The organism is Gordonia neofelifaecis NRRL B-59395 (assembly GCF_000192435.1).
In the GTDB taxonomy this organism is placed as follows: domain Bacteria; phylum Actinomycetota; class Actinomycetes; order Mycobacteriales; family Mycobacteriaceae; genus Gordonia; species Gordonia neofelifaecis.
The window spans coordinates 57,672-115,342 of sequence record NZ_AEUD01000005.1 but is presented as its reverse complement, the minus strand read 5'-3'; the positions used below and the strand labels follow the sequence as shown (position 1 = coordinate 115,342).

Sequence of the window (57,671 nt, the reverse complement as noted above, 5' to 3'; positions counted from 1 at the left end):
TGGATCGTCGGGGTGCCGACGTCGTCGCCGACCTTGTCCATGCCTGCGTGATGGCTCACACGGATCGCGCCGTCGAACTCGGTCGACTCGGCGGCTGCGGCCAGATCGGTTTCGAGCCCGGCCGCCTCCAGCGCCGCCGGGATCACCACGGCGAAGTCCTTGTTCCCCTCGTTGTGGAACCGGGTGCCGAGTTCGGTGTACAGCTTCGGCAGCACCTCGTCGCCGTGACGGGCGGCGGCCGCGGCGAGCACGCGGACCGGGGCCCACGCGGTGGACAGGAACTCGCGGTAGCCCTCGGGGACGTCCTTGTTCTCGTTCAGGACCGCGAGACTCATGATGTGGAAGTTCACGTCGATCGGCCGGACCTGCTCGGCTTCGAGGATCCAGCGCGAGGTGATCCAGCACCACGGGCACAGCGGGTCGAACCAGAAGTCGACGCGATCGATGGAGTCGCCTGATGCGTTCGGCGCAATGTTGTCAGCCATGACCCCATTCAACCACCGCGGCCGCGTAGCGACCCGGCGGCGCAACGACAACCGCGCCACTAGTGTTGACACGGTGAGCGCACCAAATCTGACACGTGACCAGGCGCGGCAGCGCGCCGCCATCCTCTCCGTCGACAACTACCGGATCGACCTCGATCTCACCGACGGCTCGGGGGCTCCGGGCACCGAGCGATTCGGGTCGACGACCGTCGTCACCTTCTCGGCGACCGAGGGCGCGACGACGTTCATCGACCTCGTCGCTCCGAACCTCGTCTCCGCGACCCTCAACGGCGTCGCCCTCGACGTCAACGACTTCGACGAGTCGGTGGGCCTGCGGCTCCCCGCCCTCGCCGAGCAGAACACACTCGAAGTGGTCGCGGAGTGCGCGTACTCGAACACCGGCGAGGGGCTGCACCGATTCGCCGACCCCGCCGACGGCAACGTCTACCTGTACTCGCAGTTCGAGACCGCCGATGCCAAGCGGATGTTCGCCTGCTTCGATCAGCCCGATCTGAAGGCGACCTACTCGGTCACCGTGACCGCGCCCGCCGACTGGAAGGTGATCTCCAACGGCACGCCCGACGGCGATCCGGCAGTGGTGGACGGCGGCGCCGCCGTCCACCGGTTCACGACCACCGAACGCTTCAGCACCTATCTCGTCGCCCTGATCGCCGGGCCGTACGCGGTGTGGACCGACACCTACTCCGACGAGCACGGCGACATTCCGCTCGGCCTCTACTGCAGGGCGTCGCTCGCCGAGCACATGGACGCCGACCGCCTGTTCGCCGAGACCAAGCAGGGCTTCTCGTTCTACCACCGGACCTTCGGCGTGCCGTACGCGTTCGGCAAGTACGACCAATTGTTCGTGCCCGAGTTCAACGCGGGCGCGATGGAGAACGCCGGTGCGGTGACCTTCCTCGAGGACTACGTCTTCCGGTCGCGCGTGACCCGCTATCTCTACGAGCGCCGCGCCGAGACCGTCCTGCACGAGATGGCGCACATGTGGTTCGGCGACCTCGTCACGATGCAGTGGTGGGACGACCTCTGGCTCAACGAGTCGTTCGCGACTTTCGCGTCCGTCCTGTCGCAGGTCGAGGCGACCGAGTACACGAACGCCTGGACCACCTTCGCGAACGTCGAGAAGTCCTGGGCCTACCGTCAGGACCAGCTGCCGTCGACGCACCCGATCGCCGCGGACATCCCCGACATCGCGGCGGTCGAGGTCAATTTCGACGGCATCACCTACGCCAAGGGCGCTTCGGTGCTCAAGCAGTTGGTCGCCTACGTCGGCCTCGATCCGTTCCTCACCGGTCTGCGCGAGTACTTCGCCGAGCATCGCTTCGGCAACGCCACCTTCGCCGACCTGCTCGGGGCCCTCGAGCGGGCCTCGGGCCGCGATCTGTCGGACTGGGGCGCGCAGTGGCTCAAGACCACCGGCATCAATGTGATGCGGCCCGAGTTCACCGTCGGTGAGGACGGCGCATTCACGTCCTTCGCCGTGATCCAGGAAGGCGCCGCACCGGGTGCCGGCGAGACCCGAGTCCACCGCATGCGGATCGGCGTCTACGCCGATGCCGGCGGCAAGCTCGTGCGGGATCACGTCGTCGAACTGGACGTCGAAGGCGCCCGCACCGAGGTGCCCGATCTGATCGGCGTCGATCGCGGCGACCTCGTGCTGCTCAACGACGACGACCTCACCTACGCCTCGGTCCGTCTGGACCCGGAATCGCTGGCGACGGCGACCGCACGTCTCGGGGACATCGCCGACCCGATGCCGCGGACCCTGATCTGGTCGGCGGCCTGGGAGATGACCCGGCAGGCGGAGATGAGCGCCCGGGACTTCGTCGCATTGGTGAACGACGGCATCGCGGCGGAGAGCGAAGTGGGCGTGGTGCAGCGCGTCCTGCTCCAGGCGGTCACCGCACTCGAGGCCTACGCGGATCCGGCGTGGGCGTCGGCCACCGGGTGGCCCGCCTTCAGCTCTCGTCTGCTGGAGCTGGCGCGCGCCGCCGAGTCCGGCTCCGATCACCAGCTGGCCTTCGTCAGCGCCCTGCTCGCCGGTGTCACCGGCGACGACCAGCAGCCGCTGCTCCGCTCGCTTCTCGACGGCGCCGACCCCGCGGAGCACGGGCTCGGCGGCCTCGTCGTCGACGCGGAGCTCCGCTGGAAGCTGGTGAAGGCACTCGCGACCCACGGCACGATCGGCGCCGACGTCATCGACGCCGAAGCCCAGCGCGACAACACCGCGGCGGGCGCCCGGCATGCCGAGGCGGCCCGCGCCGCGCGCCCGACGGCCGAGGCGAAGGCGACCGGCTGGGCGCGGGCGTTCGACGACGACAGCATCGCGAACGTCACCGTGCGGTCGATCGTCGAAGGACTGGTCCGACCGGGCCACGGGGCGTTGCTCGCCGACTACACGCAGCGCTACTTCGACGAGGTCGCGGACCTGTGGGAGCGCCGGACCAGTGAGGTGGCGCAGACGGTCGTGATCGGGCTCTACCCGTCGTGGGACGTCAGCGCAGAGGCTCTCGCGAAGGCCGACGCCTTCCTGGCCGGAGACCGTCCGGCCGCACTCGCGCGTCTGGTCGGCGAAGGGCGGGACTCGGCTGCCCGCGCTCTGCGTGCCCGAGTTCTCGATAGCTCCTCGCCCGACTGATACGTGTGTCACACTGCGCGAATGGAAACGGTTCAATCACTGCTTCAATCACGCGCAGAATCCCCCGGTGTCGCCGTCCGACACCGCGACACCGGGGGCCGGCTCGTCGATTGGTCGTGGCCCGAGTACGTCGGCCGCGCGACGGCGCACGCCTCCGCGGTCATCGCCGAACTCGACCCCGACCGTCCACCGCACGTCGCCGTCCTCTGCGACAACTCGCCGGAGATGCTCGTGGCTCTCGCTGCGGCCGGCCTGGGCGGATACGTCCTCGTCGGGGTCAACAACACCCGGCGCGGCGAGGCGCTCGCCGGTGACGTCGCGCGGTCGGACGTACAGCTCCTTCTCGTCGACGCCGCCAACCGGCACCTGATCGACGACGTCGACCTGCCGGATGTCACGGTGATCGAACTGGGCACGCCGGAATGGACGGGGAAGATCGCCGCCGCGAGTCCCCTCGTCCCGGTTCGGACGGTCGACATCCAGGACCCGTTCATGATGATCTTCACCTCGGGCACCAGCGGCGATCCCAAGGCCGTCCTCGTCTCCCATCTGATGGTCGTCTTCGCGGGCCAGAACCTGGTCGAGCGATTCGGCCTCACCCCGGCCGAGGTCTTCTACATGTCGATGCCGTTGTTCCACTCGAACGCGATCGCCGCCTGTTTCTCCCCCGCCCTGGTGACCGGCGGCACCATGGTTCCGGTGAAGTTCTCGGCGTCCCGGTTCGCCGACGACCTCCGTGCCTTCGGCATCACATACATGAACTACGTCGGGAAGCCGCTCGCGTACATTCTCGCGACCCCGGAACGGCCGGACGACGCAGACAACTCGCTCCGGATCTGTTTCGGCAACGAGGCCTCGGACCGCGACATCGACGAGTTCTCGCGCCGGTTCGACACAGTCGTCGTCGACGCCTTCGGTTCCACCGAGAACGCGGTCATCATCACCCGCGAGGCCGACACTCCGCGGGGATCCATCGGACGGGGTCTGCCCGGTGTCGCGGTGTACGACGCGGCCACCGGCGTCGAATGCGCCACCGCGGTCTTCGACGAGACCGGCGCCCTCGCCAACGCCGCCGAGGCGATCGGCGAGCTGGTGAACACCACCGGGCCGGGGTTCTTCACCGGCTACTACAACAATCCCGAGGCGGACGCCGAGCGCATGCGCGACGGCATGTTCTGGTCGGGCGACCTCGCCTACGTCGACGCCGACGGCTGGATCTACCTCGCCGGGCGCACCTCGGACTGGATGCGCGTCGACGGCGAGAACCTCGCGGCCGGGCCGATCGAGCGCATCTTGATCCGGTTGGACCAGATCAGCCGCGTCGCGGTGTACGGCGTTCCCGATCCGGACGCCGTCGGAGATCAGGTGATGGCGGCTGTCGTGCTCCGCGACGACGCGGAGCTCACGCCCACCGAGTTCGAGGAGTTCCTCGCCGCCCAGCCGGATCTGTCCCCGAAGGCGTGGCCCCGGTACGTCCGGATCGCGGCCGAGCTCCCGGCGACCGCGACGAACAAGATCGTCAAGCGAACGCTGGCCGCCGAAGCCACCCGAGTCGGCGACGATCTGCTGTGGGAGCGGGGAGATCGCGCCCGAACCTTCGCCCCCGCGAGCTGATCGGCTTGAGGCTGATCGGCTTCAGGCTGATCCGCGTAGTCCGACGAACGACGCGGTGTCCGGGACACCGCGGATTCGATCGGACTACGCGGATCACCAGTTGATTCCGAAGCGCGGCAGTCGTTCCGCCAGGTACGCGACGAGACGCCTTCGGCGCAGCACCTCCCAGGTCCAGCGGACCACACCGAGGTCCAGGTCACGCAGTCCGTCCTCGCGGACTTTCTCACGGAACACCGCGTCGGCCGGTTCCTCCCCCGGCCGCAGCGAACTCCTCCGGTACTTGCCGAACCCGTCGAACTCTCCGACGACCTGCCCGTCCCAGTCGTAGTCGCAGATCGCGAGCCGACCGCTGCCGAGACGATACTCCGTCTGCAGGGCCGGAATCGGCACCCCGCCCTCGATCATCTGTGCGCGCCCCCATGATTCGCCCGGGTTGTCGGAGCGGCCGTCGGCCAATGTCAGCGCATAGCGCGCCCGAGCAACGCCGCGCCGAGGTGCCGCCAGCCGCCGTTCCAGATCCTCCCGAGGTACACCGGCACGGAGCGCGCTGTCGAACACCGCCAGAATCTGCGAGAAGTCGGTGAGGCTGAGCGCGACGTCCACCGCGGTGCGAGCCGGGGAAGTGACTCGCAGGCCCGCCACCACGACGACGTCGTCCTCCTCGAGTCTGCCGGGATGGACCACACGATGGGCGAAGACGTTGCCGCCGCCCGCCCGGCCGTTGACGAGATGGACCGCCGTCGTGTCCGGTGCCAGCAACTCGAGACCGAGCACGGCCGCCGCCGACTGATGACTGAGCGCACGACCGTCGTCGGCCCGAACCAACTCCTTCGCCACCGCCGTCGATCGCAGTCGATAATGCTCACGGGAACTCTCACCAGGAGTGTCCCGGTGGGACTGACTCGGCGCATAGACGCCCCGTCCCACCACCGTGATCAGTCCGCCGCGAACGGCCTTCGCGATCTCCGCCTCGGTCGCCCCTGACGCGAGCGCGCGGTCGCGCCAGATCAGCCCATGCTCGTCGATTCCCCACATACCGATTGGACGCAGCGAATCCGGGATCGGTTCCAACCGTCATCCACAGGCCAGACATCCGCGTGATCCGGTGATCGACGCGGTGTCCCGGACACCGCGGATTCCGTCGGACTACGCCGATGCGTCGAGAAACAAATACGGATACAAATACGTCGGAAACGCGAAGAGGGCCCCACCGGCGTCCGGTGGGGCCCGCTTCGTCGAGTCAGCTCAGGGACGGTCGACGGCGGTGGCCATCACGCGCAGGGCGGAGACCAGTCCGTCGATCAGATCGCCGCGCTTGAACGACGACAGCGCCGCGGAGACACCGAGCTCGGCGACGCGGTCGTTGACGCGTCCGGCGACCTGCGCACCGGAGACGACGGCGACGTCCTTCGAGTTCGGGGAGACGGCGATGAGCGCGGCATGTGCCGGCTCCGGCGCCTGCGCCAGGATCTCGCGTGCACCGGCCACCACGTCGGAGCCGAGCTCACCGATGTACACCGAGAAGCGCACGAGGGCCACCTCGCTGGCCTGGCTCAGGGCGTCGTCGAGCATGATCAGGTCGTCGCGGCTGAACGGCGGCGTGTCGAAGCCGTCGCCGGGGAACAGAGCCGCCGAGATGCGGCCACTGCTGGTGACCACGGTGCCGACCGGCAGGCTGCTCGCCGGGGCGACGGCCGTGCTGTTCTGAGTCACTTCACCACTTGCCACTTGCCGAACCTCCCTCGACATCGCCCGGCTCGAAATGCCGGCTCAGCGCCATCGGCTCGATCTCGGTCGCACTGAACAGGGTGGGACCGTTCTCCCACGGCTGATCGAGCGTGTACTCGTTGATCTTCGGCCGCTTCATGCCAAACGAGAACGCCATCGAGACGACACAGAGCAGCACTGCGATCACACACAGCACCACAACGGTCATACCGACGGGGACTAGAAGAGAATCCACACCCCACCCTTTCGACTTGCGCTCGGAGCTAAGCGCGCAGACCTGCCGTGTGCAGATCGTCTGACTCAATTTATCGTCGTAGATGTCCCGGAGGCGATAGTGGACAATGGTGCTCGTGAGCACGTTCTACGAGGAAGTCGGCGGTCACGAGACCTTCCGTCGCATCACCGCGCGGTTCTACGAGGAAGTCGCGCGCGACGAGATCCTGCGACCGATGTACCCCGAGGAGGACCTCGGCCCCGCCGAGCGGCGTCTGCGCATGTTCCTGGAGCAGTACTGGGGCGGCCCGCACACCTACGGCGACGAGCGCGGCCATCCGCGATTGCGAATGCGTCACGTCCCCTACAAGATCGGACCGATCGAGCGAGACGCGTGGTTACGGTGCATGCACATCGCCATCGAATCGATCGAACCGGATGTTCTGGACGACGACCACCGCAGATCGCTGACCGACTACATGACGATGGCGGCCGACACGCTCGTCAACAGCCCGTTCTGAACCGGGCGGCAGGAACAAACGCGGTATCCGAGAACGACGGTGAGGGAACAGAAGACGGTGAGTGAGCAGAGCAGCAAGGCCAACGTCCCGGCGACCGACGCGGCGCAGTGGTGGCGATCCGCGGTCGTCTACCAGGTCTATCCGCGATCGTTCTCGGATCTGTCCGGCGACGGCGTCGGCGACCTCGCCGGACTGATCGACAAGCTCGGGTATCTGGAACTGCTGGGCGTCGACGCGATCTGGCTGTCGCCGATCATGCGCTCCCCGATGGCCGACCACGGATACGACGTGTCCGACCCGCGGGCGATCGATCCGCTGTTCGGTGATCTCGCGACCTTCGACGAACTGATCCGCCAGGCGCACGACCGCGACATCCGCGTCACGATGGACCTGGTGCCCAATCACACCAGCGACCAGCACCCCTGGTTCTCCAGCGCGCTCGGCGCCGCACCGGGCAGCCCGGAGCGCGATCGATACATCTTCGCCGACGGTCGCGGGGACGACGGCTCTGCGCCGCCGAACAACTGGACCAGTGTCTTCGGCGGCCCCGCGTGGACGCGGATCAACGACGCGGACGGCGAGCCGGGTCAGTGGTATCTGCATCTGTTCGCACCGGAGCAGCCCGATCTCAACTGGGACAACCCGGAGGTTCTGGCCGATCTGCAGACCACCATGCGGTTCTGGCTCGACCGCGGCGTCGACGGCTTCCGGATCGACGTCGCCCATGGCATGGCCAAGCCTCCGGGTCTGCCGGACCTGGAGCATCCGGCGGAGGTGCTGCACCACACCGACGACGATCCGCGCTTCAACAACGACGGCGTGCACGACATCCACCGGGCGATCCGGTCGGTGATGGACGAGTACCCGGGCACCTTCAACGTCGGCGAGATCTGGGTGGAGTCGAGCCAGGCGTTCGCCAAGTACGTCCGTCCGGACGAACTGCATCTGGGCTTCAACTTCCGACTCGCGACCGTCGACTTCGACGCCGACCAGATCCGCGAGGCGATCACCGAGTCGCTCGCCGCCACCGAGTCGGTCGGTGCGGTACCCACGTGGACGCTGTCGAATCACGATGTGCCACGAGAGGTCACGCGGTACATGCCGACCGGCGACGACGCCGAGGGCCTGTCCGACGACGAGCTGCTGGCCATCGGCACGGCTCGCGCACGGGCGATGATCATGGTCGAACTCGCACTGCCGGGCACCGCGTTCATCTACAACGGTTCCGAACTCGGGCTGCCGAACGTCGACCTCCCCGACGACGCGCTCGTCGACCCGGTGTGGGAGAACTCCGGGCACACCGACCGCGGCCGCGACGGGTGCCGCGTGCCGCTTCCGTGGGAGGGCACCGAGCCGCCGTTCGGCTTCAGCACCGAGACCGACACGTGGCTGCCGATCCCGGCCGAGTGGTCGTCGCTGACCGTGGAGTCCCAGCTCGAGGACATCTACTCGATGCTCTCGCTGTACCGGCAGGCGATCGAGCTGCGGTACGCGCGGCTGGAGTTCTCCGGCGACACCGTCGAGTGGTACGGGGCGCCGGAGGGCTGCATCGCGTTCCGCCGGCCCGGTGGACTGATCTGCGCGCTCAACGCCTCCCCGCACCCGGTTCCGCTGCCCCCGGGCCGGATCCTGCTGGTGAGCACGCCGCTGGAGGCCGGGCTGCTGGTTCCCGGCGCGACCGCCTGGCTGGTGTAGGCGGTCGGTCGTCGCTCACCTGACGGCGAGGTTCAGCACCGACCGCCGCTGGTACACCGATCCGAAGCGGGCGTCGACGCGCACCCAGCTCGACGACACCCGCACGCGGACCGGTTCGCTCGCGGCGATCCGGTCGATCGGCGAGTCCGCGGTGATCTCGTGGCCCGCGGCGTCGCGGACGAAACCCATCGCGGTGAGCGCGAAGACCGCGCGCATCGACACCTTCGCGACGTCGCTCCCCTCTCCGTCGCGTCCGTGACCGCGGACCTCGATGACCGTTTGATCCAGCAGCGACGACGCCGGTCCCAGGGCTCCGGAATCCGTACGCGCGACGTCTGCCCCCTTCCGTGCCAGTTCCACCAGCTCGCGGGCGGGCACGTCGTCGAGATGATCGAAGCCGTCGGCGGGTGGCAGCGCCCCCTGCCAGGCCCCGGGGAGGGCGAATCCGAGCGACACCGGTCCGTCACCGGCCACCGACGCGCTCATCGCCGCGATGTCGCAGACGACGTCGGACGGTGTCACCGCGCCGAACACCGACCGGGTGGCGAGGATGTCGAAGCCGGTCCGGATCCACAGGCCCACTCGACCGTCGGTTCGCTGCTGCGCCCGAAGAACACCCGAATCATCCACGCGCCGTGCACGTTCCAGGAAGGCGGTGACGTCTGTGCGATCGGCCGGACCATGCGGCGTCAGGACGCGGTCGTCGACCGGGCCGGTCACCTGGTCACCGGCTCGCGGAGGAACTGCTGCAGATACGCCTTCTCCGCAGGCGGGATCCGGCGCGGGCGCTGCGTGTCGATGTCGAACGAGACCAGCTGCGTGCTCGCGACCACCGCGGGCTTCGAGTCGGGATCGGCACCGTACGGCCGCACCTCGTAGCCGACGGTGAAGTCGACGGCGCGCAGCTTCTCGACGAACATCGTCACCCGGATCGGCGACTCGTCGTGCCGGATCTGGCCCTGGTACTTCACATGCAGGTCGGCGACGAGGCAGCCCTTGCGCATCTGGGCCGTCGGCTTGTCGTCGTAGAACAGCCACGGGATCCGCGCCTCCTCGAGGAGCGTGACCATCCGGGCGTGATTGATGTGCTGGAAGACGTCCATGTCCGACCAGCGCACCGGCACCGAGACCTCGTAGCCGCGCTCGGTGCGTTGCCCGTCGTCGGCGAAAAGCCTTCGCTCCGCGGTGTTCTCGTCTGCGTCGCGGTCCGTGTGATCAGTCATGTCGTGAGCCTCCCAGGGAACTACTCCTAGCCGACAACACTACGCAACGAGCGGACGGCGACCGACAGGGTGGCGAGGTCCCAGCGATCGGCCGCGACCAGTTCGGCGAGCGTCGACTCGGTGCGCCTGATCATCGCCGACCGCGCTTGCGACCAGTCCGAGATCTTCTGCGCGGCGGGCTCATCCGGCTCGGACAGCGTCAGGATCGCGCGTGTCAGCGACCGCAGTACCGCGTTCAGCTCGTCGCGCAGCGACAGCCGGGCGAGCAGGGTCCACCGGTCGCCGTGCTCCAGCTGCGCGATCTGCGAGGTCAGCGCGTCGATGCCGAACCGCTCGACGACGGCGAACAGCAACTCGCCGACCTCGTCCGGGGAGCGGTCCGAGATCTCGGCGAGGTCCAGCACGTCGAGCAACTGCAACCGGTACGGGCTGATCGCGATCGCCCGGGCCAGCGCCGGCCGGACACCCGCCGCGACGAGAACCGCGCGATGCTCGGCTACCGCGGTCGCGGCGGTGCGGCCGAGCCAGTCGTCGAGCCGTCCGCTCAGCTCCGGCACCCGCCGGTAGCGAGTGGTCTCTGCGGCGATGGCCAGCGGCTGCGGTCGGTGCGCCAGGAACCACCGGGACCCGGCGGCGAGGAGTCCGCGGATGCGGCGTGTGGCGTCGTCGATCGTGGCCGCCGCCACCCTCTCCGACCGCAACTCACCGATCACCGCCGCAATGCCGAATACCCGCATCGCGACCACCGACGCTCGCATGACGTCGTCGACGTCGCTTCCAGACGTCTCGCCGAGCGTGTAGATGTGACTCATGCCGCCGTCGGCGACGATTCGATTGACCAGCACGGTCGTGACGATCTCGCGCCGCAGCCGATGCGTCCGAATGCCCGCCCGATACTTCTCGCGAAGCGGATCCGGGAAGTACGACGACGCCAGCTCGTCGAACATGTCGTTGTCCGGCAGCCCCGATTCCAGCAGCCGCCCCTTGGCGTCCAGCTTCACATGGGCCATCAGCGTCGCCAGTTCGGGACTGGTGAGGCCGCGCTGACGTTCGCCCGCGCGCCTGCGCCGCAGAGCGGCCGGCGTCGGCAGCGCCTCGAGATCGAGGTCGACGCCGATCGAGTCGAGATGCGCCAGCATCCGCGCGTGCAGTTCGACGTCGTCGTCGGCCGTCCCGCGCGCCAGCCCGAGTTCGGCGTTCTGATCGACGTTGTCCGCGAGCACCAGTTCGGCGACGTCGTCGGTCATCGACAGCAGGAGATCGTTGCGGTCGTCGGCGGCGAGCGTCCCCGCCGAGATCTGAGACCCCAGCAGCACCTTGATGTTCACCTCGTGGTCGGAGCAGTCGACGCCCGCCGAGTTGTCGAGCGCGTCGCTGTTGATCCGGACACCCGCCAGATCGGCTTCGATGCGGCCACGCTGCGTCACCCCGAGATTGCCGCCCTCCCCCACGACCTTGACCCGCAGTCGGCACCCGTCCACCCGGATCGCGTCGTTGGCCTTGTCCCCGACCGCGGCGTCCGGCTCGTCCGATGCCTTCACGTAGGTGCCGATGCCGCCGTTGAACAGCAGGTCCACCGGTGCCAGGAGAACCGCGCGGATCAGCTCGGGCGGCGACATCGCGGTCGCCGTGTCCGGGAGGCCCAGCGCCGCGCGGACCGCGGGAGTGATGTCGATTCGCTTCTGCTCGCGAGACCAGACGCCGCCGCCCTCGGAGATCAGTGCGCGGTCGTAGTCGTCCCACGACGACCGCGGCAGCGCGAACAGCCGCGCACGCTCGGCGTACGACGACGCCGCGTCCGGGTCGGGATCGATGAACACGTGCCGATGATCGAACGCCGCGACGAGCCTGGTGTGCCGTGACAGCAGCATCCCGTTGCCGAACACGTCGCCGCTCATGTCGCCGATGCCGACCGCGGTGAAGTCCTCGGTCTGCGTGTCGACGCCGAGCTCCCGGAAGTGCCGCTTCACCGACTCCCAGGCGCCCCGCGCGGTGATGCCCATCGCCTTGTGGTCGTAGCCCACCGAGCCGCCCGACGCGAACGCGTCCGCGAGCCAGAACCCGTAATGCGCCGCGACGTCGTTGGCGATGTCGGAGAACGCGGCGGTCCCCTTGTCCGCCGCGACCACCAGATACGGATCGTCGCCGTCGCGGCGCAGTACCCGCGCGGGCGGTCGTACGGCACCGGTCGCCGGGTCGAGGTCGTCCGTCACCTGCAGCAGCGCCGCGATGAACGCGCGGTAGCAGGCGATGCCCTCGGCGCGATCCGCCTCGCGGTCGGCGACCGGGTCGCCCGTGGGGGCGGCCGGCCTGCGCACCACGAACCCGCCCTTCGCACCCACCGGAACGATGACGGCGTTCTTGACGGCCTGTGCTTTCACCAGACCGAGCACTTCGGTGCGGAAGTCCTCGCGTCGGTCCGACCATCGCAGACCTCCGCGAGCGACATCGCCGTATCGCAGGTGCACGCCTTCGACTCGGGGCGAGTACACGTAGATCTCGTACTTCGGCCGGGGCTGCGGAGCCTGCGGGATGGCTCCGGTGTCGAGCTTGACCGCGATGGTCGGCCGGATGTCCGCAGCGGGGTCGCCGGACGCCGCATAGAAATTGGTGCGCAACGTGGCCTCGATCGCCGCCGAGAGCGCCGACACCACGCGGTCGGCGTCGAGGCTGAGGATCTCGGCGATGCGCTCGCGCACCTCGTCGAGCACTCGTTCGCGCCGATCCGGACCGGCGGAGTCCGGGTCGAAGGTCGCGGCGAACAGCTCCACCAGACCTCGGGTGACCGCGCGATGGTCGCCGAGCACACGAGCGACGTGCGTCATCGCGAAGCCTGCCCCGCACTGATTCAGATACCGAGCGTAGGTGCGGATCATCGCCACCGTCCGCGATGTGAGACCCGCGCGCAACACCAGCTCACCGAGCGCGTCCACCTCCGTGTGGCCGAGCCACATGTCCGAGAACGCGTCCGCGACGCGCTGATCCAGGTCTTCGTCGGCCTCAGGGTCCGCCGGAGCGATCGTCCTGCCGGACGCGGCGACGTGCGGGGCGGGGCGGACGGTGAAGTCGTACACGCCGACCGCGATCCCGTCGGGCCGGTCGACGGTGTGCGGATGCTCGTCGAGGACCGTCAGCCCCAGGCTCTGCAGCATCGGCAGGATGTCGGTGAGCACGGCCCCCCGATCCGCCAGGTAGAGGACGAAACGCCAGGCCGCCGGGTCGGTGCGGTCCAGCCGCACGTGCAGTTCCCCAGGGGCCAAACGGGCAGCGATCGGCAGGTCGACGGCAGCGTCGGCCGGGTCGCGTTCATCGCGGTACCGATCGCTCACCGTCGCCAGCAGCCGTACCACCTCCGGATCTGCGGCACGGACGGCGCGCACCTGGTCCGACCACGTGCGAACCACGTCCGTGAGATGCTTCAGCAGCCCTTCTCCGATGCTCTCGCTGACATCGGCGTCCGACCTCATCAGCACTTCGAGCTGCGCGAGGGGCGAATGCGACAGCTGAGTCAGGAACTCGGTGCCCCCACCGCGCAGTTCACGCTCCAGCAGTCCGACGATTCGCGTGCGCACCGACGTCGAGTACAGCTCGCGCGGCATGAACACGAGGACGCTCGCGAATCCGCCCGACGATCCGTTCCTGGCGTAGAAGCGGGGGTTGCGTGAAGTCTGCGCGTCGATGAGCTCACCGATCCGGCGCGTGAGAACGGCGCTGTCGGTTGTCATCAGCTCGGCGAGCGGATGGGTCTGCAGCAGTTCCAGTGCGGCCCGGCCGCCGTACGAGTCCTCACTCAGGCCGAGGCCGCGGAGCACGTCGGCCACCTTCCCTCGGATCCCGGGGATCGACCGCACGGACTGGTGCCTGCCGATCGACGTGATGGATCCGACCGCCTGATGCTCGGTTCCGTCCACCCGGATGCGCAGCAGGACCGGGAACCGACTCCGAAGCAGACCCGTCGGGAGGAACGCGCGGTCCACCGTGATCGGCTCGTCGCCGGGCAGCGAGTCCGGTCGGGGTGTTCGCGGGTCGCGCCACACTCCGAGTTCGGCGTCCGCAGCCGCGGTCGCGTCGCCGGAGCCGTCGACAGATCGGTAGCCGACCGCAACGAAGTTGTCGCGGACGGCGAACCAGCTGAGGATGTCGGCGTCCTCGTCGTCGGCGCTCAGCGACTCGGCGAGTCGCGCCAGACGCCGCCCGATCGCAGCGGAGTCGGCGTGCACCGCCTGCGCCCGAACCAGGGCCGCGCCGATGTGGGTGCACAGCGCGTCGGTGTCGATCCCGGACGCGACGTCGGTGGTGACGCTGATCCACGATTCCGCGGCGTCGACCTCGTCGATCGGCGCCGCGTCGTCGACCCCGCTGAGCCGCCCCTCCTCGTCGCGGCGCACCGCGAGCACCGGATGGTCGTTGGCGACGATCGTGAGGCCTCGCGAGTCGAGCACCGCGAGCACCGCCTCGACGAGCAGCGGGATGTCGTCGGCGACGATCTGGATCTGAATGGAGCCGTCGGTGAGTTCGGTGGTCCCGACAGACATCTCTCCCGGCTCGCGTGTCTCACCGAGACGCAGGTGGCGCTCCAGCCGATCCCACGACTCCCCGGACACGGACGTCTCATCCGGGATCTCGGAGAAGTAGTAGGCGGCGAACTGTGTGACGGATACGTCGGACACCTCGATCTGCCTCCCTCATCGGTCAAGGCAGAACGCAATTCGGGCCGACCGGCGGTCGGTTCCACCTTGTTCGCGTCGTACGGCAGGTACGTTACCGCGACCGCCTGCGCCGCGGGCGGATCCACGACCGGGTGTCCGGCCACGGGGACGGTGGACGCCGAGAGCCGGCCCACAGTGCGGGCCGGCTCTCGGTTCGTTCGATCGTCGCGGGTGATCAGTCGCGGGTCAGGCGGCGGTGCGTGACGCTGTGCGGACGCGCGGCCTCCGGGCCGAGACGCTCGATCTTGTTCGCCTCGTATGCCTCGAAGTTGCCCTCGTACCAGAACCACTGCCCCTCGGCGACGTTGCCCTCCCACGCCAGGATGTGGGTACACGTCCGGTCCAGGAACCAGCGATCGTGAGAGATGACCACGGCGCAGCCGGGGAACTCCTGCAGCGCGTTCTCCAGCGAGCTCAGGGTCTCGACGTCCAGGTCGTTGGTCGGCTCGTCGAGCAGGATCAGGTTGCCGCCCTCCTTGAGGGTCAGGGCCAGATTGAGGCGGTTGCGCTCACCGCCGGAGAGCACCTCCGACGGCTTCTGCTGATCCGAGCCCTTGAAACCGAAGGCGCTCAGGTAGGCGCGCGACGGCATCTCGTTCTGGCCGACCTCGATGTAGTCGAGGCCGTCGGAGACGACCTCCCACACGGTCTTCTTCGGGTCGATGTTGGCGCGGCCCTGGTCGACGTAACTGAGCTTGACGGTGTCGCCGACCTTGACCTCGCCCGAGTCCGGATCCTCCAGCCCGACGATGGTCTTGAACAGGGTCGTCTTACCGACACCGTTGGGGCCGATGACGCCGACGATGCCGTTGCGCGGCAGCGTGAAGGACAGGTCCTTGATCAGCACGCGACCGTCGAAGCCCTTGTCGAGGTTGCTGACTTCGACCACGACGTTGCCGAGGCGCGGCGGCGTCGGGATCTGGATCTCCTCGAAGTCGAGCTTGCGGTGCTTCTCGGCTTCCAGCACCATCTCGTCGTAGCGGGCCAGACGGGCCTTGTTCTTGGTCTGCCGGGCCTTGGCCCCCGACCGGACCCACGCGAGCTCCTCCTTGAGGCGCTTCTGCAGTTTCTGGTCCTTCTTGCCCTGGACCTCGAGCCGCTCGGCCTTCTTCTCCAGGTAGGTGGAGTAGTTGCCCTCGTACGGGTGCAGCTGGCCGCGGTCGACCTCACAGATCCACTGCGCGACGTGATCGAGGAAGTAGCGGTCGTGGGTGACGGCGAGCACGGCGCCGGGGTAGTTCGCCAGGTGCTGCTCCAGCCACAGCACGCTCTCGGCGTCCAGGTGGTTGGTCGGCTCGTCGAGCAGCAGCAGGTCCGGCTTCTGGAGCAGCAGCTTGCACAGGGCGACGCGGCGGCGCTCACCACCGGACAGGTTGACGACGGGCAGATCGGCGGGCGGGCAGCGGAGCGCGTCCATCGCCTGCTCCAGCTGCGAGTCGAGATCCCACGCGTCGGCGTTGTCCAGGTCCTCCTGGAGCTTGCCCATCTCCTCCATCAGTTCGTCGGAGTAGTCGGTGGCCATCAGCTCGGCGATCTCGTTGAAGCGATCGAGCTTCACCTTGATCTCGCCCATGCCCTCCTCGACGTTCTCCTTGACCGTCTTCTCCTCGTTGAGCGGCGGCTCCTGCAGCAGGATGCCGACGGTCGCCTCGGGATCGAGGAAGGCGTCGCCGTTCGACGGCTGGTCGAGACCGGCCATGATCTTCAGGATCGACGACTTGCCCGCACCGTTCGGACCCACGACGCCGATCTTGGCTCCCGGGTAGAAGCTCATCGTGACGTCGTCGAGGATCACCTTGTCGCCGTGCGCCTTGCGCACCTTCTTCATGGTGTAGATGAATTCGGCCACCGGTTTGCAACTCCTGCCTGCAGCCTGCGCTGCAACGTGATGATGTGGGACTCAATGATGTGATCTGCAGACTCGCACGCCCCTCGGGCGGCTGCATCGCAGTGGTTCGGCGTCCAGTCTATCGGTCGCCCGATGACCGGAGCGCCGCACGCCGGATCGGACGTCGCACCCACCGCGACCACGGGTTTCACAGCGTGTCGGTCGAATCTGTGACACTCCGCCCGCGTATTCCCGTTTCCCAGTGCCGTGTGTCACACTGGGAACCGTCGAGCACAGGCGATCGTTACCTGGGGGTAACCGTCTGACCGCGAAAGCGGCCACGACGAGCTCGACAACGACGACGAGGGGACCTGCCCGACATGCGACTGCGGCTGAAGACCTGGCACCGGAAGCAGCGATACGCGATCCGTCAGCAGCCACTCCTCAACCGCTTCTATCGCTTCGGCGTCGGCGTCGTCGGCACCGTCCTGGTCCTCGCAGGCATGGTCATGATCCCGCTGCCGATCCCCGGACCCGGCTGGGTGACATTCTTCCTCGGCCTCGGTGTGCTGTCGACCGAATTCGAGTGGGCGCACCGGGTGACCTCGTTCATGCGCCGTCTCCTCCACAAGGCGGGCGTCATCACCGCCGACGTCGCTCACGCGGCGCGCACCTGGGCCGCCGGGCACCTCGACTACCACTCCGGCGTGCAGTACTTCCGGAGCTGGATCGAGCACCAGCGGCATTTCCAGCCCGCACAGTTCCAGCTCGTCGCGGCGTAACCGGTCGGCCGGCGGCCGCGCTCAGCCCTTCGGCTCGACCGCGTCGTCTCCGTGCGCTGCCGGCACCGGCGAGTTCATCTCGCGCAACATCTGGTTGTAACTCTCCAGCTCCGCGTCGTCGTCCCGCTCCTCCTTGCGGTCGAATCGGCGGGCCGCACGGTCGTCCTGCCGCCGCCACTGGACCAGCAGTGCCAGCATGACGAGCACGAGCGGGAACTCACCGGTCGCCCACGCGATGCCGCCGCCCATCCGCTGGTCCGCGGCCATGTCGAAGCTCCACGGGTGCTGCAGCGACCGGTAGTACGCCTCGGCGATCACCGTGCCCGTCATCATCAGCGCCACGCCGAAGAACGCGTGGAACGGCAGTGAGCCCCAGACCACGCCGAGCTTCGCCATCGGGCTGATCTGCCGCGGCGCCGGATCGATGCCGATGACCAGCCAGTAGAACAGGTAGCCGCTGACGAGGAAGTGCAGGTTCATCAGCAGGTGCGCCGAGTGATTCTCGACCACCGCGTCGAACAGTCCGCCCAGGTAAAGCACGTAGAAGCTGCCGACGAACAACGTGACCACGATGAACGGGTTCGTGATGAAGCGTGAGTAGGGGCTGTGGATCGCGGTCAGGATCCACTCGCGCGGACCGGGCGGGTTGCCGCGCCCGGCCGGCGGGATGGCTCGCAGCGCCAGCGTTACCGGGCCGCCGAGGACGAGCAGGACCGGGATCAGCATCGACAGCATCATGTGGCTCATCATGTGGATGCTGAACATGGCCGGCGCGTATCGACCGAATCCGGACGACGTCGCGATCAGCAGCGCGGCGCAGCCGAGCAGCCAGGAGACCGTCCGGCCCACCGGCCACCTGTCGCCTCGCTTGTGCAGGCGGTAGACGCCGCGCAGGTAGACGATGGCTGCGACGATCGCGAAGGTGCCGAAGATCAGATCGAAGCGCCAGTCGAAGAGCAGCTTCGACAACGTCGGCGGACCGTCGAGGTTGTAACCGATCTTGAGTTCCATCGGCGAGACGTTCGCGGTGCCGAGCACCGGCGGCGGAGTGCGTGAGAGTCCGGCGCCGAAGCCGAACGCGACCGCGAAGACCACCAGCTCGACGGCGGCGAATCGGACGAACAACGACCGTCGAGGGTCGTCGGTCTCCTCGAGCTCGCGGATCGTGTACTTCCGGTGGAGACCGCCGATCAGGCCGGCGATCACGACCGCCACGAATTTGGCGACGGCCACCAGCCCGTAGGTGGTGGTGAACAGGTCACCGAGCGACATCCGGACCAGCGCGTTGATGACACCGCTGATCCCGACGATGAACAGGCACCAGAACGCGACGCGGGAGTACCGCGACACCGCGAGCGTGCGCCAGCGTCCGTCGCCGAACGCGTATGCCAGGACCGCGAGGAGGCCACCCATCCACAGTGCCGCGGTCACGATGTGCAGGATCAGGCTGTTGGTCGCCAGATCGTGCGCGCCGCCCGACGATGAGTGTCCGAGGAGCGCCGACGGCATGAGCGACAGGAACACCAGCGCCATCGCCAGGAACGTCCAGCCCCAGCGCATCGTCACCCGAGCCACGACCGCGGCGAGGGCGGCGAAGATCGCCGTCCACAGCCAGTAGCGGCCGTCGGCGACCACACCGTAGGCGGTGATCAGATTCTTCGGAACCAGCGTCTCCGACAGCGGCGCTCCGCTGACGTTCGAGATCGACAGCGGGATCATCGCCAGCGCACAGATCACCCAGATGATCATCGACGTCGCGGCCCAGCGCATCGCGCGGAATCCGCCGGCGTCCAGGGTGCCGTCCTCTTGAGCCGGCACGAAGAACGCCGCGAGCACGACGCAGCCGAATCCGATTGCCGCGCTGATCTGGCCGATGACGGTCATCACCGGCAGTCCGTAGGTGGTGAGCCACCCGGGGTCCGGTACACCGGTCAGGCGAAGCGCCGTCGCCGCGGACGCCGCGGTCACGACCACCGCGGCGATCGATCCGACCACGACCAGCAGCGCGATCAGTACCGACCGCACCCCCGAGGGATCGTTCAGCCGGTCGCGCGCTGGCTGCTCCACGGTCGTGGTGGACGTCGCTGTCATGGTCTCCACTGTAGGACGGGATATAGTAGGCCTTCGCCGACACCTGTCGAGGGTCGGCAAGCCTCCATAGCTCAGATGGATAGAGCAAGAGCCTTCTAATCTCTAGGTCGCAGGTTCGAGTCCTGCTGGGGGCGCTCTGACCAGTGAAGACGCCGGTTCGTCGCAGCGGTCTTCCTACCGCTGCACGACGATGCGGAGTGTTGTTCCGACGAGACGGACGTGGCCAGAATCTCAGCGGCGGGCGACGATGATTCCGGGCCCTGCTCAGAAGGGCGGTTCGCCCCAGCTGTCGAGCGCCGCGGTCTCAGCCTCGGCGGCTGCGGCGCACGCCACCGCGGGTTGCGTCGAACAATTATTCGAAATGCGCCGTGCCGGCCAGACCACGCGAAGTCCCAGCATCGATCCTCGAGGGACTGCACCGGACGAGTTCGTGCGAAGGTCCGCCCCAGCCTCGCGTGCCGCCCCAGACTGATCGAGTAGCCCCGGCGCGCAGGCGCCGCGGCGTTATCGAGACCCCGCACGTTGGCGGACTAAGGCTGTCGTTTGGTGCCACCAGGAGACACCGAACGACAGCCTTGACCTCATCACTCACTTCTTTCGTGCCTGGCCTGCGGAAATACGGGACCGTCCTTACAGCCTCGAGGGGCTGCACCCGACACGATGGTGCAGAGGTCCGCCGAGGCGTTATCGAGACCCCGCCGGCGAGCTGCGGTGCACCTTCGGACCACACCGGGCGAGGCGTCGCGTTTTGAGTCTCCCGCCGTGTCGACGGTCCTCGTTTCCACGGTTCTCATGTCCCGGCCCCCGGCGTAGCGTCGATTCAGTCGTCAATCGCATGCACGAAGAGGAGCTGTGACATGAACACTCGAATCGCTCGCACGACGACCGTCGCCGGAATCGGCGCCCTCTCGATGCTCGGCGCGATCGCCGGGCCGGGAATCGCGGATGCTGCTCCCCCACCCACGACCGAGCCCGCGAAGCTCGTGATCGACGGCGACCTCGCGATCGCGCCCGGCGTCCACGTTCTGAACATCGAAGCGCAGGGGACCCGCGACATGCATGGCAAGACCGCGGGCACCTACGTGGCGACCGTCATGGACGGGATGCACAAGACCCCGATCCAGGTGAAGGGTCCGGTGACCTGTATCTGGACCCACGGCGACAGCGCCGCACTGGTGTACCCGATCACCGAGACGTCCCCCAACCTGGTCCCGGCCCAGCTCAGCGGGGCGTACGCGGTCAAGATCAGCGTCCGCAAGGGCAAGATGAGCCACGTCGGAGTCGACGGCCCGATGGCGACGACCGCCTTCCACGGCTGCATGCCCGGTCCGACACCGAACATGTTCGTCGGCGACATCGACATCAGCTGAGACCGCGCGTCATCGAAGCTGACGGGCGAAGGCCTCGCGCCCGGCGACGTGGCCGAGGTGCCGCAACAGGATCGACTCGGGAATCAGCCTGCCGGCCCTGATCGCACGGCCCCACAACATCGCAGGCCGGGCGTTCACGACTGTGCCGATGGTCCGCGACTCCGCCACGATTCCGCGGACACGCCGACGGCGGATCCGCACGTACTCCGACAGTGCCGAAGCCACGTCCGGGTCTCTGCGCAAGACGGCGGCGAGCACCACCGCGTCCTCGATCGCCTGACACCCACCCTGTCCCAGATGCGGACGCATCGGGTGTGCGGCGTCGCCGACGATGACCGTTCGTCCGTCGTGCCACCGGCGGGCGGTCGGGCGGTCGTGCAAGTCGTTTCGCATCAGCGCCGACTCCGGCGTCGCCGCGATCACCTCGGCGACCGGGTCGGGCCAGCCGATGCCGACCCGCGCGACCTCGACGAGCTCGTCATCGAACACGACCCCTTCGGGCGCTTGAATCGTCGCGAACCAATACGTCCGTCCGTCGGCGAGCGGCACCACGCCGAACTGCGACCGCGGACCGATCACCTCCCCGGCGAGTTCCGGGTCGATCGAGGTGTCGGCGAGGCCCCGCCAGGCCGTGTATCCGGTGTACGTGCTCGACAGACGTCCGTTGAAGCCGCGGGCGACGCGGGAGTGCGTTCCATCGGCGCCGACGACCAGATCGGCCCGCATCTCGCCACCGTCTGCCATCGTCACGACCGCCTCGGAGCGGACGGTCCGGACGGACCGCACAGCGACACCGTGACGCACGGAGTCGATGGGCGACGCACTCGTGAGCACCTCGCTCAGCGTTCCCCGCAGAATGACGGCGAGTTCTTCACCGATCGACGCGGCGAGTGCACCTGGCGGGGGCTTCCGAATCCACGTTCCGTCACGCCACCTCAACGCTCCGCCGCCCACGCGTGCCGATCGCGAGCGGACGGCGTCGCCGAGGCCGATCCGATCCAACGCGGCCAGGGCGTTCGGCCAGAGGCTGATGCCCGCGCCTCCGCTCGCCTGCCGTCGAGACTCGAGCACGACCACGTCGTGGCCGTCGCGTGCCAGGGCCGCCGCGGCGGTCAGCCCGGCGATGCCCGCACCCACGACGACCACCCGCACAGCGACTACGCTCCGGTGAACCGTCCGGGCCGCTTCTCCAGGAAAGCGGCGACGGCCTCCCGATGGTCCTCGGTGTGGTGCGCCACCGCCTGCATCGTCGCGGACAGTTCCAGGAGCTGATCGAGATTCTGCTGCGACGACTCCCGCAGCAGCTTCTTCGTCATCCGCACCGCGGCGGGCGGATTGACGGCGATCCGCGCGGCCAATTCACGGGCGGCGGGCAGCAGGTCGGCGGGCTCGACGACCCGCGACACGATGCCCCAGTCGAGCGCCGTCTGGGCGTCCACCCGATCCCCGGTGAGCGCCATCTCCGCGGCGCGCGCCGGCCCGACCACCCGAGGCAGCAGCCACGCGCCGCCGTCGCCCGGGATCAGGCCGAGCTTGACGAAGCTCTCGGCGAAGAACGCGGTGGTCGACGCGATCCGGAGGTCGCACATCAGGGACAGATCGCAGCCCGCGCCGACCGCCGGACCGTTGACGGCGGCGATCACCGGGACCTCGAGGGTGTACATCGCCCGCGGAATCCGCTGGATGCCCTCGCGATAGCCGACGCGCTGCTGGTGCGGAGCCCCGCCGAACAGGCCGACCGCGGCCGCCATGTCCTTGACGTTGCCGCCCGCCGAGAACGCCGAGCCCGCACCGGTGAGGATGACGGCCCGAACGGACTGGTCTCGGTTCACCGCGGCGACGGCGTCGACGAAGGCGTCGATCGCATCGTCCTCGGAGATGGCGTTGCGGGTCTCCGGCCGGTTGATGGTCCACGTGACGACGTCGCCGTCACGCTCCACCAGCAGCACGTCGTCGGTCACAGGAGTTCCAGGATGGTCGCGTTCGCCATGCCGCCCGCCTCGCACATGGTCTGCAGACCGTACTGGATGCCGTTGTCGCGCATGTGGTGAACCAGACGAGTCATCAGGATCGCGCCCGAACCGCCGAGCGGATGGCCCACGGAGATGGCGCCGCCGACCGGATTCAGCACCTCGTCCGAGGCGCCGATCTCCGCCTGCCAGGCCATCGGGACGGGTGCGAACGCCTCGTTCACCTCGTAGGCACCGATGTCCGACGCCTTCAGCCCGGAGCGCTCGAGCGCCTTCTTGGTCGCGGCGATCGGGCCGGTCAGCATGATCACCGGATCGTCGCCCGCCAGAGTGGCGGTGTGCACACGGGCGATCGGCGTCCACCCGTTGGCCGCGGCGATCTCGCTCGTGGTCACCAGCAGGGCACCCGCACCGTCGGAGATCTGCGAGGCATTGCCCGCGGTGATGACGCCGTCGGCGTCGAACGGCGTCTTGAGTCCGCCGAGCTTCTCTACCGTGGTGCCGCGACGGAGACCCTCGTCGGCCGCGAGTCCGCCGGCGATCGGCGCGATCTGCCCCTCGAAGGCGCCGGCGTCCTGCGCGGCGGCGGTGCGCTCATGCGAGCGGGCCGAGTACTCGTCGAGCTGCTGACGACTGAAGCCCCAGCGCTTGGCCATCATCTCGGCGCCGAGTCCCTGGTTGAAACCATCGACGCCGTAGCGGTCGAGGACCGATGCCGGGTAGGGCTTTCCGTCGCCTCGGGCGGCGCCCATCGGCACCCGGGACATCGATTCGACGCCGCCGGCGATGGCGATGTCGTACTGACCGGCGATGACGCCCGCCGCGGCGAAGTGCACCGACTGCTGGCTCGACCCGCAGCGGCGGTCGACGACCGTCGCGGGAACCGACTCGGGCCAGCCCGCCGCCAGCACGCCGACGCGGCCGATGCTGCCCGCCTGATCGCCGACCTGGCTCACGCAACCCCAGATCACGTCGTCCACCGACGCGGGATCGAATCCCACGCGATCGGCCAGCGCGGTCAGCACATGCGCACTCAGGTCACCCGGATGAATCTCTGACAGACCGCCGTTGCGCTTGCCGATCGGCGTACGGACGGCATCAACAATCACTGCATCTCGCATGACGTCCTTATTACCCTAACAAGCGCTCGGTTGGGAATAGCGTCGTGAAGTTGACCTGTCCGTAACGCGGCCCTGCACACACCGAAACAGACTCGCGAGACCGTGGCTGGCATGCCCCCGGAACTTCTGCCGCTGTCGACCGGCGCCTCGCACACGGTCGACACCGTGTGCGGGTACTGCGGCGTCGGCTGCGGACTGACCCTGGAGGTCACCGACGGTGTCGTCTCCGGGTCCCGCGGCACCAAGAGCCACCCGGCGAACCGCGGCCGGCTGTGCACGAAGGGCGCGACGACCGCGGACCTGCTGCGGGCGCCGGGACGACTGACGACGGCGCTGGTCCGCGATCACCGCACCTCGGAGCAGCAGCCCACGGACGTCGACGACGCGATCGCCGAGACCGCGCGAAGACTCACCGACATCCGTGATCGGCACGGGCCCGATTCGATTGCCGTCTACGTCTCCGGCCAGATGTCCCTTGAAGCCCAGTACCTGGCGAACAAGCTGGTCAAAGGCTTCCTCGGGACCAACCAGATCGAGTCGAACTCCCGGCTGTGCATGGCGAGCGCGGGTACCGGGTACAAGCAGTCGCTCGGCGCCGACGGTCCGCCCGGAAGCTACGACGACATCGACCACGCCGATGCCTTCCTGGTGATCGGCTCCAACATGGCCGACTGCCACCCGATCCTCTTCCTCCGGCTCTTGGACCGCGTCGCCGCCGGGGCGAAGCTGATCGTGGTGGACCCGCGCCGCACCGCCACGGCCAAGAAGGCGCATCTCCACCTCTCCGTTCGTCCGGGAACGGACCTCGCCCTGCTCAACGGACTGCTGCGGCTGATCGTCGACGGCGGTGGCCTCGATCGAGACTTCGTCGAGACACGGACGCGAGGATGGGATCAGCTGGCCGATCTGCTCGATGACTATCCGCCCGATCAGGTCTCGGCCACGACCGGCGTCGACGAAGCCGACCTCCGCGAGGCGGCACGAATCCTCATCGGTGCCGAGAACTGGATGACGCTGTGGACCATGGGGCTCAACCAGTCGACCCACGGCACCTGGCACACGAACGCGGTCTGCAATCTGCATCTGGCGACCGGCACCATCTGCCGCACCGGTTCCGGTCCGTTCTCGTTGACCGGACAGCCGAATGCCATGGGTGGCCGGGAGATGGGCTACATGGGGCCCGGCCTCCCGGGACAGCGGACCGCACTCGACCCGGCGCATCGCAGCGACGTCGAGTCCCGCTGGGGGCTGGCACCCGGCACCATCAGCGCCGACCCCGGCGGAGGCACCATCGACATGTTCGAGCGGATGGCGGACGGCCGGATCCGCGCGGCGTGGATCATCTGCACCAACCCCGTCGCCTCGGTCGCCAACCGAGCGACGGTGATCGCCGCACTGCAACGCGCCGAACTGGTGGTCGTGCAGGAGGCGTTCAGCGGAGCGGAGACCGCCCAGTACGCCGACATCGTGCTGCCGGCCGCACTCTGGTCCGAGGCCGAGGGGACCATGGTGAACTCCGAGCGCAGCGTGAGCCTCACGGTGCCCGCGGTGCCGCCCCCCGGCCAGGCGCGTCCGGACTGGCAGCTGATCTCGCAGATCGCCCGGGCGATGGGCTTCACCGAAGGATTCGCGCACTCCGACGCGGCGGCCGTCTTCGACGAGATCACCGGCTTCCACAATCCGCACACCGGCTGGGACCTCCGCGGCGTCGACTACGACCGTCTGCGAACCGGCCCGGTCCAGTGGCCCGCCGCACCCGACGGCCCGGCCCGCAATCCGATCCGCTATCTCGCCGACGACGACGCGCCCCGGTTCCCGACTGCGGACGGTCGTGGGCGATTCCTGGCCCGCCCCCACCTGCCGCCCGCGGAACTCCCCGACGACGACTATCCGATGGTCCTGACCACGGGGCGCGTGGCCCACCAGTGGCACACGATGACCAAGACCGGGCGCGTGCCGAAGCTCTGCCGACTCGATCCGGAACCCTTCGTACAACTGAATCCCGTGGACGCCCGACGGTTCGGGATCGGCCACGGTGACCTGGTCGAGATCCGCTCCCGGCGCGGTCTGGCGCGTGTCCGGGCGCGCGTCGACGAGTCGATCGTCGACGGCGTCTGTTTCGTTCCGATGCACTGGGGCGATTCGTTCGCGGAACTGGTCGCCATCAACGCAGTGACCAGCGACGCCGTCGACGCCGATTCGCTGCAGCCGGAGTTCAAGGTGTGCGCGGTCGCGCTCACCCGCGTATCGAGCCCCGTCCCCGACCCACAGGAGCCGCCCATGACGACCATCGCTCCCCCGGCTGGACCCCCCGCCCTCGCCGACGCGCTCGGCGTCGGCGACGACGGACCCGCGCTCTCGGAGACCGAGCGAGGCTATCTCGCCGGGCTGCTGCGCGGTCTTGCCGCGAACCCGCCGGACGGCTCGGTCCCGACCGTCCCGGACCACGCTCCGCTGGCTCCGGCCACTCGCACGTGGGTAGACGGCGTGCTCGCGGGCTATTTCGCGCGGATCCCGTTGGCCCCGCCCGGGTCGCTCCCGCCGGCCACCGGGCCGGCCCGTCCGCCGATGCGCCTTGTCTGGGCGTCGCAGACCGGCACGGTCGAGGAGTACGCGCTCGAGTGCGCGGCCGCCATGGACATCGCGGGCTTCGAGGTGACCACCGCCCCGGCGGACCGGGTCGGTGTCGGCGACCTCGTCGGCGACGTGCTCTTCGTCGTGTCAACTACCGGCGACGGTGACGCTCCGGACAGCGCCGTCGCCCTGTGGGATGCCCTCGCCGGCGCCAGCGCGCAGGATGTTCACGGGCTGCGCTACGCCGTGCTCGGTTTCGGCGATTCGTCGTACGCCGACTTCTGCGGGTTCGCGCGCAAGCTGGACGCCCGTCTGCAGACGCTGGGCGCCCATCGGATCTGCGCACCGGCCTTCTGCGAACCGGACTACGCGTCGACTGCCATGACGTGGTCGAGTGCCGTCGTCGCCGCCGTCGCGAACCGGGGAGGCTCCGACGACACGACGCCCGAAACCGAGGGGAGCGTCGCGTACTCCCGGAAGAATCCGTTTCCGGCACGCGTGCTCGAGAACTCGCTGCTCACCGACCCCGCCGCGGACAAGACCGTGCGCCGCATCGCATTCGAGCTGCCGGCCGGCACTCTCGAGTACTCCGCGGGCGACGCGCTCGGGGTGTGGCCGCGCAACAGTGCCGCGCTGGTCGATGAGTGGTTGGCACTCACCGAACTCACCGGCGATCAGCTGGTCACCGTCGACGGCGTGGAGGTCGAACTGCGCGCCGCACTCACGGAGAGCTACGAGATCGCCCGCTGCACCCGGGATCTCGTCGCCTTCGTCGCCGCCCGCAGTGAGGATGCCGAGCTCGCCGACCTGCTCGACGACCCGACTGCGTTCACCGACTGGGCGTGGGGAAGGCAGTCGGTCGACCTGCTGACGACCCATCCGGTCCGCGCGTCCGCGGCCGAGTGGCTGGGGGTGTGCCGACGTCTGCAACCGCGGCTCTACTCGATCTCGTCCAGTCCGGCCGCGCACCCCGACCGGGTGGAGGCGACGGTGTCGATCGTGCGGTTCGGCGAGTCCGGCGCCCAACGTCACGGCGTGTGCTCCGGCTTCCTCGCCGAGGGCGGTGACGACGGCATGGCGAGCGTCTTCATCCAGTCCAACAAGAACTTCGGTCCGCCGGCCGACCCCGCGGCACCGGCGATCATGATCGGACCGGGCACCGGAATCGCACCGTTTCGCGGGTTCCTGCACGAGCGATCGGCCACCGGCGCGACGGGCGACAACTGGGTCTTCTTCGGGGAGCGTCACCGCGAGAGCGGCTTCTACTACTCCGACGAGCTCGCGGAGTTCCAGCGCACCGGGTTGCTGACTCGGCTCGACGTCGCCTTCTCCCGCGACCAGCCGGACAAGGTCTACGTCCAGCACCTGATGGCAGAACGCGCCGCGGACATCTGGGACTGGCTACGCCGCGGTGCGCACGTGTACGTCTGCGGCGACGCGAAGCACATGGCGCGCGACGTCGACGCGGCCCTGCGGTCGGTCGTCGCCGAACACGGCCGCCTCGCCCCGTCCGGCGCCGACAGCTACCTTCGCGCACTCGCCGCGGACGGCCGTTACGTCCGCGACGTGTACTGACCCGCGGTCGACCGAGCGCACCTCCCGCCGGTTGAGCGAGCGCACCCCGCTGCCCGCCGGTTGAGCGAGCCCATCTCCCGCCGGTTGAGCGAGCGGAGCGAGTCGAAACCACCGCCACCCGGGCTGGGACTCCAAACGACTTCCAGCACAACGCACCGGGTTTCGACTCGCTGCGCTCGCTCAACCAACAGAAAAGCCACCACAAACAACCCCGCACAACGGAACCGCCCACCCCGCCGGTTGAGCGAGCGCACCTCCCGCCGGTTGAGCGAGCGCAGCGAGTCGAAACCACCGCAGCCCAGGCTGGAACCCCAACGACTTCCAGCACAACGCACCGGGTTTCGACTCGCTGCGCTCGCTCAACCAACGGGAGACGCTCGCTCAGCGGGAGAGGCTCGGTCAACGGAGACGCCCGCTCAACCAACGGGAGACACTCGGCCCAGCGGCCAGGGTGCGCGAAACCTCACCGAAACCCGGTGCGGGACTCGTCATCTGACGGCAACCCGAGGCGAGCGGCCTCGCAACATCGCCGCGTCAGGCTGAGGGCCATCGGAGGACGAATGGAAGGACCCAGCGTATGAGCAGCAGCAAGACCGCGGTCGTCATCGGACACGGCATGGTGGGACACCGGTTCGTCGAGGCCCTGCGCGCCCGCGACACCGACCGCGAATGGCAGGTGGTGGTCCTCGGCGAGGAGGCCGATCCAGCCTACGACCGCGTCGGTCTGTCGAGCTACGTCGGTGCGTGGGACCGGTCCGCGCTCGCACTGCCCGGCAGCAGCTATCCGGACGACCCCGACGTACAGCTTCGGATCGGCGAACCGGTGGTCACGATCGATCGGGAACACCGCCTGGTCCGAACCGCCGCCGGCCGCGAGATCGGCTACGACGCACTGGTCCTCGCGACCGGATCCCGGGCGTTCGTCCCACCGGTGCCCGGGCACGACACCCCCGGCTGCCACGTGTACCGCACTCTGGACGACCTCGACGCGATCCGCGCCGACGCCGACCGCGCGATCGCCGCCGCATCCGGCGCGAGACCGGTGGGCATGGTGGTCGGCGGCGGGCTGCTCGGCCTCGAAGCGGCCAACGCACTGCGGCTCATGGGGCTGGCTCCGCACGTCGTCGAGGTCAATCCGCGGCTGATGCCGCAGCAGGTGGACACCGGAGGAGGCGAGCACCTCGCGCGCATGATCGGCGAGCTCGGCATCGACATCTCCCTGTCGTCGGGGACCACGTCGATCGAACCCGCCGACACCGGACTCAGGGTGACCCTGGCCGACGGCACCGTGGTCGACGCGGCTCTCCTGGTCTTCGCGGCCGGTGTCCGCCCGCGCGACGAACTCGCCCGGGACTGCGGGCTGGCGACCGCGGAACGCGGCGGCGTGCTGACCGACGCCCACTGTCTGACCAGCGATCCGGCGATCTACGCGATCGGCGAGGTCGCCGCGATCGACGGACGCTGCTACGGGCTCGTCGCCCCCGGCTACGCGACCGCCGAGGTCGTGGCCGACCGCCTGCTCGGCGGCGGTGCGGCCTTCCCCGGCGCCGACATGTCGACCAAGCTCAAACTGCTCGGCGTCGACGTCGCCAGCTTCGGCGACGCCCTCAGCACCACGCCCGGAGCACTCGACGTCGTGGTCTCCGATCCGATCGGCGGCGTGTACGCCAAGTTGGTCCTGTCCGACGACGCGTCGACGCTTCTCGGCGGGGTCCTGGTCGGCGATGCGAGTGCGTACGGTCTGCTGCGGCCGCTCGTCGGCTCCAGCCTGCCGGGCGACCCCGTGAGCCTGATCAGCCCGGCCGGCGACGCCCCCGCCCTGGGAGTCGGTGCGCTCGGCGACGACGCGCAGATCTGCTCGTGCAACGACGTCTCGAAGGGCGCGCTGTGCGCCGCGATCGCCGACGGAGCGTGCGACGTCTCAGCGCTCAAGAGCTGTACCGGTGCGGGCACGTCGTGCGGTTCGTGCGTGCCGCTGCTGTCGCAGATCCTGGCCGAGGAGGGAGTCGAGCAGTCGACTGCGCTGTGCGAACACTTCGCGCAGTCGCGTGCCGAGTTGTTCGAGATCATCCGGGCCTGCGACGTCCGTACCTTCTCCGGGATCGTCGAACGGTTCGGAGCGGGAACCGGCTGCGACATCTGCAAGCCGACCGTCGCCTCGATTCTCGCGTCGATCGGGTCCGGACACATTCTGGACGGTGAGCAGGCGTCGCTGCAGGACTCGAACGACCACTTCCTGGCGAACATTCAGCGCAACGGCACGTACTCGGTGGTCCCGCGAGTGCCCGGCGGCGACATCACCCCGGAGCACCTGATCCTGATCGGCGAGGTCGCGCGCGACTTCGGCCTCTACACCAAGATCACCGGTGGTCAGCGAATCGACATGTTCGGTGCCACCGTCGATCAACTGCCGCTGATCTGGCGCCGGCTGGTGGACGCGGGCATGGAGTCCGGGCACGCGTACGGCAAGTCGTTGCGCACGGTGAAGAGCTGTGTCGGTTCCGACTGGTGCCGCTACGGCCAGCAGGACTCCGTCCGCATGGCGATCGACCTGGAGCTCCGTTACCGAGGGCTGCGGTCGCCGCACAAGATCAAGATGGGCGTGTCCGGATGCGCACGCGAATGCGCCGAGGCGCGGGGCAAAGACGTCGGCGTGATCGCCACGGAGAAGGGCTGGAATCTGTACGTCGGCGGCAACGGCGGCATGACCCCGCGACACGCGCAATTGCTCGCGGGCGACCTCGACGACGCGACGCTGGTCGCCTACATCGACCGCTTCCTCATGTACTACATCCGGACCGCGCAACGCCTCGAACGCACCGCCGCGTGGCTCGACGGGCTCGACGGCGGCATCGACCGGCTCAAGTCCGTGGTGATCGACGACTGTCTCGGACTGGCCGCCGACTTCGAGGCCGACATGGAGCGACACGTCGAGTCGTACCAATGCGAATGGAAGGGTGTGCTCGACGATCCCGACAAGCTGCGCCGCTTCGTCTCGTTCGTCAACGCCCCGGACGTCCCGGACCCGACCGTCGCGTTCGGTGAGAGCCACGGCCGGCGAGTGCCGGTCCTCCTCGGCTCACCCGCGCTCCCCCGCGATTGACCCGCCGCACCCGATCCGCCTCACCCGATCCGAAAGGCACGTGATGACCATCGACTTCGACCTGCACCGCTGGACCCGCGACTGGACCGCCGCGTGTCACCTCGACCGGCTCGAGCCCCTCCGCGGCGTCGCCGTCCTCCTCCCGGACGGTGCCCAGGTCGCCCTGTTCCGCCTGGCCGACGACACCCTGCGCGCAGTCGGCAACATCGACCCGATCGGGCGGGCCGCGGTGATCTCCCGCGGCATCGTCGGCGACCGCAACGGATTCCCAGTCGTCGCCTCGCCGTTGAAGAAGCAGGCGTTCAGCCTCATCGACGGCCGGTGCCTCGACGCGGCGGGGGTCCGAATCCCCGTGTACGGCACCCGGATCGCGCTCGACGGAACCGTCTTCGTCGCGAACTCCCCCGCGATCCGGTTCGGCTTCCGACCCGAGGGGTTCGGCACCGCGCGGGCCTCCGATCGGGTGGCCGGATGACGGTCCTGCTCGTCGCTCACGGCACACGCGATTCGCGCGGGGTGGAGTCGGCGTACCGACTCGCCGACGCCATCGGCCGGCGACGCTCGGAATCGGTGTCGGTGAGTTTCGTCGACGTCGTCGGGCCGTCGCCGAGCGAGGTGCTCGCCGAACTCCCCGACGGTCCGGTCACCGTGCTGCCCGCCTTCCTCGCTCGCGGGCACCATGTCCGGGTCGACGTCGCACGCCACGTCGCGAGAGTGGACCGTCCGGTCCGCATCGCCGCTGCCCTGGGTCCGTCGCGCATGCTCGCGCTGGCCCTCATGATCCGCCTGGCCGAGGCCGGGACGACGCGCAACGAGGCCGTCGTCCTGGCCGCGGCCGGGTCCTCGGATCCGGCGGCGCATCGGGATGTCGAGGACGCGGCGCGCCTGCTCGCCGCTCGGCTCGGCGCACCGGTGCGGATCGCGTTCGCGTCAGCGTCGCCGGACGGCCCGTACCGCTCAGTCCCCGAGACGGTGCGCCTGATGCGCGAGAACGCACCGCACCGCCGGATCGCGGTGGCGTCGTACCTTCTCGCGGACGGCCTCTTCCAGCGCAGACTCGATGACAGCGGCGCGGATGTCGTCGCGCGTCCGCTCGGGCTGGCCGAGCCCGTGATCGACCTGGCGTGCGCCCGGATCGCCGCGGCCCAGCCGCAGCCGGAGACCCGGATCAGCGATCGTCGACGGCGAGCCGGTATCCCCGTTTGACGACGGTCGCGATCATCTCCCGATGAACCAGCGACGCCCGTAGCCTGCCGATGGCGACCTCCACCGCGTGCTCATCGTCCGAGCCGATCACCGAGAGCAACTCCGCGCGGGAGACCACGGCGCCGACCTGGCCGGAGCTGCGGGGTTCGGCGAGCGCCTTCAGCAGTCGCAGGCTCGAACCGGACACCTCGCAGACTTCACCGTCGACCACTGCTGCGGCGGCGCGCAACCCGAGCCGATGTCCGGCGACGAGCAGTTCCGGGTCGCGCTCGGGCAGGTCCTCGGCCACGAGCCGCGCCAAGGCACCCAACCGCATCCGCTCCGGCCACGACGTCGTGACACCCGCGATCTCCAGCGGTGCCGCGGTCACCGGCCCGACGCAGTACACCGCCACCGGGCCCTGCAACGCGGTCAGCAACCGATCCTGTTCGCCGAGCTCGCGTGCGCGGGTCATCATGGACACCGCCGCCGGACCGGACGTGAACGTGACGGCATCGATCCGGCATGCCGCGACGTCGGCGATGAGTGCGTCGAACGCATCGAGGTCGGCCGGCCTCTGCCAGCTGTAGACCGGTACCGACACGACCTCCGCACCCATCGCGGCCAGTCCGTCGACGAAATCCCGATTCGGATCCCAGTCGTCGATCGCGCCGTGCAGCTGAACCGCCACGCGCCGGCCCTCGACGTCCTCGGGCCGCAGGTGAGCCAGCACCTCAGCCGAGGACTCCGACTCGGGCGACCACTCCTCGCGCAGCCCGGCGGCTCGCAGCGCTCCGGTCACCTTGGGACCCCGGGAGATGATCCGCGCGCCGGCGAAAGCAGCCATCAGATCGTCGGCCAGCCCCCACTCGTCCGCCGCCTCGATCCAGCCGCGGAATCCGATGCCGGTGGTCGGGATCAGCAGATCCGGCGGCGACGCGATCACTGCCTCGGTCCCGGCGCGCAGCGCCGGGTCGTCGGACAGGGGGATCATCTCGATCGCCGGCGCCGCACTCACTCGCGCGCCTCGTCTGGTCAACAGCGCGCCGAACTCCTCGGCGCGCCGCGCGGCGGTGATGGCGACGGTGAACCCCGCCAGTGACGGCGGGGTCGACCGGGCTGCGTCGCTCATCGGAGCCGTCTCGCGGAGTTCATGAGGACAGCTTCGCAGACTGCCGGCTCGAGGTCATCTCGCCCGTCCCGCGCGGGACGCCGACATACGCGCGCCAGGTCACGATCGCCGCGAGCAGATAGAACGCCGCGAAGACGATCACCGCGACCGACGCCGAACCCGAGCTCAGGTACGACTGCCGCAGCACCATGTTGATGCCGACGCCGCCGAGTCCGCCGACTGCGCCCGCGATGCCGATCACCGCGCCGGACATCGAGCGCGAGTACGCCGCGCGTCCTGCCTCATCGATCGGGAGAGTGCGCGATTTCGCCTCGAACACCGACGGAATGATCTTGTACACCGAGCCGTTCCCCATGCCCGAGAGGACGAACAGGGCGACGAAGCCGATCACCTGCACCACGATCGATGCGCCGGAGGCCAAGAGCAGTCCGGCTGCGCAGATCATCGCCGCGAAGACTCCGAGGGTCACTCGGCTGCCGCCGACCCGATCGGCGAGTCGGCCGCCGTAGACCCGCGCCACCGATCCGAGGAGCGGGCCGATGAACGCGATCTGCGCGGCGTGCAGCGAAGCCTGCGCCGGTGTGTCGCCGTGGTCGAGGAAGTTGAGTGCGAGCACCTGGGAGAACGCGAACGAGAAGCCGATGAAGGACCCGAAGGTCCCGATGTACAGCAGCGCGATCAGCCAGGTGTCCCGATCGGCGACGGCCGCGCGCATCGCGCCGAGATCGACGCCCGGCCCATTGAGGTTGTCCATGAAGAGCGCCGCGCCGACCGCGGCCACCGCCAGGAGCACGAGGTACACCGCGCACACCCAGTACGGCTCGCGATCGCCGGCCCACGCGATCACCAGCAGCCCCACCAGCTGAACCGCTGGCACGCCGAGGTTGCCGCCACCGGCGTTGAGCCCCAGTGCCCAGCCCTTGAGTCGCTGCGGATAGAAGGCGTTGATGTTCGTCATCGACGACGCGAAGTTGCCGCCGCCGACACCGGCGAGCGCCGCGCAGACCAGGTACATCCACAGCGGCTGCCCGGGATTCGCCAGCAGCACGATCGTCGCCGACACCGGCACGACGAGCACCAACGCGGAGAAGACCGTCCAGTTCCGCCCGCCGAACCTCGTCGTCGCGAGTGTGTAGGGGAATCGCAGCAGCGACCCGGTCAGCGTCGCGACCGCACCGATCAGGAACTTGTCGCCTGCGGAGATCCCGTAGACGTCGGTCGGCATGAACAGGACCATCACCGACCACAGTGTCCACACCGAGAACCCGACGTGCTCGGCCACCACCGACCAGATCAGGTTCCGGCGCGCGACCGCCGATCCGCCGGCCTCCCATGCGACCGTGTCCTCCGGGTCCCATCCCGTGAGCGACGTCGTCGCCCTCCTGCACCGCAGACTGCGAACTGCTCCGATACTCACGCGTCCTCCTTCGCCCCCCGGCCCGGCGGCCGAGTCGGCTCCGACCGTACGAACACCGTGTTGCGGGCACCGGCCACCGCGATCACGCGCAGGTAATGAATGCCTCACGGCGGCCCGGCCGATCGGGTGAGGGGCCGGAAACACGACACGGAGACACGACAGAGATGCGCTCGCGGAATTGCCAGAGACCTGTCAGTTCAGCGCCAGAGGCTCCACAGATCGGATTCATAGATTCATTCATGTCGGACGCGAGATACGCGATCGGAGAAACTCGGGAAAAGGGCCGGTCCTTTCCTCAGACAATTCTGCGAACCCGACCTGATAAGGAGCACGACATGGCTTACGACAACAACCACCGCCCCGATCAGAACCGCGGCCAGAACTTCGGTTTCATCAACCCGGCCCCGCGTCGCCGCCGCGAGCGCCGCTGGGACAACCGCAATCACCGCTGGTTCTGGGCCTGGGTCCGCTGACCTCGTAGGATCCATCGGGATGCGCCGGCCCGTTCACCCCCATCGGGGCCGGCGCATCCGGGGATCGGAGTCCGATTCGATCAACGAAGAGCATCCATGACCTTTCGAATGGCGATACGCCGATTCTCATTCTTCGTCTCCGGCCAGAGAATTCATCTCACCGGAGCCGCTTTCTTTCTTCTGCTGGCCGCCGGCTGTGACGCCGCGGGCGTCTTCGTCCTCTCCGACGTCGTCGACGGAGCCCTCAATGCGGCAGATTGGCAGTCTTTCGCCCGATTGGCCGCGTTATGGCTCGCTGTCACCGCGGTGAGCGTGAGCGCCGACTACATCGGCATGCTGCTGTCGACGATCGCTTCCGAACGCGTGGTCCTGCGGCTGCGGACACAACTGTTCGCACACGTTCAGCGGCTCGCGCCGATCACCCATCGGCGCCGCGGCCTCGGTGACCTCGTCGTCCGGCACTCCAGCGACCTCGAAGCGGTCGAGCACCTGATCGGTACCGGCATGATGTCGCTCGCGGTAGCCGTCGCGAACGCCGCCGGCCTGCTCGTCGCGGCGTTCCTGATGAGTCCGATCGTCGCGGGCGTCGCCGTCGCGGCGTGCCCGATCCTGTGGGCCGTCTCGGCCTACTTCGGTCGTCTGCAGACGCGGACCACGCACGCCGAGCGTGCGGCCAACAGCGACATCGCCGACTCCATCTACTCCGCCCTGGCCGGCCACGAGACCACGGTGGCCTACAACCGCGAGCCGAGCGAGGCCGACGACCTCGCCCGCCACGGTCGTCGCTGGGCCGACACCCGCATCTCGCAGACCCGCATCGAGGCGGGTTTCGGCAGCATTCTGGGATTCGCCCAGGTCTGTCTGTCGTTGACGGTGACGCTGGTCGGCGTCTGGCAGGTGCGAGAGGGCGCCCTCACCGTCGGCCAGTTACTGGCCCTGACCGGCTACCTGGCCATGCTCTACCCCAAACTGCAGCAGATCGCGGACGTCCGGCTGTCGGTCGCCGAGGCCTGTGTCAGCGCGGCCCGCATCGCCGAGGTCCTCGACGAACCGGTGCATCGCATCGAATCGGCTGACGCCCGACCCCTGCCGCGCCCGGTGCGGACTCCGGTCCCTGTCCGGCTAGACGACGTCTCGTTCGCCTACGACGACCGCGCCGTCCTCCGTGGAGCCGACCTGGATCTGCGCCCGGGAGCGATCACCGCGCTGACCGGTCCGAGCGGCGCCGGGAAGTCCACCCTCGCCGCGCTGATCTGCGCACTCGACGACCCGGACTCCGGCGTCGTGAGCATCGACGGCCACGACCTCGCCGCCGTCACCGGCGCCTCGGTGCGAGAGCAGGTCACCCTGCTCCCGCAGACGCCGCACATCCGGCCCGGCACCGTGGCCGAGAACATCGCCTTCGGTCATCCCGCCGCGACCCGCGAGGAGATCATCGCCGCCGCCGTCGACGCCGACGCGCATCGGTTCGTGGAGTCGCTGCCCGACGGCTACGACACGGTGCTCGCGGGCGACGGACTCGAACTCTCCGGCGGGCAGCGGCAGCGCATCGCGATCGCCCGCGCGATGCTCCGGAACACACCGGTGCTCGTCCTGGACGAGCCGACCGCCGCCCTGGACGACGAGTCGGTGGCCGGTGTCGTCGGGCCGCTGCGTGCCCTGGCACTCGGACGAACCACCCTGCTCATCACTCACGACGCACGGCTGACCGCCATCGCCGACGAGGTGCTGTGCCTGGACGACGGACGGATCCGCCGGCCCGTGCTCAGTGTCGCGGGCTGACCGGAGTCAGCCGCGGAGGTCGAGCACGCCGAGCGCGTTGCCGATGATGGTGCCGAGATAGAGCACGCGGTCCCGCTCGGCGACGCCGGTCACGAAGCCGAAGTCGACGTCGTCGATCCGGATGTCGTGGACGAGCGCGCCGTCGAAGTCGAAGGCCTGGACCCACACCACTTCCTCGGGCGCCGGACCCACCCGTTGCGGTGCGCGGGCGAGAATCTTCCGCGCCCGCAGCGGGAGCCGGAAGATGCCCTCCAGCACCGCGTTCCGCGGTGAGGCGAGCGCCACCCACAGCAGCCCGTCGCTGCCGATCGACATGTTGTCGGGATATCCGCCGAGGTCGTCGACGAAGACGTCGGACGTGCCGGCCGCGTCGCCGGTCAGCCAGTACCTGGAGATCCGGGAACCGCCGGTCTCGGCGACCAACACGTAGTCCGCGTCCGGGCCGAGCACGACGCCGTTGGCGAACTGCAGGCCGTCGCGCAGCATCTCCACCTCCCCGCCGGGCCTGCGCCGCATCAGCCTGCCGGTGCCCGAATGCTCGATCAGGTCCGACCGCCAGCGGTCGATGGTGAAGTTCTGCGACGAGGACGAGAAGTACAACGTGCCGTCCGGCGCGTGGGCGACGTTGCTCGCGAAACGGAGCGGCCGCCCGTCCACCGTGTCGGCGAGGACATGCACCCGCGAGCGGCCCGCGTCCAGCTTCAGCAGGCCACGGTCGTGGTCGCAGAGGTAGATCGACCCGTCGGCGTCGAGGTCCAGGCCGAGCAGCCTGCCCGCCGTGTCGGCGAGGACTCCGACGTCCCCGGTCGACGGCTCGATCGCGAGGAGCCGGCCGTCGTCGATTCCGGTCACGACGCGGCCGTCGGGCAGACAGATCACATCCTCGGGCGCGGTTCCCGGCAGGGCGATTCGGCGAAACGATGTCACGGCCTCTTCATAGCAGGAAACGGACACGTCCGGGCGGCAACCATGCTATGCACCCAAGTTCATATGAACGCTGTTGCATAGCGCAGTGTTGCACTGCTACTGTGCACTCATGGCACTCGAGCATGCGATTCTGGTCTCGCTCTCCGAGCGACCCGGCACGGGCTACGAGATCGGACAGCAGTTCTCCCGGTCGATCGGTTACTTCTGGTCCGCGACGCATCAGCAGATCTACCGAACCCTCAAGAAGTTGCACTCCGACGGCCTGGTGAGCTTCGAATCGATCGCCCAGGACGGCCGACCGGACAAGAAGGTCTACACCCTGTCCGACGCCGGCCGGGACATGCTCGCCGACTGGGTCAACAGCCCGACGCCGCTCGCACCGCTGCGCAGCGACCTCGGCGTCAAGCTGCGCGCAGCCGACCTCGGCGACCTGCCCACCGTGATAGCCGAACTGCGGGCGCATCGGGATGAAGCGGCGGCGATGCTCGCGGTCTACCGCGGATGGGTCGAGCAGTACTACCCCGATCCCGACGCTCTCACCGGCCGCAAACTCGGCCAGTACCTCGTCCTGCGCGGTGGCGTCCGAATGAGCGAGCACACCGTCGAATGGTGCGACGAGGTACTCGATCGATTCCAGCGCGAACTCGACCGGTCCGCGGAGTCCACGTCCGCGGCCACTCCCTGACCCCGACCATCCCCACCGATCCGGTATCCACAAGAAGAGAGGTTGCGCCATGACAGCCCAGACGGCGCCCAACGCCCACTATCCCAAGCTGTTCGAACCGCTGACGATCGGCGGCATCACGCTCGAGAACCGCGTGGTCATGGGATCGATGCACACCGGCCTGGAAGATCGCCTGTGGGACACCCCGAAGCTCGCCGCGTACTACGCGGAGCGGGCCCGCGGCGGCGTCGGCCTGATCATCACTGGCGGATTCGCGCCGTCGCGCACCGGTCAGCTGCTTCCCTTCGCGGGCAAGATGACCAACCACGCCGACGTGCTGCGCCACCGCGAGTTCACCAAGGCCGTCCACGCCGAGGGCGGTAGGATCGCGCTGCAGATCATCCACGCCGGCCGCTACGGCTACACCCCGCTGAAGGTCGCCGCGGGCAGCGAACCCAGCCCGATCCACCCGTTCAAGCACCTCAAGATGACCGAGCAGATCATCTGGCACGTCATCCGCTCGTTCGGCTCGGCCGCGAAACTGGCCCGCCAGGCCGGCTACGACGCCATCGAGATCATGGGCGGCGAAGGCTACCTGATCAACCAGTTCCTGTGCCCGCACACCAACGACCGCACCGACAAGTGGGGCGGCAGCACCGAGAACCGCCAGCGCTTCCTGGTCGAGATCATCAAGGACATCCGCAAGAAGGTTCCGCGCGACTTCCCGATCATCCTGCGTCAGAGCGTCGCCGACTTCGTCAAGAACGGCCAGACCTTCGACGAGATCGCCCTCCTCGCGCAGAAGGCCGAAGAGCTCGGCGTCGACGCCATCAACACCGACATCGGATGGCACGAGGCGCAGGTCCCGACCATCGTCACCTCGGTCCCGCGCGGCGCCTTCGTCAAGTTCACCGAGCGCCTGCGCGAGGTCGTCGACATCCCGCTGATCGCGTCCAACCGCATCAACACCCCCGAGTTCGCCGAGGAGATCCTCGACCGCGGCAAGGTCGACGCCGTGTCGATGGCGCGTCCGCTGCTCGCCGACCCGGACTTCGTGAACAAGGCCCGCGGCGGCCGCTCCGACGAGATCAACACGTGCATCGGCTGCAACCAGGCGTGCCTGGATCACGCGTTCGTCGGCAAGAAGGTCTCGTGTCTGCTCAATCCGCGCGCCGGTCGCGAGACGGTCCTGACGCTGGGCGCCACCCGGACCGCCAAGCGCGTCGCCGTCGTGGGCGCCGGACCCGCCGGACTCTCCGCCGCGGTCTCGGCCGCCCAGCGCGGACACCGAGTCGACCTCTTCGAGGGCGGTTCGTCGATCGGCGGGCAGTTCTCCATCGCCGCCCGGATTCCCGGCAAGGAGGAGTTCAACGAGACCATCCGCTACTTCAGCAGGCAGCTCGAGATCAACGATGTGAACGTGCGCCTCGAGACCCGCGTGACCGCGCAGGAGCTCATCGACGGCGGGTACGACCAGGTGGTCGTGGCGACCGGAGTCGTCCCCCGCGTACCCGCGATCGACGGCATCGACCATCCGATGGTGATGTCGTACGCGGACGCCGTCCTCGGCCACCGCGAGGTCGGTAAGCGCGTCGCGGTGATCGGCGCAGGCGGCATCGGCTTCGACGTCACCGAGTTCCTGACGGTCGACGAGTCGCCCACCCTGAATCTGAAGGAGTGGGAACAGGAGTGGGGCGTCACCGAAGATCTCGACACCCCGGGCTTCCTCACCAAGCCGCGCCCGCTGCCGGCCACCCGCCAGGTCTACATGGTGCAGCGCAAGCCCGGCGGCCAGGGCAAGACGCTCGGCAAGACGTCCGGCTGGGTGCACCGCGCCACCGTCAAGATGAAGGGCGTCGAGCAGATCTCCGGCGCCACCTACGACAAGATCGACGACGCCGGCCTGCACATCACGATCCGGGACAAGGAGGGCAACGTGACCGGCTCACGAGTCCTCGAAGTCGACAACGTGGTCGTCTGCGCCGGACAGGAGTCGGTCCGCGACCTCGTCGACCCGCTCACCGAGGCCGGGGTGATCACGCACGTCATCGGCGGCGCCGATCTGGCCTCCGAACTCGACGCCAAGCGCGCCATCCGCCAGGGCACCGAGGTGGCCGCCGGCCTGCCGTGACCTGACGTCGTAACGGATAAGACTGTGGTTCGGTGCCAGATACTGGCACCGAACCACAGTCTTATCCGTTACCGACCACTAGGGACGCTCGATCAGCTTGTAGTCGACGAGCAGTTTGCCCACCTCGTTGTCGGTGAACTTCTCGTACACCTTCTCCCGCAGGAAGTGCGGTCCCGGGAGTTGCACCTCGGCGCCGTCGCGGAGCCGAGCCGTCGCGTTCAGCAGCGCGCGGACGTCGTACGTCGAGCCGAACACCTCCGGGACCCCGCGCTCGACTCCGAGGAGCGTGTACACCGCCTCCATCGGTGTGCGGACCGAGTACTCGGTGGTGAAGATGCAGTCGCGCGTAGAGCTCTCGGCGAACTGGCCGATGAAGGCGAAGTTCACCGCGCCTTCCGGCACCACGTCGGGTCGGTCCCCCGCCTGCCGCGGCATGAAGAAGGACGTCACGTACGGCATCATCACCGGCACCGTCTTGGCGCCGGTCGCCGCCAGCTCGTCGATCTCCTCGACGGGAACTCCCATGTGGTACAGCCACTCCCGGGTGATCTCCTCTCCCGTGCACTCATTCATCGGCTTCTTGACGTAGTCACCGGGCACGTCGACGAACAGCGAGTAGACCCACGCGACGATCTGGTCCTTCGGCTGGTTCTTGAAGTGCGGCTGGCGGTTCACCGTCCAGCTCAGCAGCCAGCTCGAATCGCGCACCGACACGATTCCGCCCGTGACGACCTTGCCGCTGAACGGATCGCGCTTGCAGATCCTCTGGATGTACTTCGGGATGCGCTCGTCGAGAGTGGTGACCGTCGCGGACTCCCACTTGGTCGCATCGATGTCGCCGGCGAAGACATCGGGACGTCCGAACGACGGATCCTTGGCGGCGATGCGCCGCCACAGCTCCCAGGCGGGCGCGGGCCCGCGGTCGAGCCGAGCGGGCTCGTGGTGACTGCCGTCGTCGGAGTTCTCGGTCAACGATCCGATCGTCATGAACACCAGATCGTCTGCGCCGAGATCGACGCCGCCCGCCTCACCGTCGGCGATCCAGTCGATGCGCGTGGCCTGCTTGCGGTCGCCGTCGATCTCGAAGCCGACGTCGGTGACTTCCGTGGAGAACCGGAACTCGACTCCGCGGTCGAGGAGCCACTTGTACAGCGGCATGACCAGCGACTCGTACTGGTTGTACTTGGTGAATTTGAGCGCCGAGAAGTCCGGCAGACCGCCGATGTGGTGGACGAAGCGATGCAGGTAGAGCTTCATCTCAAGGGCGCTGTGCCACTCCTCGAACGCGAACATGGTGCGCCAGTACAGCCAGAAGTTGCTGGCTAGGAACTCGGAGCCGAAGACCTCGTCGATCCGCTTGTTCTCCATCTCCTCGCGGGTGGCGAGGAAGATCTTCACCAGTTCCTTCTGCGCCTTGTCGCTCAGGCCGAACTCCCCGTTGGTCTGCGCGTCCTTGCCCTGTTCGACGGTGGCCCGTTGCAGAGAGAAGTTGGGGTCGTCCTTGTTCAGCCAATAGAACTCGTCCAGGACGCTGGCCCCGTCGATCTCCATCGATGGAATGGACCGGAACAGATCCCAGAGACACTCGAAGTGGTTCTCCATCTCCCGCCCACCGCGGATCACGAAGCCCTTCTTCGGAACCGCGATTCCGTCGAGTGCGCCGCCGGGGAGGTCGAGCCGCTCGAGAATCGTGATCTTCTCGCCCGACATCTGCCCGTCGCGGATCAGGAACGCCGCGCCGGCGAGTGACGCCAGGCCCGCGCCGACGAACCAGGCCGTCTTGTCGTCTACCCCCTCCGGTTTGCGGGGACGAGCGAATGCCTCGTAATTGCCGCTGCTGTGATACATCGCTTCCTCTGTTCGCTGGGAATCAGTCGGTCGTCGATCGACAGGCCCAGTATGGCCCGCGCCCGCCGGGCTCGCCCGTCATCGACGGACGAGGGTTCGGCGGACTCGGCGACCGCGAACCGTAGACTGTCCGCCATGCCTCTTCCCGTTCCCCGACCCGCTGCGCGCGCCGTGGTCACCGGTGCCTCCTCCGGCATCGGCATGGCCCTGGCCCGGACACTCGCCGAACGCGGGTACTCGCTGATCCTGGTCGCGCGACGCGGCGAGATCCTGGAGAGGCTGGCCACCGAACTCCGCGGTCAGCACGCGGTGGACGTCGACGTCCGCGCCGTCGACCTCTCCGACCTCGACGCCGTCGACCGACTGTGCACCGAACTCGCCGGCCGGGAGATCTCGATTCTGGCCAACAACGCGGGCATCGCGACATTCGGTCCGCTCGCCGATCTGGACGCCGGCTACGAGCGGTCGCAGATGCGGCTCAACGCCAACGCCGTCCACGACCTCACGCTCGCCGTGCTGCCGCAGATGGTGAAGCGCGGCTCGGGCGGCATCCTGATGGTCGGGTCGGCCGCGGGCAACATGCCGATCCCGAACAACGCGACCTATGCGGCCACCAAGGCCTTCGTCAACACCTTCAGCGAATCGCTCCGCGGCGAGCTGAAGGGCACCGGAGTCCACGTCACCCTGCTCGCCCCCGGGCCGGTTCGCACGCACACGCCGTCGGCCGACGAAGCGTCGATCGTCGACAAGCTGGTCCCCGACTTCCTCTGGCACGACTCCCGGAAGGTCGCCGAGATGAGCCTGGATGCACTGGGGCGAAACAAGATGCGCGTGGTGCCCGGTTCGCTGAGCAAGGCGATGTCGGTGGCCGGCGGGTACTCGCCACGAGCGGTGGTCGCACCGATCGTGGGCAGGTTCTACGGCAAGCTCGGCGACGGCGAGTAGGCCGTCACCGCACACGAGCCGACGCGCGACGAGCCCGGCCACTACAGTTGGTCGGGTGCAAGACAAACTCGTGTGGATCGACTGTGAGATGACCGGCCTCGACGTCGGGTCCGACAAGCTCATCGAAATCGCCGCTCTCGTCACCGACAGCGACCTGAACATCCTCGGAGAGGGCGTCGACGTGGTGATCCACGCCGACGACGAGGCCCTCGCGGCCATGCCCGACGTCGTCACCAAGATGCATGCCGACTCCGGGCTCACCGAGGAGGTCCGTGCGTCGACGGTGACCCTCGCCGAAGCGGAGAAGGCCGTTCTGGACTATCTGCGCGAGCACATCACCACAGCCGGCGCCGCTCCCCTGGCCGGCAATTCGATCGCCACCGATCGCGGCTTCATCGCCCGGGACATGCCCGAGCTCAACGCGTACCTGCACTACCGCATGGTCGACGTCAGCTCCATCAAGGAGCTGTGCCGTCGCTGGTTCCCGCCGATCTACTTCGGCCAGCCGCAGAAGGGTCTCGCGCACCGGGCACTGGCTGACATCCGCGAGTCGATCCGCGAGCTCCGGTACTACCGCGAGGCAGCGTTCGTCGCCGCCCCCGGCCCGGACGCCAAGTCGCTCGAGAAGATCGTCGAGAAACTCGGACCCGCGTAAACCTGCTGGTCAGCAACCGATTGGAGTTTCCGGGTGAAAACCCGCTAGAGTATGGGCCTGGCCCGAGAAACAATGTGTGAACATTGCGGTCGGTGCCGATGGTGACTGTAGTTCAGTTGGTAGAGCACCAGGTTGTGATCCTGGCTGTCGCGGGTTCGAGTCCCGTCAGTCACCCCGACGAGAGCGCCTGATCTGTCGCAAGACGGATCAGGCGCTCTCTCGTCGTCCGGGCATCGACCCGAACTCTCGGATCACACCGGCGTGATGTCCGTCGGCTGCCAACTCTTGTCGAAGTAGGCCTTCGTCGGGCTGTAGAAGCGCAGGATCGCGAACCACCCGTCCCCCGGTGCGGTCTGCACCCAGTTGCCGTCGACGACCCCGTCCGGCTGCGACGGGGAGAAATGCAATGTGATCGAACCGTCCGGATCCGGGACCGCAGCCGGTGTCGGGTAGCTCTGCGAGCCCGCCCGCGGATACCGCTGGTCGGTGACGAGCATCGAACGAGTCTGGTTGTCGTAGAGGGTGATCGACCAGAACGCAGCGCCGGGGATGCCATCGGGCAGCGTCACCGTGTAGTGCCTGCCGCCGTCGAGGCCGTCGCCGTTCGCGTCCATCGTCGCACCGATGTACTGCGAACCCATGCCGGTCAGGTTCATGCACATCGCGGGAGTGATGCCGGTCGCCAGGTAGAAGAAGGACGCGCGGGCGAGGTTGAGCTTGGCTCCGCGGTCCGGGAACGGCTCCAATCCGTTCGCGGTGATCAACGGCGGCGGCGTCTGGAAGCTGTAGCCGCCCGCGAAAAGCGGTGACGTCCAATGCAACCCGGTGCCCGGATAGAAGCTGAAGCCCTCGGCCTCCCGCGGGCGGAAGGCCACCGAGCGGGTCACCGCGTTCGCCGTCGCGGCCGCCTCCTCCAGAATGCCGCGCATCCGGTCGTCGGGCGCGAAGTCCAGCCCGTGGCGGATACCCGCCCCGGCGATCGGGGCGGCGATCTCGGGATCGAGCGCCGACGCCGGCTCGGCCTGAATCGCCTCGTTCAGCATCTCGTAGAAGGTGGTGTCGACCGGAATGATGGTGCTGATCGCCAATCCGGAGCCTTCGACGAACCTCGGCGTCGCGAGTTCCTCGACCTGCCCCAGCGGTGTGTGCCCCTGCAGGAACGTGCCGACGGGGAATCCGATGCCCCCCGGTGCGTACCGCGCGAACGACAGCTGCTCCTTGATCCGAGCGACCGCCGGCGCCGGGTCGTCGTTCTCCAGGAACGCCCGGCCGATCACGCTGATCCGGTTCGTCCGCGACCGGAAGACGTGGTAGCCGCCCGACGGCAGCGGGCCGTCGTAGTCCGGACCGGCGAACAGGTACAGGCCGCCGTGCCCGCGATCGGGTCCCGGAACGCCGAAGTCGGTGATCCATCGCCACCACATGTCGTCGACGATCGACAGCGTCCGCTCCGGAGCCCGCATCACCATCGGCCCGTCGGACAGATCGAGGAAGGTCCAGAAATAGACGGTGTCGGCGTTCGCGGTGAGGAACAGCGACCGCGAGTCCATCAGCGAGCTGGTGAGGAAGACGTCCCCGTCCTCGATGCCCGCGGCGAGGAAGCCCTTGTGCGCCGCCCACAGTGAGACGGCCGGATAGCCGTTGACATACGCCTGATAGGCGTTGATTCGGTCGGCGACACCGTAGGCCGCGTCGGCGGATTCCACCGTCGGGACGCCCAGCGGAAACTCAAGTGTCCCAGCCTCTGTCATCACTTCGGCGGGAGTCGTATAGGAACTCAGATCGTAGGTCATGGTTCTCCTCGGAAGGTGCGTCGCGCACATGCTCGACCGCGTGATCCGATGGTGACACAACCGGCCGGATTCGACAGCTGTGTCCGGCTGCGCCCCGACCGTCCGCATGAACGAACGACACGAACGGCCGACTGGAATGAGTTCTCGGCTCCCGTCTCGCGCCCCCGCTCGGTACGCTCGGCGTGCGGCCGGCCACGACCACCGGCGACGACAGCGGGAGGGACCGTCGATGGACGAAGAACACTCTGAGCCGAGCGAGTCCACGAGCGAGAAGGGCCGTGCGCTGCGGTCGTGGCGCCTGTGGCTCTCCCCCGTGATCCTGGTGACGCTGGTGATGTCGGCGATGGCCGCGCTGTATCTCAGCAGCATCCTCGACCCGAATCACAACCTCCGCGCCTTCCCCATCGCCGTCGTCAACGAGGACGTCGGGGCCACCGATCCGACCGGCGCCCACGTGAACTTCGGCGACGAGATGCAGACGACCGTCGAGTCGAAGGTCGACGCCACCCAGGTCCGACTGGAGAACCTCAGCCGTGATGAGATGACCTCGCGGATGCGTGACGGCAAGCTGTACGGCGCGATCACCGTGCCGGCCGATTTCACCGCCAAGACGATGGCGCTGGCCCAGGCCTCGCTCGGGCCGTCCGGCGCACAGCGGCCGCAGGTCACCGTGCTCACCAATCCCCGATCCGGAACCCTGGGCAGTTCCCTGGTCACCTCGATGAGCTCAGCCGCACTCGCCGAGATGAACAAGACGCTCGGCGCCCGGCTGACCGAGTCGGTCAACGGCCTCGCCGCCCAGCAACGACCGCCTGCGCAGGTCAGCGGAGCCGCCGCGATGGTCCTGGCGCAGCCGATAGACATCGTGACCGTTCCCTTCGAGCCGCTGCCCGCGCACACCGGACTCGGCCTGTCCGCCTTCTACTACGCACTGCTGGTCCTGCTCGCCGGCTTCACCGGCGCGATGCTCGTCAACACTCTCGTCGACGGCTCGCTGGGATTCGTCGCGTCGGAGATCGGCCCGCGGATGATCCTCCGGCGCTCGCTCGGCCTCAACCGGTTGCAGGCCCTCCTGATCAAATGGGGCGTCATGGTGGCGACGAGCGTCGTGGTCTCGACCGCCTATCTCGGGATCGCGTCGGCGCTGGACATGCCGGTCGAGCACCGATCGACGCTCTGGGCCTACAGCACCCTGGCGATCATCGCGGTCGGCATCACCGCGCTCTCCGTGGTGTCGGCGTTCGGCGGCATCGGCATGCTGATCAACATGTTCGTGTTCGTCTTCCTCGGGCTGCCGTCGGCCGGTGCGACCATCCCCCTCGAAGCCGCGCCCCGCGCTTTCGCGTGGCTGTCGTCGTTCGAGCCGCTGCACCAGGTGTACCTCGGTGTCCGCGCGATCCTGTACTTCGACGCGCGTGGCAGTGCGGGCCTCACCCACGCGGTGATCATGACCCTGATCGGCCTCGCCGTCGGCGTCGCAATGGGACTCGGCACCGCCTACTACTACGAGCGCAAGGGCCTGCCGCGCCTGACGGTGCACGATCTCGCGCAAGAACGCACGACGGCCGCGGTCACCACGACTGATCCGATCTGATCCGGCTCCACCCCACGGCCCCTGTCGATATCCGCGACCGCCGTTCGTCACATAGATGTCGGGCGTTCGGCCCGACGCGACCACTGGAGGAGAAGATGAAGTACGCACTCTTGCTCATGGGACACGTCGATGATCCGGCCTGCGGAGAGACCGGCGGGGCGGACGCCGAGGAGTTCTTCGAGTTCGACAAGCAGATCACCGCCGCAGGCGTCGTCGTCAGTTCATTCGCCCTCGAAGAGGAACGCGTCGTCGTTCACACCGACGCGTCGGGCGAGCGGATGGTGGCGTCGTCGGGACCGTTCGCCGAGGTGCAGGAGTTCGTCGGCGGCGGTTACATCATCGACGTCGCCGACATAGACGAAGCCATCGAATGGGCCCGCCGCAGCCCGGGTTCAGCGCCCGGCGGTCACGTCGAGATCCGGCCGCTCGCGCCGTACTGATCGTGCGTGGCTCTTCGCCGCGGCGCCCGGCGGCCTCCCTCGAGGAGGTTCGCCGGGCGGTTGCGGCGCTCGACCGCGAGGCACGGGCACGCCTGCTCGCAGGCTTGACCGGGCGGTTCGGCGACCTCGATCTCGCCGAAGACTCCCTGCAGGACGCGATCGCCCAGGCGCTGGCCACCTGGCCGCGAACCGGCCTCCCGGATTCGCCCGGTGCCTGGCTCGCCACCACCGCCAAGCGCAAGGCCCTCGACGTGGTGCGCCGCGAGGGCGTCCTCACCGGCAAGCTCGCCCGCCTCGAAGTCGTCACTCGCGGCGAACCGGTCCCTACCGAGTTCGCCGATCCCGCGATCCGCGAAACGCCTGAGATCGACGACGAACTGCTCGGGATGTTCTTCGCCTGCACCCACGAGGTACTGAGTCCGGAGGACCGGATCGCGCTCACGCTCCGGTTCGTCGCAGGCCTGAGCACCGCGGAGGTCGCACACGCACTGCTGACTCCGGTCCCGACCGTCCAGCAGCGCATCGTCCGCGCGAAGAGGCGGATTCGGACGCTCGGGGTGCCGTTCACCGTTCCGGCTGCAGCCGACCTTCCGTCTCGGGCCGCGGGGGTGCTCCGCGTGGTGTATCTGCTCTACTCCGAGGGCTTCGCGAGGTCGACCGGGCCGTCGCACGTCCGCGACGATCTCACCGCGGAGGGTCTCCGGCTGTGTCGGCTGTTGCACGCCCCTGCTGCCGACAGCCGAGACGACCGGGCTACTGGCCCTGCTCGTGCTCACCGAAGCGCGAAGGCCGGCGCGGCTCGACGCAGCCGGCCTCCCCGTGCCGTTGTCGCAGCAGGATCGCAGTCGGTGGGACCCGGCCCTGATGACTGAGGGGATCGGACTCGCCGAGACAGCGGCGGGTACCCGCGACGCCGGTCCGTACGCAATCCAGGCGGCCATCGCGGCGGTCCACGCCGAGGCGACCGATTCGGCGCACACGGACTGGGCGCAGATCGCCGTCCTGTACCGGCTGTTGGAGTCCCACGACAGCGGTCCGGTGGTCCGACTGGGCCGCGCCGTCGCGGTCGGGCGGGCGTTCGGACCGGCGCGGGGTCTTCAGCTGCTCGACGACCCCGGGGTGACCGCCGCCCTCGACCGATACCGCCCGTTCCACATCGCACGGGCACTCATCCTCGCCGAGCTCGGCGACGGCGAGTCCGCCGCCGACGCGTACCGCAAGGCGTTGAGCCTGCCGGGCAATGCCGCCGAGGACGACTACCTCGCCGCCTCGCTGGCCGAGTGCATCACCGAGGACCCGTGAACCGGGCGAGACAAGCGAAGCGGTGGGCTGCCGGTCGGCCGCCCACCGCTTCTACGGAGTACTACTCGATCAGGCGTTGGCCGCCTCGAGCGCCGCGTTCAGCGTGGCGCTCGGGCACATGGCCTGCTCCAGCTTCTCGCCGTCCGCGAGGTAGTAGCCGCCGAGATCCACGGAGTGTCCCTGCACCGCGGCGATCTCGTCGACGATCTTCTGCTCGTCAGCGGCCAGTCGCTGTGCCAACGGCGCGAAACGCTCGGCCAGCTCGGCGTCGTCGGTCTGCGCCGCCAGTTCCTCGGCCCAGTACATCGCCAGGTAGAACTGGCTGCCGCGGTTGTCGAGCTCGCCGGTCTTGCGCGAGGGCGACTTCCGGTTGTCGAGCAGCTTGCTGGTGGCTGCGTCGAGCGTGGTGGCGAGGATGCTCGCCTTCGGGTTGTCGTTCTTGCGACCGAGATCCTCGAGGCTGGCGGCCAGGGCCAGGAACTCGCCCAGCGAATCCCAGCGGAGATGGTTCTCCTCCACGAGCTGCTTGACGTGCTTCGGCGCCGAACCGCCCGCACCGGTCTCATACAGACCGCCACCGGCCATCAGCGGCACGATCGAGAGCATCTTGGCGCTGGTACCCAGCTCCAGGATCGGGAAGAGGTCGGTCAGGTAGTCGCGCAGGATATTGCCGGTCACCGAGATGGTGTCGAGGCCGCGCATCGCGCGCTCCAGGGTGTACCGCATGGCACGGACCTGCGACATGATCTGAATGTCCAGACCCTCGGTGTCGTGATCCTGCAGGTACTTCTTCACGAGGGTGATCAGGTTGTTCTCGTGCGGACGGTACGGATCGAGCCAGAACACCGCGGGCATACCCGAGGCGCGTGAACGCGTGACGGCCAGCTTCACCCAGTCACGGATCGGCGCGTCCTTGACGATGCACATGCGCCAGATGTCGCCCTGCTCGACATCCTGCGACAGCAGGACCTCGCCGGTGGAGGCGTCGACGATGTTGGCGACACCGCCCTCCGGGATCTCGAAGGTCTTGTCGTGCGAGCCGTACTCCTCGGCCTTCTGCGCCATCAGCCCGACGTTGGGAACCGTGCCCATGGTGGTGGGATCGAAGGCGCCGTTGGTCTTGCAGAAGTTGATGATCTCCTGGTAGATCCGGGCGAAGGTGGACTCCGGCATCACGGCCTTGGTGTCCTTCTTACGACCGTCGGCGCCGTACATCTTGCCGCCGATGCGGATCATGGCGGGCATCGACGCGTCGACGATGACGTCGCTCGGCGAGTGGAAGTTCGAGATGCCGCGGGCCGAGTCGACCATCGCCAGCTCCGGGCGATGCTCGTGGCAGCGGTGGAGATCTTCGACGATCTCCTCGCGCTTGGACGCGGGCAGCGTGTCGATCTTCTCGTAGAGGTCGACCAGACCGTTGTTGACATTGACGCCGAGTTCGTCGAACAGATCACCGTGCTTGGCGAACGCGTCCTTGTAGAACACCTTGACCGCGTGACCGAAGACGATCGGATGCGAGACCTTCATCATCGTCGCCTTGACGTGCAGCGAGAACATGACGCCGGTCTCCTTGGCGTCGTTCAGCTGCTCTTCGTAGAACTCGAGCAGCGCCTTCTTGCTCATGAACATGCTGTCGATGACGTCGCCCTTCTCCAGCGGCACCGTCTTCATCACGTGCGTCTCGCCGTCCGGGGTCACCACCTCCATGCGCGCGTCGCAGGCGTGGTCCATGATCATCGACTTCTCGCCGGCGTAGAAGTCGCCGTGCGTCATGTGCGCGACGTGCGACTGCGACGCCATCGACCACTTGCCCATGCTGTGGGGGTTCTTGCGCGCGTACTCCTTGACGGCCTTCGGCGCGCGTCGATCGGAGTTGCCTTCGCGGAGAACAGGATTGACCGCGCTACCCAGGCAGGCGCCGTAGCGGTTCCGGATCTCCTCCTCTTCGGGGGTCTTCGGATCCTGCGGGTAGTCGGGAATCGCGTAGCCCTTGTCCTGCAGCTCGTGGATCGCGGCGTTCAGCTGCGGCACCGACGCGCTGATGTTGGGGAGCTTGATGATGTTCGTCTCCGGCAGCTGCGTGAGACGGCCCAGCTCCGCGAGGTTGTCCGAGACCTTCTGCTCGTCGCTCAAGTAGTCCGGAAAGGCCGCGAGAATGCGCGCGGCGACGGAGATGTCACTCGTCTGGACATCGATGCCCGCCGGCTCTGCGAAGGTGCGGATGATCGGCAGGAAGGCCGATGTCGCGAGCCGCGGCGCCTCGTCGGTGAGGGTGTAGATGATCGTCTGGTCCTTGGAGGCCATAGGTGAAAACCTCATTCTGATCGTCGTTCTTGTGGAACTCTCGGTTAGTCAGCGTCCACCATTGTCCCGCGTGGAGTGACCTGATCCAATCGGACTGGGGAATGCGAGACCTTGCACACACTCGACCGGGCAGCGACCTGCGATGCTAGCTGGAGTAAGCGGCCGGAACGCCCCCGTCGAACTGCCGATCCGTGCCGCCTACCGCCCACTCCCGTGCAGGGTGGCACGCAGTTGGCCGGCGAGCCACCGCTCATACTCCGCAGGAGACCAGCCCGACTGCCGGACAAGACGACTGAAGACGTCGGGCGAGTTGAGCGTCCACACAGCGTCGACGATCTGCGGCAGGTCCGCTGACGGCCAGCCCATCCGATCAGCCAGCGCAGTGACTGCATGCGTCGACCCGACGCGACGCTCGCGTTCGATCGTCGCCGCGAACTCGCCCGCACCGCGGTCCTGAGGTGCGCCCGGGCCGAGCACCGCCCCGACGATCTCCCCGACCCGCTCATACAGGCGCGCGGTGTGATGCGCGTACGCGTCCGCCCACTCGTCCACGGACTCGGCTGCACCGAGTCTCAGGAACTCGGGCCGCCTGCTCATCGGTATCGGTTCGTCGTCTCCCACCACCGCGACGTCGTAGACGGCTTTGAGCACTGCGGACTTGCCGCCGATCGAGTTGTAGACCGTCTGGGGACTCACCTGGGCGGATTCGGCGAGGGCGGCGATGCTGAACGTCGCGTAACCGCCGTCGACGATCAACCTCCTCGCTCCGGCGAGGATCCGCCGCCGGGTGGCGGACGCCGCCTCGGATCTCGCGGTGTTGTCGTAGGTCCGAGCCATTGACCACGCTCCATTTCCGGTGGAAGATTATTCCATTGGAATGATGTTCTACTCAATAGGAGGTCATCATGTCCAATGCCGCCGCCCCCGCCGCCCACCGGGTCTTCGACGCCATCAACACCGGGGAGCTGTCGTGTCTGCCCGAGTGCGTGACCACCGATTTCGTCGATCACGGTTCGCCATTCCCCTTGGAGCCGGGTCCCGCCGGCTATGCGCAGATCCTCGGGTTCGTCCACGACGGGCTGCAGATCCGCTACCGGCTCGAGGACTTCATCGAGACCCCGGATCGCATCGTCATCCGCGCGACCGCATCCGGCGTCGGTCTCGCTGAGTTCCACGGACCGGCCGCGGCCGGGAAGCCCTACGAGATGACGACCGTGCACATCTACCGCACCGAGGGCGACCGTCTCGCCGAACACTGGGGCGTTCGTGACGAGCTCGGCGCGATGGTGCGGATGGGCGTGGTGCCGGCGCCTTCGCCGCTCTGACGCAACTGGGCTAGCCGACGGCCGGCCACGATCCCGACATCGCCCATAGACGGACAGCGGCATAGCTCCGGTACGGTCGCCACAGCTCGCTGACAGTGCCGGCGTTCGGCACCATGCGGCGCAGCACTGCATCCGACTCCGGGAACACGTCGGGATCGGTCGTCGACCGCACGGCGAGATAGTCGAGCGTCCACCGCCCGATGCCGTACAGCGGCGCGAGGTCCTCGCGCGCGGGCAGCGCGACCCACGGACCGCGGTCGGCGAAGAACGCCGCGACGCCGAGCACGGTCCGGGCGCGGGCGCGGGTGACCCGCAGCGCGGACTGCACTTCGCCGGGTGGAACTCGTGCCAGCACTCGAGGAGCTGGGAACCTCATCAATCCGGCCGGTCCCGGCGTCCCGAACGCGGCGACGAGTCGCGATCCGAACAGCCGCCCCGCCGCCAGCGTCACCTGCTGGCCGAGAACCGTCAGGACCACGGCTTCGAACGGATCGGCCATCCGGGTGATCCGCATTCCCGGTCGGACCGCGATCTGGTCCGCGAACACCGGATCGCGACTCAGGTGCTCGTCGATCGTCAGGACGTCGGCGCCGAGATCGAACATCTCGCTGATCCGCGCGCCGACCGGCGACGCCGCGCCGCCACGCAGCAGTTCCGGGTCCGCGACGGCGACGGTGACACCGCCGCCGTCCAGAGTGCACTGAACCGGCTCTGCACGTCCGCCGATCTCGAGGAGCCGGGTGACGCGGCATGCCTCGGGGGCGATCCTCGTGAGTCCGTCGATCCGGTGCGCGGACAGGACGCCGAGGGCGCCGCGATGGTCGAAGGGACCCTCGGCCGCCAGCCGGAGCGAGGTCAATCCGGCCATACGCCCGACGTCCCCCGCCGGTGCGAACCCATCAGATGGGTGTCGACGATCCCGACCGCCTCCATCAGGGCGTACATCGTCGTCGGACCGACGAATGAGAACCCCTCTCTCCGTAGGGCTTTGGCCATGGCCTTCGATTCCTCACTCTGCGTCGGAACGTCGGCGAAGGTGCGCGGGCGCGGCGTGTCGGCAGGTTGGAAGCCCCAGACGAAATCGACGAGGCCGCCCTTCTCGCGGAGGGCGACCGTCGCACCCGCATTCGTGATCGCGGCCTGGATCTTGGCCCGGTTGCGGACGATTCCGGCGTCGTTCATCAGCCGCTCGACGTCGTCGTCGCCGTACGCGGCCACCTTCTCCGGATCGAAGTCGTCGAACGCCGCCCGGAACGCCGGGCGTTTCCGCAGGATCGTCGCCCACGACAGCCCGGACTGGAACGCCTCGAGGCTGAGCCGCTCGTACATTCCGCGCTCGTCGCGGACCGGCATGCCCCACTCGGTGTCGTAGTACGTGCGCATCAGCGGATCGGCGCTCGCCCATGCGGGGCGCGCCAGACCGTCGTCGCCGACGACGACGCCGGGGTCGGGTTCTGCAGCCATGTGTCCTTCCTACCGGGCGACGGCCGGATCCGTCGTGCGGGTGGAGTATGCCGGTGGAGTGTTCAGCCCGGCAGGCCGGTCTCGCGGAGGGTGATGTTGATCCGGCCCGCTGCGAGACCGCAGTCGACGGGCGCCGTTCCCGGCAGCACCTTCTGCACCCCGTGGTAAGCGAACCGCGCGGGGCCGCCGAAGACGAAGAGGTCGCCGGACTCGAGGTCGAGGTCTGTGTAGGGCCTGCCGCGACCGTCGGAATTGCCGAATCGGAAGCGCGCGGTGTCACCGATCGAGAGGGAGACCACCGGCGCCGAGGAACGCTCGTCCCGGTCCTGGTGCATTCCCATCCGCGCCGCGTCGTCGTAGAAGTTCACCAGCGCGGTGTCCGGGGTGTAGAGGTCGGCGGCGGGGTCTCCCGCGGCGGTGAGCGCCAGTCGTCCGAGCCGTACCAGCCACTCCGGGAAGGCGAGCACCCGACGGCCGTTGACGTCGGTCGCCTCGCGAGTGTATTCGTATGGCCGCCAATGCCATCCGAGACAGACGGTCTGCACGCTCATTCGGTGGGCGCCGATCCTCGCGGAGTGCGGTGGCACCGGGCCCGCCGCCCAGGTCCGGAACTGGCCGACCACCCACCGTTGCTGTTCGGGTGTCAGCCAGTTCGGGATCAGGACCGCACCCTCGGGCAGGGCGGGGACCGTCCGGCCGAGTTCGCCGTCGTCGAAGAACATGTCCATCAGCGCCTACCTCCCCTCATGCGGCATCGTGGAAGACGAGCCCCAGGCTGAACCGCTCACCGCTGTGAACCGTCGACACCCCGTGACGCACCGGTGCGGCCGACCAGCCGCGCGCCGAGGCCACCGGCCGCTCACTCGTGGTGAACGCGAGCCCGTGCCCGTGGGGGACGGTGAACGACGTGCCGCGGGACTGCGCGCGAGCCCGCTGTTCCACGAGAAGGAACTCCCCGCCGGTGTGGTCGGCGCCGGGCTCGCTCAGGTTCACCACGACCTGGAGCGGAAAGACCATGTCGCCGTACAGGTCCCGATGCAGGGCGTTCCAGTCTCCGGCGCCGTACCGCAGCAGGATGGCCGTCGACCGGGTCTGTCCCGCGAGATGACAGCGGTCCAGCCATTCGTCGAGCGAGTCCGGCCACTCCGGCGCTCTGCCGAGCCTGGTCCACCAGTTGCGGACGATCGGCAGCAGTCGCGGATACAGCGCCTGCTTGAGTTCCTCGACGACCTCGGGGTACGGCCGCGACAAGTACCGGTACTCGCCGCTGCCGAACCGGTACCGCGCCATGTCGATCGTGGATCGGAAGCGGTCGTCGTCCCGGTAGAGCATCCGGAGACCGGCGCATTCCGCCGCGGTCAGCAGTTGCGGCAGGACCGCGCCACCCACCGCGTCGAGTCCGTCTTCCACTGCGTCCCAGTCGGCCTCGGCGACCCGAGCGCCGATGTCCACGGCGCTCATGCCGCGCCTTCCAGGGTCAGCAGCGACGTCTTCGCCTCGACACCGCCCAGATACCCGCCGAGTCCGCCGTCGGCGCGCAGCACCCGATGGCACGGCACCACGACGGGCAGCGGATTGGTGGCGCAGGCGGTCCCGACGGCGCGGACGGCGTTCGGGTTGCCGACCGACGTCGCGACCTCCTTGTACGACTGCGTGGTGCCGTAGCCGATGTGCGGGAGATACTGCTGCACCCGCTGACGGAATCCGGACGACAGCCGGAAGTCGAGCGGCACGTCGAACAGGCGACGCCGGCCGGCGAAGTACTCCTCGAGCTCCGCCGCCACCGCATCGAGTCGCCGCGGGGCACGAAGGAGCCGCGGGCTCACCGTCGCCGCGAGCGCGTCGAGCACCGCGTCGAAGCCCTCACGTTCGAACGCGACGCGCACCAGTCCGGTCTCGGTCGTCGCCAGCAGCAGCGGTCCGATCGGAGTGTCGACGGTGCGGTAGGCGACGTCCAGGACGGTCGCCTCGACAGCGGCGGTCGCGAGCCCGGCCCGCAGCCGACTCAGGTCGTCGTCGGAGACCGGGAACAGCCCGGTCCGGTCGATGTCAGTCATCGCCGTCCTCCTTCTGGTAAACGGTGCGCAGAGTCTTGATGCCGTCGGCGGCGGCGCGGCGCACCGCCGCAGGTGTGCCGCCGATGATCTCGGCGGTCTCGACGTGCGAGAGTCTGCCGAGGTAGTGGTAGCCGACCGCGAGGCGCTGCCGCTCGGGCAGTTTCGCGACCGCGGCCCACAGATCGTGTCCGTCGCGCCCGGGGATCCCGTCGTGTGACTGGCCGTCGGGAAGATCACCGGTCGGGACCGCGGTGCGCGAGCGGGCCCGCGTCACGTCGATCGCCTTGCGCTGCGCCACCCGGACCAGCCAGGCTTCGACGTTCGTGTCGTCGTCGAGGTCGGGCCAAGCCCGCAATGCGGCGAGGAAGGTCTCCGACCACGCGTCGTCGGCATCGGGCCCCGCACCCAGCACCGCGCGGCACACGCGCAGCACGGTGGCACCGTGCCGCTCGACGGTTCGCTCGAATGGTTCTCGCATCGGTCAGAACAGCCTGGCCTCGGCGGCCTCCGGCGGTTCCTCGATCTCCAGCAGACGCCGCTTGCGGTCAAGCCCGCCGGCGTAGCCCGTGAGCGAACCGTCGGCGCCGATCACCCGATGGCAGGGAACGATGACGCTGATCGGATTCCGTCCGACGCATTGGCCCACCCGCTGCGCCAGTCTCGGGTTGCCGAGCCGGCGCGCGAGCTCGCCGTAGGTCGTCGTCGTTCCGTACGGGATCTCGCGGAGCAGGGCCCACACGCGCTCGGAGAACTCGTCCCCCGCCGTCGTGATCTCGACGTCGAACTCCCTGCGCTCACCTGCCACGTACTCGTCGAGCTCCCGTGCGGTCTGAGCGAAGACCTCGTCGTCGGCGCTCACCGGATCGCCGTAGTCCGACTCCGGCGGAAGATGCCAGTGATGCGGAAAGTACACCGCGGCCAGCGCCGGTCCGTCGGCGATCATCGTCAGGTCGCCCAGTTCGGTGTGCACCACCG

45 protein-coding genes, 2 tRNA genes and 1 pseudogene (2 of these 48 cut by a window edge) are annotated in these 57,671 nt (G+C 68.5%); 22 read left to right on the top strand and 26 right to left on the bottom strand.

Annotation, left to right across the window (positions count from 1 at the left end):
- Positions 1-485: the 5' portion of a mycothiol-dependent nitroreductase Rv2466c family protein gene (locus tag SCNU_RS07675; RefSeq protein ID WP_009678789.1), read on the bottom strand. The gene continues 154 nt to the left of window position 1, outside the view; 485 of the gene's 639 nt are visible here — the first part of the coding sequence; it begins with the start codon at positions 483-485; the stop codon falls past the left edge of the window.
- A gap of 73 nt (positions 486-558) precedes the next feature.
- Here SCNU_RS07675 and pepN point away from each other — a divergent pair, with 73 nt between their 5' ends.
- Together pepN and fadD1 are read left to right on the top strand one after the other, a co-directional pair.
- A complete protein-coding gene (gene pepN / locus SCNU_RS07670; RefSeq protein ID WP_009678788.1) occupies positions 559-3,141 on the top strand; it encodes an aminopeptidase N in 2,583 nt (860 codons plus the stop codon).
- 21 nt (positions 3,142-3,162) lie between these two features.
- Entirely contained in the window at positions 3,163-4,755 is a 1,593-nt protein-coding gene (fadD1, locus tag SCNU_RS07665) for a fatty-acid--CoA ligase FadD1 (RefSeq protein ID WP_009678787.1), read from the top strand.
- Between the two features lie 93 nt (positions 4,756-4,848).
- Here the strand turns inward: fadD1 and SCNU_RS07660 are convergent, their stop codons facing one another.
- The 3 genes from SCNU_RS07660 to ctaJ all read right to left on the bottom strand — a co-directional run bounded on the left by SCNU_RS07660 (position 4,849) and on the right by ctaJ (position 6,718).
- Positions 4,849-5,790, bottom strand: coding sequence for a hypothetical protein (locus SCNU_RS07660; protein ID WP_040517966.1), 942 nt, complete (start codon positions 5,788-5,790; stop codon positions 4,849-4,851).
- Between the two features lie 210 nt (positions 5,791-6,000).
- Positions 6,001-6,468, bottom strand: a complete 468-nt coding sequence (locus SCNU_RS07655) for a DUF5130 domain-containing protein (protein ID WP_009678785.1) — start codon at positions 6,466-6,468, stop codon at positions 6,001-6,003.
- 1 nt (position 6,469) lies between these two features.
- A complete protein-coding gene (ctaJ, locus tag SCNU_RS07650; RefSeq protein WP_139025891.1) occupies positions 6,470-6,718 on the bottom strand; it encodes an aa3-type cytochrome oxidase subunit CtaJ in 249 nt (82 codons plus the stop codon).
- Between the two features lie 106 nt (positions 6,719-6,824).
- On the opposite strand from ctaJ, the gene SCNU_RS07645 reads away from it, so the two are divergent.
- Both SCNU_RS07645 and SCNU_RS07640 read left to right on the top strand, forming a co-directional pair.
- A complete protein-coding gene (locus tag SCNU_RS07645) occupies positions 6,825-7,217 on the top strand; it encodes a globin (RefSeq protein WP_009678783.1) in 393 nt (130 codons plus the stop codon).
- Between the two features lie 57 nt (positions 7,218-7,274).
- On the top strand, positions 7,275-8,912 hold the full coding sequence (locus SCNU_RS07640) for a glycoside hydrolase family 13 protein (protein WP_040517964.1): 1,638 nt from the start codon (positions 7,275-7,277) through the stop codon (positions 8,910-8,912).
- Between the two features lie 15 nt (positions 8,913-8,927).
- Here SCNU_RS07640 and SCNU_RS07635 read toward each other — a convergent pair whose 3' ends face one another.
- The 4 genes from SCNU_RS07635 to ettA form a co-directional block, all read right to left on the bottom strand.
- A complete protein-coding gene (locus SCNU_RS07635; RefSeq protein ID WP_009678781.1) occupies positions 8,928-9,632 on the bottom strand; it encodes a DUF8185 domain-containing protein in 705 nt (234 codons plus the stop codon).
- On the bottom strand, positions 9,629-10,135 hold the full coding sequence (locus SCNU_RS07630; protein WP_009678780.1) for an acyl-CoA thioesterase: 507 nt from the start codon (positions 10,133-10,135) through the stop codon (positions 9,629-9,631). Before SCNU_RS07630 ends, SCNU_RS07635 begins: the two co-directional genes overlap by 4 nt.
- A 26-nt stretch (positions 10,136-10,161) precedes the next feature.
- On the bottom strand, positions 10,162-14,805 hold the full coding sequence (locus SCNU_RS07625) for an NAD-glutamate dehydrogenase (RefSeq protein WP_009678779.1): 4,644 nt from the start codon (positions 14,803-14,805) through the stop codon (positions 10,162-10,164).
- Positions 14,806-15,019: 214 nt separating this feature from the next.
- On the bottom strand, positions 15,020-16,693 hold the full coding sequence (gene ettA, locus SCNU_RS07620) for an energy-dependent translational throttle protein EttA (RefSeq protein ID WP_009678778.1): 1,674 nt from the start codon (positions 16,691-16,693) through the stop codon (positions 15,020-15,022).
- A 359-nt stretch (positions 16,694-17,052) separates the two neighbouring features.
- On the opposite strand from ettA, the gene SCNU_RS07615 reads away from it, so the two are divergent.
- Complete coding sequence (locus SCNU_RS07615; protein ID WP_009678777.1) at positions 17,053-17,454, top strand: TIGR02611 family protein; 402 nt, start codon at positions 17,053-17,055, stop codon at positions 17,452-17,454.
- A 21-nt stretch (positions 17,455-17,475) separates the two neighbouring features.
- On the opposite strand, the gene SCNU_RS07610 is transcribed toward SCNU_RS07615, so the two are convergent.
- Positions 17,476-19,545 (bottom strand): bifunctional copper resistance protein CopD/cytochrome c oxidase assembly protein, encoded by a 2,070-nt coding sequence (locus SCNU_RS07610; RefSeq protein ID WP_009678776.1) that lies wholly within the window; start codon positions 19,543-19,545, stop codon positions 17,476-17,478.
- A 60-nt stretch (positions 19,546-19,605) separates the two neighbouring features.
- Here SCNU_RS07610 and SCNU_RS07605 point away from each other — a divergent pair.
- A tRNA-Arg gene (locus tag SCNU_RS07605) sits at positions 19,606-19,679 on the top strand.
- A gap of 723 nt (positions 19,680-20,402) precedes the next feature.
- Complete coding sequence (locus SCNU_RS07600; protein ID WP_009678775.1) at positions 20,403-20,915, top strand: hypothetical protein; 513 nt, start codon at positions 20,403-20,405, stop codon at positions 20,913-20,915.
- Between the two features lie 9 nt (positions 20,916-20,924).
- Here the strand turns inward: SCNU_RS07600 and SCNU_RS07595 are convergent, their stop codons facing one another.
- From SCNU_RS07595 to SCNU_RS07585, 3 genes are read right to left on the bottom strand one after another with little or no spacing between them, the layout of a single operon-like run.
- Positions 20,925-22,067, bottom strand: coding sequence for an FAD-dependent oxidoreductase (locus SCNU_RS07595; RefSeq protein ID WP_009678774.1), 1,143 nt, complete (start codon positions 22,065-22,067; stop codon positions 20,925-20,927).
- Between the two features lie 5 nt (positions 22,068-22,072).
- Positions 22,073-22,876 (bottom strand): crotonase/enoyl-CoA hydratase family protein, encoded by an 804-nt coding sequence (locus SCNU_RS07590; RefSeq protein ID WP_009678773.1) that lies wholly within the window; start codon positions 22,874-22,876, stop codon positions 22,073-22,075.
- A complete protein-coding gene (locus SCNU_RS07585; RefSeq protein ID WP_009678772.1) occupies positions 22,873-24,006 on the bottom strand; it encodes a thiolase family protein in 1,134 nt (377 codons plus the stop codon). The genes SCNU_RS07590 and SCNU_RS07585 overlap by 4 nt, the downstream gene beginning before the upstream one ends.
- Before the next feature lie 111 nt (positions 24,007-24,117).
- Between SCNU_RS07585 and SCNU_RS07580 the strand changes: the two genes are divergently transcribed.
- The 4 genes from SCNU_RS07580 to SCNU_RS07565 all read left to right on the top strand — a co-directional run bounded on the left by SCNU_RS07580 (position 24,118) and on the right by SCNU_RS07565 (position 32,464).
- Positions 24,118-28,155 (top strand): bifunctional nitrate reductase/sulfite reductase flavoprotein subunit alpha, encoded by a 4,038-nt coding sequence (locus SCNU_RS07580; protein WP_009678771.1) that lies wholly within the window; start codon positions 24,118-24,120, stop codon positions 28,153-28,155.
- Between the two features lie 577 nt (positions 28,156-28,732).
- On the top strand, positions 28,733-31,258 hold the full coding sequence (gene nirB / locus SCNU_RS07575) for a nitrite reductase large subunit NirB (protein WP_009678770.1): 2,526 nt from the start codon (positions 28,733-28,735) through the stop codon (positions 31,256-31,258).
- 43 nt (positions 31,259-31,301) lie between these two features.
- On the top strand, positions 31,302-31,733 hold the full coding sequence (gene nirD / locus SCNU_RS07570; RefSeq protein WP_009678769.1) for a nitrite reductase small subunit NirD: 432 nt from the start codon (positions 31,302-31,304) through the stop codon (positions 31,731-31,733).
- Positions 31,730-32,464 carry a sirohydrochlorin chelatase gene (locus tag SCNU_RS07565; protein ID WP_009678768.1) on the top strand — a complete coding sequence of 245 codons (735 nt, stop codon included), beginning with the start codon at positions 31,730-31,732 and terminating at the stop codon, positions 32,462-32,464. The genes nirD and SCNU_RS07565 overlap by 4 nt, the downstream gene beginning before the upstream one ends.
- On the opposite strand, the gene SCNU_RS07560 is transcribed toward SCNU_RS07565, so the two are convergent.
- The gene (locus SCNU_RS07560) at positions 32,427-33,575 is read right to left on the bottom strand and encodes a uroporphyrinogen-III synthase (RefSeq protein ID WP_009678767.1); all 1,149 of its coding nucleotides are present in this window, start codon (positions 33,573-33,575) and stop codon (positions 32,427-32,429) included. The genes SCNU_RS07565 and SCNU_RS07560 overlap by 38 nt on opposite strands.
- Before the next feature lie 19 nt (positions 33,576-33,594).
- Positions 33,595-34,992: an MFS transporter gene (locus tag SCNU_RS07555; protein ID WP_009678766.1), complete on the bottom strand. Its 1,398-nt coding sequence runs from the start codon at positions 34,990-34,992 to the stop codon at positions 33,595-33,597.
- A gap of 335 nt (positions 34,993-35,327) precedes the next feature.
- On the opposite strand from SCNU_RS07555, the gene SCNU_RS20590 reads away from it, so the two are divergent.
- Positions 35,328-35,465: a hypothetical protein gene (locus tag SCNU_RS20590; RefSeq protein WP_009678765.1), complete on the top strand. Its 138-nt coding sequence runs from the start codon at positions 35,328-35,330 to the stop codon at positions 35,463-35,465.
- 96 nt (positions 35,466-35,561) lie between these two features.
- A complete protein-coding gene (locus SCNU_RS07550; RefSeq protein ID WP_040517962.1) occupies positions 35,562-37,247 on the top strand; it encodes an ABC transporter ATP-binding protein in 1,686 nt (561 codons plus the stop codon).
- A 6-nt stretch (positions 37,248-37,253) separates the two neighbouring features.
- Here the strand turns inward: SCNU_RS07550 and SCNU_RS07545 are convergent, their stop codons facing one another.
- Positions 37,254-38,174 carry an SMP-30/gluconolactonase/LRE family protein gene (locus tag SCNU_RS07545; RefSeq protein ID WP_009678763.1) on the bottom strand — a complete coding sequence of 307 codons (921 nt, stop codon included), beginning with the start codon at positions 38,172-38,174 and terminating at the stop codon, positions 37,254-37,256.
- 109 nt (positions 38,175-38,283) lie between these two features.
- Between SCNU_RS07545 and SCNU_RS07540 the strand changes: the two genes are divergently transcribed.
- Both SCNU_RS07540 and SCNU_RS07535 read left to right on the top strand, forming a co-directional pair.
- Complete coding sequence (locus SCNU_RS07540) at positions 38,284-38,859, top strand: PadR family transcriptional regulator (protein WP_009678762.1); 576 nt, start codon at positions 38,284-38,286, stop codon at positions 38,857-38,859.
- Positions 38,860-38,908: 49 nt separating this feature from the next.
- A complete protein-coding gene (locus SCNU_RS07535; protein WP_009678761.1) occupies positions 38,909-40,969 on the top strand; it encodes an NADPH-dependent 2,4-dienoyl-CoA reductase in 2,061 nt (686 codons plus the stop codon).
- 78 nt (positions 40,970-41,047) lie between these two features.
- Here the strand turns inward: SCNU_RS07535 and SCNU_RS07530 are convergent, their stop codons facing one another.
- Complete coding sequence (locus tag SCNU_RS07530) at positions 41,048-42,817, bottom strand: oleate hydratase (protein WP_009678760.1); 1,770 nt, start codon at positions 42,815-42,817, stop codon at positions 41,048-41,050.
- A gap of 135 nt (positions 42,818-42,952) precedes the next feature.
- Here SCNU_RS07530 and cmrA point away from each other — a divergent pair, with 135 nt between their 5' ends.
- The 3 genes from cmrA (at position 42,953) to SCNU_RS07515 (ending at position 44,591) form a co-directional block, all read left to right on the top strand.
- Complete coding sequence (cmrA, locus tag SCNU_RS07525) at positions 42,953-43,762, top strand: mycolate reductase (RefSeq protein WP_040518006.1); 810 nt, start codon at positions 42,953-42,955, stop codon at positions 43,760-43,762.
- 55 nt (positions 43,763-43,817) lie between these two features.
- A complete protein-coding gene (gene orn, locus SCNU_RS07520) occupies positions 43,818-44,417 on the top strand; it encodes an oligoribonuclease (protein ID WP_009678758.1) in 600 nt (199 codons plus the stop codon).
- Positions 44,418-44,518: 101 nt separating this feature from the next.
- A tRNA-His gene (locus tag SCNU_RS07515) sits at positions 44,519-44,591 on the top strand.
- 77 nt (positions 44,592-44,668) lie between these two features.
- Here SCNU_RS07515 and SCNU_RS07510 read toward each other — a convergent pair.
- Complete coding sequence (locus SCNU_RS07510; protein ID WP_009678757.1) at positions 44,669-46,210, bottom strand: DUF1254 domain-containing protein; 1,542 nt, start codon at positions 46,208-46,210, stop codon at positions 44,669-44,671.
- A 229-nt stretch (positions 46,211-46,439) separates the two neighbouring features.
- Here SCNU_RS07510 and SCNU_RS07505 point away from each other — a divergent pair, with 229 nt between their 5' ends.
- From SCNU_RS07505 to SCNU_RS07495, 3 genes and pseudogenes are all read left to right on the top strand, one after another.
- Positions 46,440-47,804 carry a YhgE/Pip domain-containing protein gene (locus tag SCNU_RS07505; protein WP_009678756.1) on the top strand — a complete coding sequence of 455 codons (1,365 nt, stop codon included), beginning with the start codon at positions 46,440-46,442 and terminating at the stop codon, positions 47,802-47,804.
- Between the two features lie 95 nt (positions 47,805-47,899).
- Positions 47,900-48,244: a YciI family protein gene (locus SCNU_RS07500; protein WP_009678755.1), complete on the top strand. Its 345-nt coding sequence runs from the start codon at positions 47,900-47,902 to the stop codon at positions 48,242-48,244.
- A gap of 2 nt (positions 48,245-48,246) precedes the next feature.
- Positions 48,247-49,546 (top strand): annotated as a pseudogene (locus tag SCNU_RS07495) (RNA polymerase sigma factor).
- A 69-nt stretch (positions 49,547-49,615) separates the two neighbouring features.
- Here SCNU_RS07495 and SCNU_RS07490 read toward each other — a convergent pair.
- Entirely contained in the window at positions 49,616-51,850 is a 2,235-nt protein-coding gene (locus SCNU_RS07490; protein WP_009678752.1) for an NADP-dependent isocitrate dehydrogenase, read from the bottom strand.
- 198 nt (positions 51,851-52,048) lie between these two features.
- Complete coding sequence (locus tag SCNU_RS07485) at positions 52,049-52,687, bottom strand: TetR/AcrR family transcriptional regulator (protein ID WP_009678751.1); 639 nt, start codon at positions 52,685-52,687, stop codon at positions 52,049-52,051.
- Between the two features lie 68 nt (positions 52,688-52,755).
- On the opposite strand from SCNU_RS07485, the gene SCNU_RS07480 reads away from it, so the two are divergent.
- Complete coding sequence (locus SCNU_RS07480) at positions 52,756-53,175, top strand: ester cyclase (protein WP_009678750.1); 420 nt, start codon at positions 52,756-52,758, stop codon at positions 53,173-53,175.
- A 10-nt stretch (positions 53,176-53,185) separates the two neighbouring features.
- On the opposite strand, the gene SCNU_RS07475 is transcribed toward SCNU_RS07480, so the two are convergent.
- The 7 genes from SCNU_RS07475 to SCNU_RS07445 form a co-directional block, all read right to left on the bottom strand.
- Positions 53,186-54,043, bottom strand: a complete 858-nt coding sequence (locus SCNU_RS07475) for a DNA-3-methyladenine glycosylase family protein (protein ID WP_009678749.1) — start codon at positions 54,041-54,043, stop codon at positions 53,186-53,188.
- On the bottom strand, positions 54,031-54,639 hold the full coding sequence (locus SCNU_RS07470; RefSeq protein ID WP_009678748.1) for a DNA-3-methyladenine glycosylase I: 609 nt from the start codon (positions 54,637-54,639) through the stop codon (positions 54,031-54,033). The genes SCNU_RS07475 and SCNU_RS07470 overlap by 13 nt, the downstream gene beginning before the upstream one ends.
- Before the next feature lie 62 nt (positions 54,640-54,701).
- Positions 54,702-55,367, bottom strand: a complete 666-nt coding sequence (locus SCNU_RS07465) for an alpha-ketoglutarate-dependent dioxygenase AlkB family protein (RefSeq protein WP_009678747.1) — start codon at positions 55,365-55,367, stop codon at positions 54,702-54,704.
- Positions 55,368-55,383: 16 nt separating this feature from the next.
- Positions 55,384-56,100: a 2OG-Fe(II) oxygenase gene (locus tag SCNU_RS07460; RefSeq protein WP_009678746.1), complete on the bottom strand. Its 717-nt coding sequence runs from the start codon at positions 56,098-56,100 to the stop codon at positions 55,384-55,386.
- On the bottom strand, positions 56,097-56,696 hold the full coding sequence (locus tag SCNU_RS07455; protein ID WP_009678745.1) for a methylated-DNA--[protein]-cysteine S-methyltransferase: 600 nt from the start codon (positions 56,694-56,696) through the stop codon (positions 56,097-56,099). Before SCNU_RS07455 ends, SCNU_RS07460 begins: the two co-directional genes overlap by 4 nt.
- Positions 56,689-57,174, bottom strand: coding sequence for an RNA polymerase sigma factor (locus SCNU_RS07450; RefSeq protein WP_009678744.1), 486 nt, complete (start codon positions 57,172-57,174; stop codon positions 56,689-56,691). Before SCNU_RS07450 ends, SCNU_RS07455 begins: the two co-directional genes overlap by 8 nt.
- A 3-nt stretch (positions 57,175-57,177) precedes the next feature.
- Positions 57,178-57,671, bottom strand: the 3' portion of a protein-coding gene (locus tag SCNU_RS07445; RefSeq protein WP_040517959.1) for a methylated-DNA--[protein]-cysteine S-methyltransferase. 16 nt of this gene lie beyond the right edge of the window; 494 of the gene's 510 nt are visible here — the last part of the coding sequence; its start codon lies off the right edge, out of view — the gene reads right to left on this strand; the stop codon is at positions 57,178-57,180.

What these genes read in the sequence shown, in the direction of transcription:
- SCNU_RS07610 (WP_009678776.1), bottom strand. Translation starts at nt 19,545, where the DNA reads ATGACAGCGACGTCCACCACGACCGTGGAGCAGCCAGCGCGCGACCGG.
- SCNU_RS07480 (WP_009678750.1), top strand. Translation starts at nt 52,756, where the DNA reads ATGTCCAATGCCGCCGCCCCCGCCGCCCACCGGGTCTTCGACGCCATC.
- SCNU_RS07565 (WP_009678768.1), top strand. Translation starts at nt 31,730, where the DNA reads ATGACGGTCCTGCTCGTCGCTCACGGCACACGCGATTCGCGCGGGGTG.
- SCNU_RS07645 (WP_009678783.1), top strand. Translation starts at nt 6,825, where the DNA reads ATGGTGCTCGTGAGCACGTTCTACGAGGAAGTCGGCGGTCACGAGACC.
- SCNU_RS07485 (WP_009678751.1), bottom strand. Translation starts at nt 52,687, where the DNA reads ATGGCTCGGACCTACGACAACACCGCGAGATCCGAGGCGGCGTCCGCC.
- SCNU_RS07450 (WP_009678744.1), bottom strand. Translation starts at nt 57,174, where the DNA reads ATGCGAGAACCATTCGAGCGAACCGTCGAGCGGCACGGTGCCACCGTG.
- SCNU_RS07535 (WP_009678761.1), top strand. Translation starts at nt 38,909, where the DNA reads ATGACAGCCCAGACGGCGCCCAACGCCCACTATCCCAAGCTGTTCGAA.
- SCNU_RS07560 (WP_009678767.1), bottom strand. Translation starts at nt 33,575, where the DNA reads ATGAGCGACGCAGCCCGGTCGACCCCGCCGTCACTGGCGGGGTTCACC.
- SCNU_RS07580 (WP_009678771.1), top strand. Translation starts at nt 24,118, where the DNA reads ATGCCCCCGGAACTTCTGCCGCTGTCGACCGGCGCCTCGCACACGGTC.
- SCNU_RS07475 (WP_009678749.1), bottom strand. Translation starts at nt 54,043, where the DNA reads ATGGCCGGATTGACCTCGCTCCGGCTGGCGGCCGAGGGTCCCTTCGAC.
- SCNU_RS07500 (WP_009678755.1), top strand. Translation starts at nt 47,900, where the DNA reads ATGAAGTACGCACTCTTGCTCATGGGACACGTCGATGATCCGGCCTGC.
- nirD (WP_009678769.1), top strand. Translation starts at nt 31,302, where the DNA reads ATGACCATCGACTTCGACCTGCACCGCTGGACCCGCGACTGGACCGCC.
- SCNU_RS07540 (WP_009678762.1), top strand. Translation starts at nt 38,284, where the DNA reads ATGGCACTCGAGCATGCGATTCTGGTCTCGCTCTCCGAGCGACCCGGC.
- SCNU_RS07660 (WP_040517966.1), bottom strand. Translation starts at nt 5,790, where the DNA reads ATGTGGGGAATCGACGAGCATGGGCTGATCTGGCGCGACCGCGCGCTC.
- SCNU_RS07550 (WP_040517962.1), top strand. Translation starts at nt 35,562, where the DNA reads ATGACCTTTCGAATGGCGATACGCCGATTCTCATTCTTCGTCTCCGGC.
- cmrA (WP_040518006.1), top strand. Translation starts at nt 42,953, where the DNA reads ATGCCTCTTCCCGTTCCCCGACCCGCTGCGCGCGCCGTGGTCACCGGT.
- SCNU_RS07585 (WP_009678772.1), bottom strand. Translation starts at nt 24,006, where the DNA reads ATGCGAGATGCAGTGATTGTTGATGCCGTCCGTACGCCGATCGGCAAG.
- SCNU_RS07455 (WP_009678745.1), bottom strand. Translation starts at nt 56,696, where the DNA reads ATGACTGACATCGACCGGACCGGGCTGTTCCCGGTCTCCGACGACGAC.
- SCNU_RS07460 (WP_009678746.1), bottom strand. Translation starts at nt 56,100, where the DNA reads ATGAGCGCCGTGGACATCGGCGCTCGGGTCGCCGAGGCCGACTGGGAC.
- SCNU_RS07510 (WP_009678757.1), bottom strand. Translation starts at nt 46,210, where the DNA reads ATGACCTACGATCTGAGTTCCTATACGACTCCCGCCGAAGTGATGACA.
- SCNU_RS07505 (WP_009678756.1), top strand. Translation starts at nt 46,440, where the DNA reads ATGGACGAAGAACACTCTGAGCCGAGCGAGTCCACGAGCGAGAAGGGC.
- SCNU_RS07465 (WP_009678747.1), bottom strand. Translation starts at nt 55,367, where the DNA reads ATGGACATGTTCTTCGACGACGGCGAACTCGGCCGGACGGTCCCCGCC.
- nirB (WP_009678770.1), top strand. Translation starts at nt 28,733, where the DNA reads ATGAGCAGCAGCAAGACCGCGGTCGTCATCGGACACGGCATGGTGGGA.
- SCNU_RS07490 (WP_009678752.1), bottom strand. Translation starts at nt 51,850, where the DNA reads ATGGCCTCCAAGGACCAGACGATCATCTACACCCTCACCGACGAGGCG.
- fadD1 (WP_009678787.1), top strand. Translation starts at nt 3,163, where the DNA reads ATGGAAACGGTTCAATCACTGCTTCAATCACGCGCAGAATCCCCCGGT.
- SCNU_RS07470 (WP_009678748.1), bottom strand. Translation starts at nt 54,639, where the DNA reads ATGGCTGCAGAACCCGACCCCGGCGTCGTCGTCGGCGACGACGGTCTG.
- SCNU_RS07530 (WP_009678760.1), bottom strand. Translation starts at nt 42,817, where the DNA reads ATGTATCACAGCAGCGGCAATTACGAGGCATTCGCTCGTCCCCGCAAA.
- SCNU_RS20590 (WP_009678765.1), top strand. Translation starts at nt 35,328, where the DNA reads ATGGCTTACGACAACAACCACCGCCCCGATCAGAACCGCGGCCAGAAC.
- SCNU_RS07630 (WP_009678780.1), bottom strand. Translation starts at nt 10,135, where the DNA reads ATGACTGATCACACGGACCGCGACGCAGACGAGAACACCGCGGAGCGA.
- SCNU_RS07600 (WP_009678775.1), top strand. Translation starts at nt 20,403, where the DNA reads ATGAACACTCGAATCGCTCGCACGACGACCGTCGCCGGAATCGGCGCC.
- SCNU_RS07615 (WP_009678777.1), top strand. Translation starts at nt 17,053, where the DNA reads ATGCGACTGCGGCTGAAGACCTGGCACCGGAAGCAGCGATACGCGATC.